The organism is Paenibacillus aceris, assembly GCF_017874035.1.
GTDB classification, from domain to species: domain Bacteria; phylum Bacillota; class Bacilli; order Paenibacillales; family NBRC-103111; genus Paenibacillus_E; species Paenibacillus_E aceris.
The window spans coordinates 1-57671 of the sequence record NZ_JAGGKV010000019.1 but is presented as its reverse complement, the minus strand read 5'-3'; the positions used below and the strand labels follow the sequence as shown (position 1 = coordinate 57671).

Below are 57671 nucleotides of genomic sequence, written 5' to 3'. Positions count from 1 at the left end.
TAAATGTCGCTTGCATCGGAGCGCAAATCATCGGTTCATGGCTTGCCGAAGACGTGATTCGAGCATTTTTATCGGCCCAGTTTTATACAGAAGAACATTTTAGAAGAAGAGTAAGAAAGTTGAATGAGATGGAGAAATAGCGAGATATCCGTAGATTGACGGTGTATTCCGCTATCTGTTATATTTGTTAGATTAATACGTAGTTAAGCTGAGACTTATACACGGAATGAAATGAGGAATTTCATTGAAAGTAACCATCGATGATGTGGCTAAAATGGCTGGTGTATCTAAAACAACAGTTTCACGTATACTCAACGGGAATTATTCGCAAGCGACGGAAGAAACGAAAGAAAAGGTTTTAAAGATCATACGTGATATGAATTATCGTCCAAACCCCATGGCACGGGGATTAAAGCAAATGAGGACGAATATTATCGGTATCGTTCTTTCTAATTTAAGTAATCCATTCTGGTCCCGAGTATTGGAAGGTGTTGAGGATACTTGCCGTCTGTCAGGGTATAGTCTCATGGTATGCAATTCCAATGAAGATTCCGAACGTGAAGCAGAGTTGATTGATGGTTTGCAAATGCGCCAGGTGGATGGCATCATTGTCAATCCAACTGTCAATAATAGAGAACTGTTTACGGAAATCGTCAATAAAAAGTACCCCCTTCTTGTCATCAATCGCCGAATTTCAGATTTGGAAGTTGATGATGTAGTCGTAGATAACATACAAGGAGCACGACTGGCTGTCGAACATTTTATCCAAATGGGCAGACGTAATCCGGTGAGCTTCGTTTATCAGCCGGAAGGCATCAGTACATGGCAGGAACGTATATTTGGATTTACAGAGGCAATGAGAGAAAATGGTCTTGAAGTGACAGATCAAACAGTGATTCAAGTTGTAAATGCAAGCGGAAAGGTCAAGGCAGCAGTTATCGACTACTTTAAGCAAAAACCTAATGTTGATGCTGTTTTTTCTACAAATAATATGATGACATTGGAAATCCTGGAAGGCTTTAAGGAGCTTGGTATACAGGTTCCGGGACAAATTGCCTTAATTGGGTATGATGAGACGGTCTGGGCTAAACACCTAAACCCTCCATTAACTACAATCGAACAACCGGCTTATGAAATGGGCAGGATTGCAGCTAAAAACCTAATACAAAGAATTGGTTCTAAAGCGGTTCGCAAGCCCAAGCATGTCGTGTTAAAACCGAATTTGATCATCCGGAGTTCAAGCGGTAAAGCAAGCACCGATCATCAATAAATAAAGATGCGCAGTCATTTACGACTGGCGCATTTTTTTTTGCTTTTTTTTGCTGAAACCGCTTGCTGATTTGTAATAAACGTGTTAAATTTTACTTGTAAATCGATTTCCTAAATCGATAAACCTCTTATTGTAATCGTAATAATCATCCGAACTTATTTTCTTTTAAACTTTCTAAGGAGTGTGCCTTTATGCCAAATCTAGGTTTTCGAATTTTGCAGCGAACAGAGCGCCCGAGCCCTACATTGCTTCATCAGTTTCAAGATGTAGTCACCCCACATATTAGTGATAATCTAAATCGGATGCATGCGATTTGTTCAGAGTTGCGTCCATATCATCAAGCAGGGAGCAAACTCGTGGGAGTAGCATTAACTGTCAAGACAAGACCCGGGGACAATTTGATGGTACACAAAGCAATCGATTTGGCAGAGCCTGGGGATGTCATTGTTGTTGATGCAGGGGGAGATACAACCAATTCTATCGTTGGGGAAATTATGCTTCGCTTGGCTCAGAAGAAACAAGTTGCTGGATTTATTATTGACGGCGCAATCCGTGATACAGTGGCGTTTACGAATGACACCTTTCCGGTATATGCGAGGGGTATTACCCATCGCGGACCTTACAAGGATGGACCTGGCGAAATTAATGTTCCCGTTTCAATCGGAGGGATGATCGTTGAACCGGGTGACATCATTGTCGGCGACGAGGATGGTTTGGCCATCGTACCGCTGAGAGATGCAGAAGGCTTGCTAAAGCTCATCCGTGAGCAGCAGGTACGTGAACAGCTTATTTTACAGTCCATCGAGGATGGCACGGTAAACCGCGATTGGGTGGATCAGACTTTAAAACAGAAGGGCTGTGAAGGGTTATGAGTTTGCCTCATACGTATGATTGGGAAAAACTGCAATCCTTTTGCAGGGAAGTTTTCATTCGTGCCGGCGTACCTGCGGACCGTGCAACCACGGTAGCAGAATCATTGGTACAGGCAGATCTTCGCGGAGTTGAATCTCATGGTGTAGTGCGAACTGGCATTTATTTGAAACGTGTCGAAAAGGGAATGATGGACCCTCACGCTGAGCCGACCTTTGTGTCAGAGCACGGGAGCACTGCCCTGCTAGATGGGAGCAATAATTTTGGAGCTGTGGTGGGAAGTTATGCGCTTGATATGGCAATGGAACGAGCTAAGCAATACGGTACGGGCGTCGTGGGCGTAAAGGGCTCCAATCACTTCGGCACGGGGGCTTACTATGCGAAGAAAGCGATCGAACAAAATCTGATTCTGCTTGTGATGTCTAACGCATCGCAGACGATGCCGCCGTCGGGCGGAATTCGTCCTTTCATCGGCACGAATCCTTTATGTATTGGGGTTCCGGCTGGGGAGGAGACCCCATTTATCCTGGACATGGCAACAAGCGTTGTTGCAAGAGGGAAGATCATCGTCTCAGCACAAAAGGGGGAAGAGATTCCTTTAGGATGGGCGATCGATAAAGAGGGAAATCCGACGACCGATGCGGTGGCCGCATTGGAAGGATCTGTTCTTCCTGTCGGAGGTCCGAAGGGATATGCTATATCCATGTTTATTGATATTTTGTCGGGGGTGTTAACCGGCGCGGGCTATGGGCAGTACGTGAATAACATGTATGAAAATTGGGATGAACCGCAAAACGTAGGTCATTTTTTCATAGCGGTGGATATTAGCCGTTTCATTCCGCTCGAGTTGTTTAAACAAAGGGTCGATCTGTACATCCGCCAAATAAAAAATGAACCTAAAGCACCCGGTGTGAAGGAGATTTTGGTACCCGGTGAAATTGAACATAGACAGACGGAGAGACTTAAGCGAGAAGGCATTCAGCTTCCGCTCAAGGTGGTTGATGAGTTGAATGACATTGGCTTGAAATACGGTTTGCAGCTTAGCGAAGCCGCTATCCAAAATGCCCCAGTCATTGAAAGCTCCCAAACATAAATGTGGAAAGACAATTTGAAAAGGGTGGGGAGCAAGCATGCTGGATCATATCATCCTGCTTAAATTTAAGGAGAGCACGACCAACGAACAATTGCAAGAAGTGATTGAACGTTTTAAATCGTTAAAAAATCATTTATGGGGCGTTATGGACCTGCAGGCCGGCTTCAACTTTTCCGAAAGAAGTCAAGGCTTTCAGGTTGTTCTCAGTATTCGATTTGAAAATCGAGATGCGCTTCAAGCCTATGAACTTAATCCGGAGCACCAAGCATGCTCCACGTATATACGTGAAGTGGGAAGACTTGATGGTATCGTAGTTGACATAGAAAGTAGCTAAACATAATCAACATAATCCAAACAGGGCCGCCTAACAATTATGTCCAGGCTCCGCTACAATAAGGATGTAAGCGGTACCGTACATAAGAGCTTAGGGAGGCCGAATAATGAATCGTAAATGGCTTACGTTATCAATGGCTGCAATACTACTAGCAACTTCTGCAGGCTGCAGCAGCGGAGAGAGTAAGGATGCTACTCAAGGTGGAAGTACAGCAGGTGAGGCAACAGGGAAGTCGACTTCTCCTGTCAAAGCAAAGCCTGAATTGAAAGGGAAAATCCGAATCGGTTACGTAGGTTTGAACGATCAGACAGCACCTGACCCGCTCACGGGGGAAATGGTCTATGGTGCTGACGAGCTGAAGAAGCGGCTCAAGCAGGATTACCCGAACATTGACTTTGAGGTTGTCACATATCCGTATAAGGATCATCAAGCGAAAGCGAAGGCGTTGGTAGAATCGCGTCAAATCGATGTATCCATAGAATCGGACAGTAAATTTATGTGGAACCAGGGCTTGAGCGAGGATTTGACACCGTTTGAGGAAAAAGACAAAGAGTGGAGCAAGGATTTATATTTATCACCGACGTTGCTTACCGGTCCTTTGGAAGTCGATAAGGATGGGAAAACAGTCAACAATGCTTTGCCTATCGCAGTAGACGGCTCAGGAATTTACTTTGACAAGACGATTTTTGCTGATTTCGGCGTAGCGTCGCTGTCAGAGAATCCGACCTGGGATGAAGTGCTCGATAAAGCGAAAAAACTAACCGGTAAAAATCCAAAAACAGGCGAGCAAACCTATGGCTTATACACCCGGATTCCTGGTGACCAGGCGGGCTACGCAGTCTCCATCATCGCCAATACATTTGGCGCAGATATGGGTAAGATGGGCAACAAGGAATACCTGAATCAGGTAACTTTGAATAGTCCCGGCATGGTTAAGGCTGCAGATTATTACAAATCGATGATCCCTTTTACGCCTCCGGGCATGATTCAAGGGCAAGGTGCCGAGAAATGGTCCACGCCGAAAAACAATATCGCGATGTACATTAATCTGCCGGCAATCCAGCTGCAAAAATTTAAATCACTAAAAATGCTAGACAAGTACGATGTCGCGATGATTCCAAAAGGTCCTCAAGGAACCGGCGGCTTCCTCGGCGGCGTTCGCGTACAAATGGTCAAGAACACGCAGGATAAAGAGCTTGCTTGGGAAATCGTCAAGTGGATGTCCGTTGGCAACGGACAGCGATTCCTATGGGAAACGAAGAACACGATGCCGGTTTCGACCAAGTCGCTTGGACCGGATTACAAGCCGGATGCCAACGACGAGAAGATGTTCAAGATGGTAAGTCAAGCGCAATATATGTCTCCAATCTGGTTCACGACAGCCAAATTTGCGCTAACACGAGGCATGGAAAAGGTGCTGCTGAAAAATACTCCGGCTCAAGAAGCACTGGATGCCGCTCAAAAAGAGGTACTGGATGAGTTCGCTAAAAACAAAGCCGCCGATCAGAAGTAACTTCCTCACTAACCGTAATGATGCTAAAAGGAGGGTTCGAGGATGAAACCGACGACATACGCGAGTGCGGTTACAGATGTAAAGCAGCAGGCTCTTCCGGTTTCAAAACGGCACTCTCCGGGCAAGGGCAGACTCCTCAAGGAGTTTACCTGGTATCTCTATCTGCTTCCGACAGTAGGCGTCTTAGCATTAATCAGCTATTACCCGATGATCAAAACGCTGCTCCTCAGTTTCTATGTTTCAGGCGACGGCAGTCTGGAAAAGTTCGCAGGATTGTTTAACTACAAACACCTGCTGACAGATCCGAATTTCTTCCTCGCCATTTATAACACTCTGTACATTGGTTTGTTCGGTTTACTGTTGGGGCTGCCGCTCTCGTTTCTGCTCGCTGCTCTGATTAACCGGGCAATGTATGGCAAAGGTTTGTTGAAGGTAATTTACTTTTTACCGAATGTGACTTCTGCGGTGGCTGTGGTGCTTGTGTTCAAGGTCTTGTTTTTTCCCGATCAGTCAGGAACGGTCAACTATGTACTCTCCTGGTTCGGTATCGGGCCGAAACAATGGGTCAACGATCCAACGCTGATCAAATGGGTCGTTATTACCTTGGCGCTGTGGCAGTCGGTCGGCTTTAACATTCTTATCTGGATGGCAGGCCTGCAGTCGATATCCAAAGATTACTACGAGGCCGCCCGTGTTGACGGTGCCTCCCGCTGGAATGAAATGCGATATATTACAATACCGGGCGTCCGGCCCATCCTCTGGTTTCTATTAATAACGGGCGTCATTGGCGCCTTCCAGCGGTTCGATGATGTGTATACTTTCGGCGGGGCCTCTGGTAGTCCGCTCCGCTCGCTGCAAACGATCGTTCTCTTTTTCTATGAAGAAACGATGGAGAAGTCCCAATACGGTTACGGTTCAGCAGCTTCGGTTGCACTGTTCCTGATGATTCTGATCATCACCATCATGAATCTGAAGATCTCCCGGAGATCGGAACGATGAGAGGAGGCAGGTTCGAATGACAAGACGCAATCAATTGCTTGAAGTGATCCGGCTGCTCGTGCTGGCAGCGCTGGCCGTAGTCTTTCTCTATCCCTTTGTGCTTATGATCGGCATCTCTCTGGACGCTAATGCGAATTTCGGGCTTAGCTTTCCGCCTCGCATCGTTCCCGAGGAGTTCGGGTGGAAAAACTTCTCCTTAATTTTCAAGTCCCTGCCGATAGGCACGTACTACATAAATTCAATCATTATTGTCGCTGGTTCCGTGGTATGTCACATTGTAGGCGCCACGCTGGCAGGATATGCCCTTTCCAAAGGGGAGTTTAGGGGTAAAAAGATCTGGCTCTTGATCATTCTCACCGCCATGATGGTACCCGATCAAGTCATTGTGTTTACCCGCTTTCTGGTGTTTAACCAACTGAACCTGATCAATTCGTTCGTTGGGGTTATTCTTCCAACACTCGCTTATCCATTCGGGGTGTTCCTTGTGAAGCAGTTCATGGATTCGCTGCCGAATGAGCTAGGGGAAGCAGCCAAAATGGACGGTGCCAATCATTTTACAATATTTATAAAAATTTATTTGCCGCTCACGTCGCCGATCATTGCTACCTTGTCCATCATTACGGTGATGCATAAATGGAACGAGCTGCTTTGGCCACTCCTCATTTTATCAAAGAGCAGCATGTTCACCGTGTCCATAGGAGTGGCGAATTTCACGCTGGGACCGAATGGGACGTACATTGGAAGTAGCCTTGCCCTTGCTACATTAACCATCATCCCAATGGTTGTCTTATTTCTATTCCTGCAACGATACGTCATTGAAAGTGTGGCATCGAGCGGTTTGAAGCTTTAATAGGAATCGCTCTTTCTATACAGCCTGCAAATGAACCAACCAAATCCAATGTAGAGGTGACTGAAAATGATCGAATTGACAAAAGAAGAAAAACAAAAACTGATGGAAGTTTACCGTAAGCTGCGCGTTGCCGATGTTCGCGACGGCATGGACTGGAACATGATGCATTTCATGGGTAGCATCCATACGGACACGATCAAGCCCTTGTTCCGCACAAGCTTCTGCGGCTTTGCCAAAACGGTTCAATTCGTACCGACGAACCGCACGATCCCTACAATGGAGCCGGAAGCGTACACGAAATTCTCGAATCATTGGTACGGCAATATCGCAACCTATCACTGGGGCAAAGATATCGGCGAAGACGATGTGCTAGTACTCGACGCTAGCGATACGAACGTTGGTATTATCGGTTCAAATAACGGCTTGGAATATAAAAGCCAAGGCTGCCGGGGCATCATCACAAACGGCGGAGCGCGGGACACGGATGAGCTGATCTTGAACCAGGTGCCAGTATTCTCCCGTCACGTGTCGCAAACGATGGTTCAAGGTCGTGTGGAATATCAGGCCCATGATATCCCTGTTAACATTAACGGCCAACTCGTGCGTCCAAACGATATTATCGTTGCCGACGGAGATGGAATCGTAGTCGTACCTCTTGAAAAAGCATGGGATGTTGCGAAATATGCAACACAGGAAATGGAAGCGGATAAAACGAGCCGCCGCAAGCTGTACGATAAAATGGGCTTGTCCGTCGATGCGTCCGTTGCAGGCTACTAAACCTAGAAATCCCGGTTATACCGGGGTTTTTCCATATTCCATCATTACGTTTACTCAAAAGGGGGAAATCACGATGAATCCGCTAGATATGCGCCAAATTGCTTTTCTTGGCCTGGGCGCAATGGGATTACCGATGGCCAGAAACTTGGTGAAAGCAGGCTTCAAGCTGCATGTGACTGTTCACAGAGACCCAGGGCCGGCCGATGAGCTGCGCAAACTGGGGGCAGAGGTACACGATTCCCCGGCGGGAGCGATTGCCGCAGCCGGCGCGATCATTAGCATTTTGCCAGAGGATCGGCAAATGCAGCAGGTACTGCTGGCCGACGAGGTGCTGGCTGAAGTGCGGGAAGGCCAACTGCTGCTGGAAATGACATCGGGCTCCCCTGGTGCGATGAAGGAAGTTGCGGAGGCATACGCAGCCAAACAAGCGCATGTCTTGGATGCTCCTGTCAGCGGAGGCACGATTGGTGCAGAGAAAGGAACGCTGACGGTTATGGCCGGAGGCTGCGATAAGGCGTTGGAGATGGCGCAGCCATTACTCGAGGCGATGGCGCAAACGGTTCATCGCGTCGGAGCTATCGGGGCAGGCAAGGCGGTTAAGGCGATCAACCAGATGCTTGCAGCCGTGCATATGCTGGCTGCCTCTGAGGCTATTGCCTTATCCGAACGGCTTGGTGTTGATTTGGATGCTTTGCAGAAAGTCATTGGCAGCAGTTCCGGCGGCTCATGGATGTTTGCAAACAAAGCGCAGGCGATCGCAGGGCGGAATTTCCTGCCCGGCTTTAAACTTAATCTAATGAAAAAGGACATCGGTATTGCCCTTCAGGAAGGTAAAGGCCAACCGTTGCCTGTAACGTCTCAGGCTTTTCAGCTGTATGAAATGGCCGCTAAAGAGAACGGCGAGCTAGATTTTGCAGCGGTGAGTCGTGTAATTAGAGGGTAATCACGTTATATTCTAATTAATAGAAGTTGTTCAATCTATGTAAGAATGAAGAGGGAAAGGGGCAGTTTCGTTGAATTCCTTAGTTAGCAGACCTATCGTCCGAATACAAGTATCCGCTGCAGGAGGGAACAAGAGCATGTTGACAGTATTGATCGTAGATGATGAACCGTTGATGCGGATGGGTATCCAAAAGGCGATTGATTGGAGCAACTATGGAATAGGCGAAATCAATACGGCTCCTAACGGGAGAGTAGCACTTCAAATGGTTGAGGAACAACAGCCTGATATACTGCTGACAGACGTCCGGATGCCGGGGCTGGATGGTTTGGAGCTGTCTAGAATCGTCAAGGAACGATGGCCGTCTATAAAAATTGTCATTATTTCCGGCTACGATGATTTTAGTTATGCCAAAAAGTCCATTGCTTGCGGGGTAACGGACTATCTTTTGAAGCCGATCGACAGTAAATCCTTGGGACAAACAATAGATAAAGTGACCCAGGAAATTGCTGATGAACGGGGTAAAATTCGTGAGCAGGATCAAATGTCGCACCTCCTCCAGCAATCGGTAGGCATTGCCAGACAAAAAGTGCTGAAAGAACTATTGTTTGGCGAGGCAGGGGAAAAAGAACTTCAGCGCTATGAGCACGTGCTTGGCCTAAATGATTCCATACGTGGCAGAAATGCGGTTGTATTGGTCAAAATAAATTCTTTTAAAGAGAAAAGCACATTGTTCCGTGATGGCGGATTGCTGCATTTTGCCGTACAGAACATTCTAGAAGAACTGCTTCGAACGGAAGGCAGCGGTGAACTGGTTGATCTTCGACCGGGTAGTCTCTTATTGGTTTTAAGGCAGAATGAGAGCGCATTCAAACCGATAGATGATTTTGTATTGCAGGCGCAAGCAGCTGTGCTGGACTATTTGCGTGTGCCCACTACTTGGGGACTGGGCAGTATTGCTTCCGGTCTGCAGGGGCTACGCCAGTCATATCGTGATGCGGACCGCGCAATCAAATCACGTTGGATGAGTCCGACCAAACGCATTTTTGCTTTCAATGATGAGAGGTCTGGCAAATCCTTATCGGCGAATGAGACCATTCACACCGTTACGCAGGCTCTTCAGCTTGGCAGCACGAAGCCGCTGCTGGACGAATTGGAGAAGATGACAGATCGATTTACCAAAGATTGTATATATGATCCAGAAAGCATCGAAGCTTTTTATTTGAAGTTGGCGGAATCGCTTGAGACCTTACAGAAGGATCGCAACCGTGAGAGTCAGCCAGACCTGCGGGAGCGGGTGCGTGAAGTACTGTATTTGTCCGATACACTGCTCGACGCGGTGGCAAGCTTGGATATTTTATTTCAGGAATCGGTACAGACGCATCAGCACCTGCCTAAACCGTACAGTAAAGTCATCCGTGATGTTATCGAGTTTCTAAATCAGAACTTCGGAGAAGATATTTCATTGGCTGACGCAGCTAATCGTGTATTCCTTAACCGCAGTTATCTTAGTTATTTATTCGTTCAGGAAACAGGAAGCAACTTCTCGGATTTCCTCGCGGTTCTGCGACTTGAGAAGGCAAAAGAATTGCTTGCAGCAGGCGGAATGAAAAATTATGAGGTTGCAGAAGCGGTGGGCTACAAAGATTTCCGTCATTTTGGCCAGATGTTTAAAAAACATACGGGGATGACGCCGAGCGACTTCAGGAAAATTGCGCCATGAAGAAGATTAGCTTCAATTTATTCACGAAGCTTATGCTCTCGTTTCTAAGTCTAGTCGTATTGCCTCTGACGGTGGTCAGTTATTTCGCTTACAGCGTAGCGACGCACATTATCAACAATAACTTGAGCCGCTCCATCCAACAAACCGTGCATCAGCTTTCACTCAACTCGGAAGTCATATTGGAGGATGCTGAGAAAGCGGCTAATACTGCATTTTACGACTCTTTTAATCTACCCAATCCGATTAAAAAGCAAATCGAAGCGTACCCGGCTGCGTCTGATTACGAAAAAAGCCAAATCAGCCGCAGTATTGAAGATGAGATGAACAAATATACGATTTACCGTAATGATATTAACGGCATGTATTTCATTGACACACAGGGGACCTACTTCTCATCAGCTAATCAATTAAGAGAAAAGCCGAATTTTACCGATTTTCCCTGGTTTCAGACCTTTACTGAATCCAATTCAGCAGATGCGAATTGGTCGCCTTCACATAAAGTAGGCGGTTATACCGTCAGTTCGAATGCCAATGTAGTTTCTTTCTTGAAAAAAGTTCGCAATTCGTATGGGAATCAAATCGGTATTCTGTGGATGGACGTCAATGAGCGAACCTTAGAAAATATTTATACAACCGGGCGCGTGGCTCCTAACGGTTACACCATGATTTTGGATGATGCCAACAATGTGATCTCCATAAGTGACAAGACGCTTGTCACTCAAAAGCTGGAGCCAACGAAAAGCTTGATGTTCGAACCGGTCTTTGCCGAGGATAATGGCTACTATTTTACTGATGAAGACGATGTTCGAATGCTGGTTGCCTTTGCTACCATCCATACTACAGGATGGAAAATGATTTCAGTTGTTCCTGCTAACGAATTGTTCGTCGATGCGTCCAGAGTCAAAAACATTATTATGGTGTCGGTGTTAATCATGATCGTGATGAGCACGATCATCGCTTACTTTTTAAGTCGGCGTATTACGCGTCCGATTTCCAACTTGATCCGTCTTATGGAAAAAGTGGCGGAGGGCAACATGTCTGTCCGTGCTAAAGTGGACAATTCAGACGAAATAGGAAAGCTAAATAAGCATTTTAACATCATGATCGGAGACATTCAGAATTTAATTTCTACGGTATTTGTTTCTAATTTGAAGCAAAAGGAAGCCGAGCTCGCCTCACTTGAAGCTCAAATTAATCCCCACTTCCTATATAACACGCTGCAGTCCATTAAGTGGCTGTCTGATATTCATCAAGCACCGGACATAGGGGAGATGGCCGTAAGTCTTGCGAAAATTTTTCGTTTCAGTATTAAAGGGACACCCATCGTCAGTTTGTATGAAGAGCTTCAGCATGTCAAAGATTACATCAGCATACAGAAGTTCCGGTACGGAGACCGATTCGAGCTCGAAACACGTATCCCCGAAGACATACTGGGCTGTCAGATTCCGAAGTTGATTATTCAGCCACTAGTGGAAAACGCAATCTTTCATGGCATTGAGACGAAGGAAGAACAAGGAACAATTACGATTTGGGCAGCTGTCGATGAGCAATCACTCCATATTGGCGTGGAAGACGATGGGGCTGAGATTAGCGAAGAGAAGTTGGAAGCGATCCGCAGATCATTGCTTACTTCTGCAGGAAAGTATGCTGAGCCTAAAAAGAGTCTTGGCTTAAGGAACATTCATGAGCGTTTGCAAATGCTGTACGGAAATGATTATGGACTTCAGGTTGACAGAAGGCCTGATCGAGGCTTTAGTGTGGTGGCTTCGCTGCCCAAGAATATGGAGTGAAATAGAGGGAGGAAACAAGATGATAAACCGGATTTTTCGTTATGAACTGCCTACGATTGTCGAGTTCGGCAATGGAGCTGCAAAAACATTGCCGCATCATGTTCGAGAACTTGGAGGAAGCAAGGTGCTCATCGTCAGTGACCCCGGCGTGCTGAGGGCTGGAGGCGTTGAGCGATTGACTGCACCGCTGAGCGAAGAGCAAATTCCGTATGTGATCTACTCAGACATTGAACCCGATCCCAATATTGAGTCGGTCGCCGCCGCAACGGAGCTGGCCAAGACTGAGGGGTGCGACCTGGTGGTCGGCATTGGCGGCGGCAGCTCCCTTGATACGGCTAAGGCTGTCGGTTTGATGCTCGTTAATGAGGGTAATATTCGCGATTATGTTGGCATTAATAAAGTGCCGCGGAAAGGAGCGCCAGTCATTGCTATTCCGACGACCGCGGGGACCGGCAGTGAGCTTACCATTTGGTCTGTGCTATCTGACAAAAAGGCGAAGGTCAAGCTCAGCGTGGGCAGCCCATACAATTGTCCGTCGTTGGCCTTGTGCGATCCTGAGCTGACGGCATCCTTGCCAGCATCTCTCACTGCATCTACAGGGATGGATGCTTTGACGCATGCGTTGGAATCTTATGTCAATAAAGCGACACAGCCGATTTCCGAAGGTATGTCCGTTCAGGCTATGAAGATGATTGCCCGCAGTCTGCGGACTGCCGTCGTTCAAGGGGAGAATTTGCAGGCGCGTCACGACATGCTGCTTGCCAGTCTGATCGCGGCGATGGCATTTAACCCGACTCGCCTTGGGCTTTCGCACGCATTGGCCATCCCGCTAGGAGCACATTTCAAGATTCCGCATGGTATCGTAAACGCGATCCTTTTACCTGAAGTTATGACGTTCAACCTTATTGGGAATTTGGAGAAATTCAAGGAAATAGCAGTCATTTTTGGAGAGAAGACCGACCACCTTTCTTTGCGGGAAGCAGCCGATCTTTCTGTTTCAGCTATACGCCGCTTAAAAGAGGATATTGGCATTACACAGACGCTTTCGGATTACGGCGTAACAGAAGAGGCCCTGGATATGATCGCTGAGGAAGCGATGCAGTCGGGCAATGTGCCTGTCAATCCTGTAAAACCAACGCACGAAGATCTCAAACAGTTGTGTCGAGCCGCAATGTCCAAGACCAATGCCATTACTGCAAGGTAACGAAAGGAGCGAAAGTGTGATGCCAGACCATGAAATGCTTAATTGGTTACAAGAAGCCAGCGGTCAGACCTATGGCAATTACATAAACGGCGAGTGGAGGCCCGCAAATAGTGGGCGTACCTTCCAAGTTGTTCATGCCGCAGAGCATGAGAGGGTAATCGGATATTTTGCAGATTCCGACACCGTTGACGTGAACAACGCAGTTGAGGCGGCTGATGCTGCCTTCACGAGTTGGTCTGCCTTGCCTGGACCGGAACGGGGGGCGATTCTTCTGCGTTTCGCAGACTTGATGGAGCTTGATCGCGACGAGCTGGCTTTCCGGCTCTCAGCCGAGCAGGGTAAAACGATTGCCGAATCCCGGGGCGAGGTGGCTCGAGCGGCAAAAGAAGCACGCTTTGCGGCAGGAGAAGCGTCACGTATCTTAGGAGAAACCGTTCCGAGCGAACGCCGGAATGTGCGGAATACGGTTGTTCGTTATCCGATTGGCGTTGTTGCTGCAATAGCGCCGTGGAACTTCCCGGTTGTTACACCTGTTCGCAAGATAGCACCTGCGCTCGCCTACGGCTGTACGATCGTATTCAAGCCGGCTTCTGCCACGCCTTGGGCATCGGCAAGGCTCATGGAGTTGTTTACAGAAGCCGGGGTGCCGAGCGGGGTTGTGAATATGGTGACAGGCGGAGGATCACGGGTCGGAGATCCGCTTACTAAACATCCGCGGGTGAAGGGGATCAGTTTCACGGGATCAACAGAGCTGGGGTTACGAATCCAACAAACGGCAGCCGTACGTTTGGCACGTACTCAGCTGGAGCTTGGAGGTAAGAATGCCGCGGTGGTACTAAACTACACGGATCTCGGAGGAGCAGCGAAGCAGATTGTCTCTGCTGCGTTTGCTTGCTCCGGTCAACGCTGCACGTCCATTAGCCGGGTAGTGGTACTTAAGTCACAGGCAGATAAGCTAACAGAGGCATTGCTGCAAGAAGTTAAACAACTTCGTGTAGGTCCGGCTTGGGAACCGGGTATTCATATGGGCCCACTCGTAAATAAAGAGCAGTTGGAATCCGTACAACGTTATGTCCGCCTAGGTAAGGAAGAGGGGGCTGAGCTGCTGTATGGCGGCGAAGTACTAAGCGGCGGCACGTATGAAAACGGATCTTACATGGAGCCTGCTTTATTCGTGAAGGTAACTGAGAATATGACCATTGCCCGCGAGGAAATTTTTGGTCCGGTGCTTACAGTCATTGAAGCAAATACCAAAGAGGATGCATTACGCATCGCCAATGGGACCGATTATGGCCTTGCAGCATCGGTATTCACCGATGAATTGAGTGATGCAAATGAGTTCGCCGCACGCCTTGAAGCGGGGATGGTGCACGTTAATCATGGGACTGCAAGTGAAGCGCATATGCCGTTCGGGGGCGTTAAGCAATCGGGATTCGGTGCTTTTTCCATCGGGAGTACGAATCAGCAATTTTATACAGAGCATAAAGTCATTTATACGTTGTATTAACAAGAGGTGAAAGAATGCACATCGTTGTACTCGACGGTTTTACGCTCAATCCCGGAGATTTGAGTTGGGAAGAGTTGGAGAGGCATGGTTTCGTCACAGTTTATGATCGAACGCCGCCAGAACTAGTAAAGGAGCGCATTCAGGAGTCGGACATCGTGCTGACGAATAAAACGCCACTTTCGAAGGAAGCGCTTACCGGCTTGAACCGATTGAAATATATCGGGGTATTGGCAACAGGCTATAATGTCGTTGATGTCAAAGCAGCTTCCAGCCAAGGTATTGTCGTAACCAATGTACCGACGTATGGTACGGACTCTGTTGCTCAATTTGTTTTCGCCCTTATCTTGGAACTTTGCCACAAAATCGGCATGCATAGCGATAGTGTGCGTGCGGGGGGCTGGGAAGAATCTCCGGATTTTTGCTATACACTTAGCAGACAAATCGCACTTGCAGGCAAAACGTTGGGGATTGTCGGCTATGGCCGCATAGGCAAGCAGGTTAGCCGTTTGGCGCAGGCATTTGGCATGCGCGTGATGGTCGCAGGTAGAGAGGGAAGGGTGGCGTCCGAAGCAGGAGTGGAATTCGTGGAACGTGTTCCATTGGAGCATCTGCTCGTCGCTTCCGACTTTGTAAGCCTGCACTGCCCACTCACACCGGAGACAGAAGGGTTGATCAATGCAGAGAGGATTGCCCTTATGAAACCGTCCGCTTTTCTCATTAATACTTCACGGGGAGGGCTGCTGGTCGAGCAGCATGTGGCTAATGCTTTGAACGAGGGGCATATTGCAGGAGCAGCTTTAGACGTACTTTCCTCAGAACCGCCTGGTAAGGAAAATCCGTTTGTGTATGCCAGGAATTGTATCGTAACGCCGCATATGGCATGGGCAACCTTCGAGGCTAGGAGCCGCTTGATGGACATTGCTGTGGGAAATGTGGCTGCATTTTTACAAGGGAAACCTATCAATTCGGTTTATCCGGCATAAACAGAAGAATGGAGGCTTATCGGCTTCCATTCTTTTTCTAGTGCGAAAATAAGTGCTCAAGGCGGTGATGTATTACATGAAAATCATAATTGCTCCCGATTCGTTCAAAGGAAGTATCAGCGCTGCTGATGCCGCAATTGCTATTCAAAAAGGAATAAAGCGCTGCCTTCCACAGGCGGAGACGATCCTGGTACCGGTTGCCGACGGCGGGGAAGGAACATTGGATAGTTTAACAAGAATAAGTTGTAATAAAGTATCGACAGTTGTAACGGGCCCACTCGGAAATCCTATCTCTGCTGAATATGGTATTTTGCATGGGGGAACTGTTGGCGTGATTGAATTAGCGAGTGCATCTGGGCTTGAGCTGCTTGAAAAAGAAGAATTGGATCCCCTGCATACAACAACATATGGAACTGGGGAGTTGATTCGCCATGCGCTCGACGCCGGTTGCCGTCATTTTATCCTGGCTATCGGTGGCAGCGCAACGAACGATGGTGGGGCCGGGATTCTCCAGGCGCTGGGTGTACGACTGTTGGACGAAGCTGGTTGTTCTGTGGGAAGCGGCGGCGGAGAGCTGCAAAGGATTGTATCGATCGATGACAGCGGGTTGGATGCAAGAATCGCTGAATCGACGTTTATCATCGCCTCCGATGTACAGAATCCGATGCTCGGACCGAATGGAGCAACCCACATCTTTGGTCCACAAAAGGGTGCAACTCCTCAGTTGATCGAAAAATTGGAGCAGGGAATGAGTGTGTGGGCGGACCGTATTGCGGATAAAACGGGAATACGTGTCCATGATTTGCCTGGGGCCGGAGCTGCTGGCGGCGTTGGTGGTGTTCTATTGGGCTTTTTTAAGGCGCAAATGAAACGGGGAATTGATATCGTTATCGCACAATCGGGATTGCGGGATCATTTGGTTGACGCAGATCTCGTGATTACAGGGGAAGGGCGAATCGATTCGCAAACCGCTTCGGGTAAAACACCGATGGGGATTGCCCAGGAAGCACAAAAATTCGGCGTTCCCGCGATTGCACTGGCTGGTTCAATTGGGCCTGGTATTGAAGCACTTTATTCTGCGGGTATTCTAAGTGTACACAGCATTATTAATGGTCCTATGACACTTGAAGAAGCTATGTCTCGATCAAGTGATCTGCTTGAGCTTGCCGCAGAACAAGTGATGCGCACCTATCGGCTGTCGACTTTGTAATTGGGTCAAATCAGGCTGAAACATTAAATTCTGTGCAGTGTTTAAGCATCGGCTGCAGTGTGTTATTTGAATTTACGTTGCTTCGTGTCCACAATGTCAAAAAATTCGACAATACTGGGGAAGATCTCGAGGATTTAATCTCGATCGGGACGATTGGATTAATTAAGGCGATCGAGTCGTTCTCGCCGAATAAGGGCACGAAGCTCGCGACTTTCGCGGCTCGCTGTATCGAAAACGAAATACTGATGCATCTGCGCTCGCTAAAGAAAACACGCAAGGATGTGTCCTTGCATGATCCCATCGGAACGGACAAAGAGGGGAATGAAATTACTTTGATTGACATCCTAGGCACGGAGGCCGACGATGTCGTAGATAAGGTTCAGCTCAAGATAGAGAAGAGCAAAATATATCGGAATTTAGAGATACTGGATGACCGCGAGAAAGAAGTCGTCGTCGGACGGTTTGGGTTGGAGCTTGGCGGGGAAGAGCGCACGCAGCGAGAGATTGCGAAGGAACTGGGGATTAGTCGCTCCTATGTGTCGCGAATTGAGAAGCGGGCGCTGATGAAGCTGTATCATGAGTTTTATAAAGCGAAGCGGTAAGGTCGGTTAGGTTGATAAATCGCATACTTCATTTATTTGGGATCAAGTAATGGAGGCGAAGGGAATGAGCTTAATCCAGATCGAACATGTGAGTAAGAACTATGTGATGGGCGGGGAAACGATTCAGGCTTTGGATGATATTTCCCTGGAAATCGATCATGGCGAGTTCGTGGCGATTATGGGCCCTTCGGGGTCGGGGAAATCGACGCTGATGAATATCATTGGCTGCTTGGATATTGCAGATCATGGAGATTATGTGCTCGATGGGAAAGCCATTAATCAACTGAAGGATGCTCAGTTGGCTGAGATTCGGAATCGGAAAATCGGGTTTGTTTTTCAGAGCTTTAATTTGCTTCCGAGGCTTAGTGCATATGAGAATGTAGAGCTGCCGCTCATTTACCGAGGGATGAGTAGGCGTGAAAGGGAGCCGCTTGTTATGCAGGCATTGGAAGCGGTTGACTTAGTGGAGCGAAGACGGCATCTGCCTTCGGAGCTGTCCGGCGGGCAGCAGCAGCGGGTTGCGATTGCCCGGACGTTGGCGGGTGATCCAGCGATTATTCTGGCGGATGAGCCGACAGGTGCGCTGGATTCGAAGACGGGTGTGGAGATTTTGGAGATTTTAAGAGTTTGAATGAGCAGGGTAGGACGATCGTTTTGATTACGCATGATCTGGCGATTGCGCAGCAGGCGAAGCGGGTTGTGCATTTTCGGGATGGGCGGTTGAGTGAGGTTGGATAGGTAGATGCAAGCACCGGGACTCCGATGGAGTGCCGGTTTGTTTTTTTACTTAGGTATCGGGATTAAGCTTAACGGGAGACGATAGTTGAGCGATCAGGAGGAGCAGTTTGCCGCTGGTATGCTCCCCTTAAGATAGACAGGCGAATTATAAATAACCTTCAGTATAAGGGAAGCATACAATTGACGATTAAACCATCGAACCTACAAGAGCGTATTCAAGCAGACCGCTCCGATTTCGCGTACGCGGATCTTGAACAGTTCCGTGCCAGCCGTACGCGCGATTAGTTCCCGGTATTCCGCTACCGCCGCATGTGGCAGAACGGCGAGAATGACGCCGGCGAATCCGCCGCCGTGTACTCTGCAGGCACCGTCGCCTATCCGGTCGATGAAACGTTCGGTAATGGCGAGTGTGAGCGCAATCCCCTGTTCACGTGACACCGATTCTTGGTAGATGTTCTGCAGCCATTTCCACGAGGAATTACCTGAAGCGGTAATATACTTCAGCACGTTCTGCCACTCGCCCGCCTTAATTGCCTCTACCTGCCGCCCGACGCGGTCATTTTCATCCAGGTAATGGAGGGCCCGCAGCACCGCTCGATCTCCGGTAGTTTCGCGGAGTTCCGCGAGCCGGCCGTAGATCATCTCTGCCGTCAAATCGCGACATACCTCTACACCGAAGGCTTGTGCCACCGCCCGCATCTCGTTCGGAATTGATGCATAATCCTTCGTCAGGTCAGCATGGTTACCTCCGGTGCTGACGATGACAAGGCTGTAACCTGCTGCTTCAAAGGTACCTGGAATACGCTCGATCTGAGGCTCTGCCGGCTCCTTAAAGTCGATAGTGATCATACCGCCGTGCGAGCAGGCCATCTGGTCTAGCATTCCTGATGGCTTGTTCCAATAAAGATTTTCGGCATACTTGCCAATGCGCGACATCATGACCGCATCCATCTCTTCGTTGTTATAAAAAGTACTTAGAATCTGGCAGATCAGAACTTCGAAAGATGCAGAAGAGCTGAGTCCTGACGCCGGAAGCACGTTACTGCTGACGTTAGCATTGAATCCGCCGATTCGGTACCCGTGCTGCTGGAAACCGTGTGCAATACCGCGGATCAAAGCAGCCGTCCCACCCTCGCCTGACTGAGGTTCTAGATCATCTAGATTGATGACTGACATGCCTGGGTACCCTTCGGAAATTACGGAAATAACTCCGGTGTCCACGGCTGCTGCAGCCGCAATCGTATCTAACTGAATACTAGCCGCAAGCACCTTTCCATTGTTATGGTCCGTATGATTGCCGCCTATCTCTGTGCGTCCCGGAGCACTGAAGTATTTCAACGACTCTGTATTTCCATATTGCGCACTGTATCCTTCCATACATCTCCGGTACCTGTCGATCTGTCGCTCTCGTTCTTCGCTGCCGTACATCTGGTCCAGTAGCTGTTGTGCCTGAGCCGAATCAAAAAGCTGCTCGAATTGATCGTTCATCTTGAATGTTCCTCCTGGTTCTAACTGTTTGGGTAGTAGTTATCATGTCCATTTTACCGAAAGGCAGCGCTCACAGATAGGATATTTATGAAAGAAATCGGGTACTGCGGGGTAATTCGCAGCATAGAAGGCGTGCCGCGCCACGCCCGGCAACCAGAAATCATTCGATTTAAGTTCATCAGTAGGCTGCGAAAGTATCCTTAACGAGCAGAAATGTACAATTTCTATAATAAAAATGGATATTCAGGTAGATAGCGAAAAGGGTTTCTTGAAAATTTGCTCATTAAATTTGCTCATATTCTTATTTTTGTCAGCCTGTCCATGGGCTTGATTTAAAGAAGGTGGTGTATGGAAGGTATCTAGTTTTACCGAATCCCCGTCAGGGGAAATAAATGATTATCAAAAAGAACTTCAAGAATCTGCGTTCTCTTTTCGTTAAACGGAGAACGTTGCGCTAACTGGGAGCGTTTGTGTTGCCTTTCTAATGATTACAACAATAACAGGACCCGACCGATAAACTCATGTGACGTATGACGGAGGTTAAAGTTAAATGGAGAAGAAAATACAGCTAATTGAGCTTTTATGTATTGATGATCTCCCACAACCACATTCATCATGGAGCGAGATATTTTATTTAGCATCATCGTTTTTAGCTTATAAATATTGGGGTTCGTTTGAGAAAGCTGCAGAAATCAGTGATAAGGTAGAACTTGAATTTAAAAGTAGTGGGAATCTTGTTAATTGCGATCTTATTGAGTTAAGAACAGAGCTCTTTATGATCGCACGCGGATGTCACCACAGTCTTGGGACTCTCTGTGTTTGTGTTTGCGAATTTAGAAGAGCTCAACGATATCAATCGATTTGGTATATGGCTTGTTACCCTTATTTTATTGTTGTTAATTGCACTTATCGGGTCTTACCGAATTTGGTCTTGGATACAACAGGGGAAGTTGTAGATTCGATAAATGGGATGGTAAACACTAAACGGGGAAATATATCACTGAATGGGAATTCAAATTAATTGAAAACAAGCTATTGACAATTATCTTAATATCTAATATCTTTATATTAAGATAAATGATTTTAAGATATTATCTAGACGATTTCAAGGAGGTAATGGGAATGATTCCAATTTTGAACCGTATTAATGAACTGAGCAGAATTGAGCGCAGTTCAGGTCTATCTGATACTGAGGAAGCGGAACAAGCAGCGCTTCGGACGCAGTATTTACAGATTTTACGCGGGCAACTATTAACAACGCTTCTGAACGTGTCTGTTATGGATGAATTAGGGAACGATATTACGCCTAAAAAGCTTATTGATAAAAAAGCAGCTAATGATCAATAATTTTTGTTATATATCTTAAATTTAAGAATAAGTAAATTAAGACAGTTTTGTGATTGGCAACCAGACTGGTTATATAGCTGTGGCACCTAAACTAAAGTTATCCCACACATAATATGGAAAGTATTGTATGATTATATGAGAATGAATTCCGGAGGTTGGCTGATGTCAAGAAGAATAGGGATTATTGTAGGAAGTTTGAGGGAAAACTCGTTTAATCAAATGATTGCGAATTCGATTCCAGAACTTGTAGATTCCGCGGAATATGAAAACATATCGATTGCTAATCTTCCCCTCTATAACGCGGATTTGGATCATGGAGAAGGGCCAGGTCCGGTTAAGCATTATCGCGAGGCGATTCAGAAGACGGATGGCATTCTTATAGTTAGCCCGGAGTACAACTCAGGTATACCGGGAGTATTGAAAAATGCACTGGACTGGGCATCGACACCTACCAAAACAGCCGTCTTAATTCATAAGCCTGTAGGTGTGATAGGCGCAACACCTGGCGCAAAAGGGACGATTCTTTCGCAGCAGCAAATCAGGCAAACGTTGGATGCCACCCAGTCCTATGTGATGCCTGCCCAAAAAATGTATATTTCTCAAATCACGGACAAGATTGATTCAAATACTCGTAAGCTCACGGATGATACGACTCGCAAATATTTGCAGCGTTATGTTCAATCATTTTTGCAATGGATTAATCAGGTACAACAACTTAATGAGTAGCAAGGATAACTAATCTAATATATATTTGGAGGCTATTATGGGTAAAATTGCGCTTTTTGGATTTGGACGTATCGGAAGACAGCTCCTTCGAGCGGCTTTGCAACAAAATTTGTTTGTCCCCTTTTCCATCTCGGATATTAAAGACGAAGCTACGCTTGCCGCACTTTTTGAAGTGGATACAAATTACAAGCGTTGGCATGAGAAAGTATCTGCTCAAGAAGGCGCAATCGTAATCGGCGACCGGGAGATTCGTTATTTGAATTCGGCCTCTGAATTGCCAAATTGGGGTGAGTTAGGCGTTGAATTGGTCATTGATTGTACTGGGCGAGCCGTTACGCGTTCAGTAGCTGAACTGCACTTGGAGCGAGGCGCCAAAAGGGTGCTTGTCAGCGGCCCGAGCAAAACCTTAGAAGATTGCGACGCAGTACTTCTCAAAGGAATTAACTTAGAAAGCTTCGATCCGGAAAAGCATAAAATCATTAGCATGGCGAGTTGCACGACCAATGCGCTTGCACCGGTAGTCAAATTGGTCAAAGAAAACTTTGGCATTCAATACGGATTATTCTCCACGGTACACTCATATACGAACACGCAATCGTTGACGGATCAGCCGATGAAGGACCGCCGGGATTCATGGGCAGCTGCTGAGAATATCATTCCGTCATCCTCAGGTGCAGCCAAAGCTCTGAAATTCATTTGGAATGACCTGCAAATCACAGGCAAAGCCTACCGGATTCCGACCCGTACCGGGAGCATCGCAGAACTTAATTTGATAACGGAAAAACGATGCACCGTTCAAGAGATTAACGATATGTTTCGAGAAGCTGCAAGAGAAGGCGAATTAAAGGGCGTTCTTGATGTTTTGGAAGGGGAATGGGCCTCGTCCCGTATCGTAGCTGATCCCCATTCTTCGATTATTGACTTGCCTTTAACCCAAGTACAAGGTGAACTATTGTCTGTCGCTACTTGGTACGACAACGAATGGGGTTATGCTTCACGGTTGGCTGAGGTAGCCTCATATCTTGTTGCAAAATGATAAGCTAGACGATTGATAATGAATTGGATGCATCTTAGAATGTATGAGCGAAGCCAAAGGCGACAGTCGATACATTCTAAGATGCATCTTTTCTCGTCTAGGGCCTGCTCTGACTGTGAAATCTGAAATCTTTCCTCCTTGCGGATTGCCAAAAACTAGTCCATCACATAATTTGCCAAGGAATTTAATGAAGAATGTGTTGGAATGCTGCTTTTCAATAATGGTTCTGATTTTTCGTATAAGATTATATCTCCCTTAGAATTCAGGTCTACGAATCTAGAAATACTTGGTGAGGAAATAATAGATGACATTTCTAATGAATGGTACACAATTGTAGACGCTAATGATGGTGATTATATTACTATCGACCTTCATCCGGAACGTTTAAGAAGGTGTTACTAGTTTTCATGAGACACATGCCACCGTTGGGGGGGACCGCAATATAATGTATAAATATAAAAAAGGCTTGGGGGGATTCCCAAAGTCTTTTTGTATATTTCTGTGAAGACAGAAGCTCCTTTGGACGTTGTAAACAATTTCGCGTCTGAATGACAACAATATAAGGATATGTAAAAAAGTGAGTAACTAGGAAATAGTGTTATGAGGAATTAACTCCATTAATAGTAAAAGGGGAATAAATTCGAAGAAGTTGTTGGATCGCCCGGTTTTTTTCAGACTGTTGATCTGTATCTTTCACAAGCAAGAATAATTATAGGAAATTTGGTAAATATATCTTTATCAAATGTTAAATACGGGTTGGAAATCGGATGAATACGATGAAAACGGACTTTCAGGACATAGACCAATTAATAAATTTATCCAGACAATCAAGCGACTTTAAAACCTCTCAAATTTGTACTTCCGGTCAACAAGTTAGCATCTCCTATTTCAAATCATTAATCGACGATAAGTTGCTGCAGTTCAATGTAATTATTCCATTGCAAAACCATACCATGCTCTCCGAGCTCAACCAGATTGAGGATCTAAAAGAATGGCTCCCGACAGATGACATAGAGATAACCGATAATGTTGAGGACATTCAAGCCAAGCTATTCAAAGGACATGCGATTGTTGAGCTTGAGGGACACGATCGGAAGTTCGTGCTGGTGAATGTTGCGAGTAAAGAAGGTCTGCGAAAAGATAACAATACGGAAAACGAGTTCAGTGTTGTTGGACCCAAGGTAGGGTTCGTCGAAGACATTGATACGAACATACGTTTGCTAAGAGCTCAGATCAACATCCCCAACTTGATTGTAAAAGAATTAACCATAGGCTCAACATCTAAAACAAGAGTTTCCGTTATCTACATCGACGGGGTGACAAATCCGCAAATCATCCAAACCACGGAGCAGAGGCTGAAGCAAATTGACTATGACGTGATCTGGGATTCCTCCATTCTGGATCAATTCATTTCGGACAACTCGTCCACGCCCTTTCCACTCTTTTTAACAACGGAACGCCGGGACCGGGTCGTGTATGCTCTGATCAGCGGGCAAGTTGCGATTGTTAGCGACGGGTCACCATATTTTGTTACAGGCCCCTCGACATTGTTTGACTTTTTCATTTCCCCGGAAGATTATTATTTACCTTGGATCCTAGCTTCCTTTTTCAGGATGATTCGTATTTTCGGGGTTATTTTTTCGTTAATCGCAACATCATTTTATATCGCTATAACCACTTTCCATTACGAGGTCATCCCAAGGGATTTATTGGAACCACTCATTTATTCCAGAAGGAATGTCCCCTTCCCCCCTTTTATCGAAGTGCTTTTCTTGGAGATAACCATCGAGTTTCTCCGTGAGGCCGGCGCCAGATTGCCGTCAAAAATCGGTCAAACCTTAGGTATCGTAGGAGGTATTATCATTGGGCAAGCTACCGTCCAAGCTGGCTTGACAAGCAATATCCTCGTCATCATCGTCGCCTTTTCGGCATTGGCCTCGTTTGCCACGCCGATTTATAAGATGTCGAATGCGATACGGTTTTTACGTTTCCCCATGATCGCAATGACTTCCATATGGGGTGGAATAGGCTTGTTTATGGGGATTACTTTACTGATCGTCCATATTTCCCGGTTGACTTCATTAGGCACTCCATATATGGTCCCTATCTATCCTCTTCGAGTCCACGACCTGAGAGACAGTTTTATACGTCCGTCGTATCAATATATTAATTTTAGGATGCGGTTCTTAAGGCCGCTTTCTTTAATAAAGTACAAACCAAAGCCGGTTAGAAGGAAACATGGTTTTGACGATGATGAATGATGAAGAAAGTGGGAATATGGAGTTAATGAAAACAACATTTCCAACATTTATACTGATCGTTCTTAGTGCATTGATGACCGCATGCGGAAATCAATATATAGTGAATGATATTAAGCTTGTTCAAACGGTTGGTTATGATATCATCCAAAATGGAGTACAAAGCGCTGCCATTATCGCCAATTACGAAGAACAAGGGGCAAAAAAATTAGAGTTTTACGTAACGAATTCGGATAACATGTTTGATAGTATCCCAAGGCTAAAAACGAAGCTTGATTTTCCACTTGAATATGGACAGCTGAGATTGGCGTTATTCGGAGAAACGTTCGCGCGTAAAGGAATCAAAGCAACAATCGATAGTCTGATCCGCAATCCCAAAATATCTCGCCGTATGCAATTCGGCGTTGCCGATCGAGACGCTTTGAACATATTGAACATACCCCAAAACAAAAGCGATCCGTATTTTTTATCCGATATGATTGAGCAAAACTATAAGAAAGGGAATTTGCCTTTGACGAACCTTCATGTTGTGAATTTTAATCTTTACGGCAAAGGAAGGGATCTCTTTTTACCGTATATCACAGAAGAAGACAGAGAAGTAAAAATCAATGGAATTGCATTGTTCGAAGGGGACAAATTCAAAACAACCATCAGTATAAGGGATGCATTGCTGCTGAAAATGCTGCTAGGAAACTCTAAGTTTGGAAGCATCACAATTCCTATAAAAGAATCGAACCAAAAGCAAGAGGACTCCTTCCTTATGTACAGTATCGGTTCCAAGTCAAAATTTAAGGTGATTAGTATCGGACCTCCGGCATCCGTTGCCATTCATTTGGAATTGGACGCACTGGTTAGAGATGTCCCACCATGGATGGATCTTACATCAAAGGATCAAATTCCATCACTTGAGAAAAGTATGGAGGCCTATTTTGAGAAAGAAATTCAAAAGCTTGTATCGTTTTGCAAAAAAAACAACGTGGATCCGGTAGGCTTTGGCGATCTAATAAGAAGCAGATCGAATAAATGGAATGCTCGAGAGTTTCAAGAACACTATGGTGAATTGGAAACAACAGTGAGCGCTAAAGTTAAGATTGTTCAGACAGGTTCCAGTTAGTGAAGCAGCAATTCAATGTTTAGGAGGCGGCATGTGAAGTGAGAAGCGAAATAAGCGAAAAATATATGGTGTCTCCTTACTTTGTCAGCGTTCTATTGTATGTCAGCATTGTGGGAGTTGGAATACTGAATTTTCAGAGGAAATTAATTGTGAATGCCGGATATAACGCTTGGATATCCGTGATTTTGACGGGGATTAGCATGCATATCATCTTATGGATGATGTATAAAATGTTATCCTCTACCTCTGACGGTCAAGAAATTATCACGCTGAACAAAACGCTTTTCGGAAACGTTTTCGGGAATATACTCAACTCAGCAGTGGTCCTTTATTTTGTGTACGGAGCATTTCTGAAATTTAAAATGTATCTTGGCCTGATTCAAGTCAACATGTTTCCAGTAATGAACATTTTGCCCATGAGTATCAGCATCGCTTTGATAATCTACTATACATTGTTCGGCGGGTTCCGGTCGGTTACAGGAATCAGCTTTTGGGCGACGCTTATTTCCTTTGCTTCGATTATTCCGCAGATTGTACTGTCATTGCCGTCTTTGCATCCGTTAAACTTGCTGCCACTGCTAAACCATTCTGCGACCGATATTTTTCTCTCTTCTAAAAGCATGGTGTTTGAATATTTAGGTCTTGAGACGCTTCTCATATTTTTTCCGTTTATAAAGACACCGGCAAAGTCGCAAAAATGGGCTCATAGTATGATGATCTTAATTACAATGATATATTTGATGGTTTTAACCATAGCAATTATGTTTTTCAGCGAAGATCAGCTGCGCCATTCCATATGGCCAACAATGGATATGCTCAGTATTTTTGAAGTACCTCTGCTCCAGAGACTCGAATACTTTTTCATATCCTTATGGTTTATAAAAATGATTGCCGGGATTTGCATCTACTTATGGGTGGCTTGCCGAGGACTGAAAACCGCTTTTCACATTGGGCAACGAAACAGCCTGATTGTATTTCTCATTGCAATCGTGACGATAAATTATTTGATTAAGGACCAAAGAAGTATTGAATGGGCTTCTAATTTGTACTCGCCCGTCGGATTTTATTTTATTTATGCCTATATCCCTTTTATGTTCGTTTGTATGCTTATTAGAAAAAGGTTGACGCATTCTGCGGAATAACGAAACTCGACATAGGCGAAATTAAAGGTAATCCCGATTTGCGTGTTCTCTCACAATACCTTGTCAATGTCACGAATGGAATAACCAGCACTACTGCCGGGTCACGGATCGAAAAACACTAGATAAAAACATTTTAGAGATGTCTCTGAATTTTTTACGATAATTTTTTCGTTTCGAATCGGAATGATCATTCCCTTTCAAAGAACTGCGGTGCGGCCGACTGAGTGAGGTTGGATAGATGAGGGCCGGGACTCCTTTGGGGTTCCGGTCCTCATCTTTGTGCCGTCTTAACTTGCTAACATGACCAATAGGTAAAATGTAATAACTTTGATAGTTTCGCGAGCCAACGACAAGCCCCCCTGAAAAGTGTGCAAATTGTGCTGAGTTGATGAAATCGATTTAAGTGCTTCAAACGCCGCTCAATTGGGAATCATGGAGGATCAATAAAACTTAATTGCATTTGTCTAAATGTCTGAGGAATAATGAGCCTTATATTCGGAAGGCGTCATTTTCATATAATATTTGAACCATTTGGCGAAATAACTGGCATGCTGAAACCCGGAATCCAGCGATGCTTCCAGAATATTGCAGGTACCACTGCGAAGCAGCTTCGCGGCATTATTAACCCGGAGATAGTTTAAATACTCCATCGGCCTCAGGCCGGTCTGTGATTTAAAAAATGTGCAAAAGTGAGATCGGCTGAGGGACATTACTGCTGCCAGTTGATCTAAATCGAGCTTGTCGCGAGAGTGCTCTTCCATATACGCCAATACTTTTTTGATTTGCCGATTGGACTCTCGGACCGGGTGCTTGTCTGGAACCCTGTGGTGCTCCAATAAACTAAACCGGTAGATATCCGCAACAAGCAGGAGCATGATGCCTTTCAGGCTCATCTCATATGCAGGTAATTGGTGCTCGTATTGCAGCAGGATCTGTCTTACATGGTTAAGCAATTCGAGCTGCGTCCCACTCTTCACAGACAATAAAGTCGGAAGTCGCATATTCCCTTTGATAATCGGTGCCAAAAACAGCTCTTCAATCCGATCTGATGGGTGTGAGGAAAGCCAAGAAAATTTGAAAACGATGGAAAAGTAGCAAATTCCGTCACGTTGATCGTTGAATCCCGAGTGGAGTTCTCCCGGATGGACGATGAGCGCTTCCCCTTCCCGAACGGTGTACTCACGATTCTCGATTTTGAACGCGGCACTTCCTCTGTCCAGATAGATAATTTCCATCTCGTTATGCCAATGAATGGGGAGGATAGTATGAACACCGGGCGGATGAACTACTTTGTAAATATGGAATGGAAAGTCGGGTACGCCGTGCGGCTTGCCTTCGCGGTATCGATGTTCAAACATAGTGTCCTCCTGAAATCGTAATATTGTTTTCGAAGTTAGCTATAATATGCTAGAAAATCATGTTAATAGCGTAATATGATTATAACAAAATCAAGATAAGGAAGGATCGTGTTCATGTTGAAATTATCCCATTTTGAAATCGAACCGGGTGGCCTTGCCCTAAGAACTTCTAGTGGCACTATGCATATCGCTTTCTACACGCCTAGTATCGCCAGAATTCGGTATACCCTGGAATCGACATTCAGCGGTAAACGGAGTCTGATGGTTGTTGATCGTCCGGAGAGCCTAGAAGTCAGGTGGACGATTGACGACCATCCCGAATATCTGGAATTGTCAACAGATTTGCTCACGATTAGGGTAGATAAACAAAGTTGTGCGTTCAGCTACCTAGATAAGGACCAGAGACTGTTGGCGAAAGAGCCCGCCAGAGGAGGCAAAACACTCGAACGCACTGATGTTTACAGCACTGTTTTCGACGAGTCAGCCCCGTTGGAGACTGCTCAAGGCGCTGACGGTCTTCGAGTGAGAGCGAATAGTGGGCGTCGAGGCCTAGATAGGCAGGCGTATCATACGAAGCTTGAGTTCGAATGGCAGCCGGACGAAGCGTTATATGGTCTTGGCTCGCACGAAGAAGGCATGATGAATCTGCGCGGAAAGCACCAGTATTTGTACCAGCAAAACATGAAAGCAGTCGTACCCGCTTTTTTATCGACTCGAGGTTATGGCGTGCTGGTGGACAGTTATTCTTACATGAGTTTTCATGATGACGCGTTTGGATCTTACATCTGGACCGATGTCGACGACGAAATGGACTATTATTTCATATACGGTCCCGAATTTGACCAGATTGTAGCTGGTATACGCTATTTGACGGGTGAGGCGCCAATGTTACCAAAATGGGCTTTTGGCTATGTACAATCAAAAGAACGGTACGTATCCCAACAGGAATTAATTGAAACCGTACAGGAGTATCGCAAACGTGCCCTTCCTCTCGATTGTATTGTTCTGGACTGGCAATCATGGCCTGGTCAGCTTTGGGGACAAAAGACACTTGATCCAGAGAGATTCCCTGACCCTTCCGGAATGATGAAGCAGCTTCGTCAAATGAACGCCAGACTGATGGTGTCCATTTGGCCGATCATGAGAGAGGGAGGTGATAATCATCGAGAGATGGACGAGCAAGGATTCTTGCTTGGTAATCAGGCTACTTACGACGCTTTCAATGAAGAAGCTCGCAAACTGTACTGGAAACAAGTCAATGCCGGATTATTCAGCCATGGAGTAGACGCTTGGTGGTGCGACTGTACCGAACCATTCGAAGCGGATTGGAAGGGATCGGTAAAGCCGGAGCCTGAGCAGCGAATGCTGATCAACACGGCCGAAGCCAAGCTTTATCTCGATCCCGAATATATTAATGCATATTCACTTCTGCACTCCAAGGGAATATATGAAGGCCAACGAGCTTTGACCGCCAGTAAACGGGTGGTGAATCTGACGCGTTCGGCTTATGCTGGACAACATCGGTACGGCACGATAACCTGGTCGGGAGATATAGCAGCCAACTGGGAGACGCTTAGAAAGCAGATAGCGGATGGTCTTAATTTTTGTGTTACAGGATCACCTTACTGGACATTCGATATTGGAGCGTTTTTTGTTCACAACAAGAAGAATCTTTGGTTCTGGGGCGGGGATTATGACGGCGGTGTTGATGATATGGGCTATCGTGAGTTGTATGTCCGCTGGTTTCAGCTCGGCGCATTTCTTCCGATGTTCCGTTCCCATGGGACAGATACGCCTAGGGAAATTTGGAGATTCGGCGAGCCTGGCGAGCCGATATACGATACCTTGGTCAAATTTTTAAAGCTTCGATACAAGCTAGTGCCGTACATTTATTCTCTGGCAGGAGCTATTGCTCATAGGAGTTATACCATGTTCCGGGCACTGGCATTTGACTTCCGGGAAGATGTGCAAGCGCATAACGTAGACGATCAATTCATGTTTGGACCAGCATTTCTTGTTTGCCCAGTCACAACAGCGATGTATTACGGTCCGGAATCCCGCAAGCTTCACGGCGTAAGCAAGTACCGCAGTGTCTACCTTCCGGTCGGCATTTGGTACGATTATTGGACGGATGAGCGTACGGAGGGCGGAAGGACAATAGAATCCAAAGCCGACTTAGAGACGATGCCACTCTATGTCCGCGCAGGATCCATCGTTCCGCTGGGAACGGAAATCCAGTATGCTGACGAACATCCGGAAGGGGATATTCGTTTGAAGGTTTATCCCGGCAAGGATGTTATATTCACCTTATATGAGGATGAGGGAGACAGCTATGGTTACGAGGAAGGAGCTTATGCCACGATTGAGATCCAATGGTGCGAGGCTGCTCGAGCTCTTTTGATTGGAAAGCGGAAAGGTACATACTACGGCATGCCAGCCGAGCGAAAAATCCATGTGGAGATTGTCGGCGAAGCCGGTCAATGCACGATCTCTTACCATGGTGAGCCAATCACAATCAGGCAAGACGATGTCGGCTAATCCGGTTTAACGCCGACATCAATAGCATGGCCAAGATATTCTAAAGTTTGGCCATGTTACCATTTCCCCCCCAATGTCCGTTATATAACTGAGAAGATCAGATCAAAAATTGACAACGCTTTCTCGAAAATTTTGGCTTACCGGTGAGTGCTGCAGGGATGTAGTATGGGAGTAAGGGAGGAACGAACATGGAACTAGATACGCAGCTAGCAAGACCTGCAGTTAAAACAGGTGAGAAAGCGCTTTTATGGAAGCGGTTTAAACAGCAAAAAATGCTTCATTTATTCGTTGGGCTAGGGATGATTTTCTTACTGATTTTTTCCTACACACCTATGTTCGGAATCATCATGGCGTTTAAGGACTACAGCATCTCAACCGGTATTAGGGGCATATTCACCAGCGAATGGGTCGGTTTAAAATATTTCGATGAATTCGTAAATGATTATCAATTTGGTACCATCGTTCGTAATACGCTCATGTTGAGCTTGCTGAAGGTAATCTTCACCTTCCCCGCACCAATCATTTTTGCGATTATGCTTAACGAAGTGAAACACATGGCTTTCAAACGATTCGTGCAAACCGTCAGCTACCTGCCTCATTTCATTTCTTGGGTTGTCGTCGTCAGTCTCGCCTTCTTCTTCCTATCAACAGACGTTGGACTTGTGAATAAGGCGCTTCTGGGACTTGGTCTCATCGACAAACAGCTTGATATTTTGACCAATGCGAACTACTTTTGGGGACTCGCGGTCGGAAGCGCTATGTGGAAGGAGATGGGCTGGTGGACAATCATCTTCTTGGCGGCTATCACGGGCATCAATCCAGCTCTATACGAAGCGGCGCAAATCGACGGTGCCGGGAGGCTGGCACGGATCCGCCACATCACGATTCCAGGCATGAAGGGAACGATCATTGTTGTCCTTATTCTCACAATTGGCAGTATTCTAGGCGGTGGTCTCGTCGGTTCTAACTTCGAGCAGGCATATCTTCTTGGGAACACCATCAACAATCCAACCTCGGAGATTGTGCAGACCTATGCATTTAAGGTCGGCCTGCGGGACGGTCGTTTCTCATACGCAGCAGCCATCGACCTGATCCAGTCCGTCATCTCGGTTGTGTTGATCTTTTCCAGCAATTACATCGCCAAGCGAAAGTCGGATTCAAGTCTATTCTAGTGAAAGGAGGAGCGGTCGTGCTACATAACCAAAAACAGAAGGACATACTCCTTGACAGCATGATATACGTGGTTCTATTCATCATCATGCTTGCCATGTTATATCCGTTCTACTACGTTGTAATCGTATCGTTCAACAGGGGATCAGATTCGCTTCTCGGAGGCGTATACTTGTGGCCCCGAAGTGTTACTTTAGAAAATTACAAAACATTCTTGTCAGATCCCAACTGGTTTCGCGCTTTTCTGGTTACGATATCTCGAACTGTGCTGGGCACGATGCTCGGCGTTCTATTTACAAGTCTGGTCGCTTATGGACTTTCACATCGGAATCTGTTATTTAGTAAATTTTACTTCACAGTTATTATTTTCGCGATGTATTTCTCCGGCGGCCTCATTCCGTACTACGTAGTGCTACGCTCGATTGGTTTACTGAATACGTTCGGTGTATATATCTTCCCGTCCATGCTTAGTACATTCTTCCTGCTAATTGCTATCTCATTCTTCCGTGAAATACCTGGCGAGCTGAAGGAATCCGCTCATATGGATGGCGCGAGCGAACTTGTTGTTTTTTTCCGAATTGTCCTGCCGGTTTCGATGCCGCTCGTCGCGACGATGGCCTTGTTTATGGGTGTCGGTCAATGGAACTCATGGCTGGATTCGGCTTACTTTGTACAATCGGAGAGCTTGCGTACACTTACATACCGCATGATGGAAATCATCAATAAATTCAATTCCCCTATGGACGCACTCGCAGTAGCGAACGGATCCTCGTCGGGAGTTACGAGCTTCTCACTTCAGGTGACGGCGATGGTCGTCTCGATAGCGCCTATCGTATTCATATATCCTTTCCTGCAGAAGTATTTCGTTCAAGGCATCATGCTTGGTTCTGTCAAAGGTTGAAATCGCTTGCACGATAGTAAAGCATTTGCTTTAATATACTAACAACAACATTGGAGGGGTCGTCTTGAAAAGAACAAAAGGTTACAAAGTATTTGTAACGACACTGGCGCTTGTACTCGTGTTGATGCTATTGTCCGCATGCAGTATGGACAGTAACAGTGGTTCGAATACAAACCAGGGAGCCGAAAAAAACAGCAAGTCTCCTGCAGGGAATGCGGCGGAGGAGCTAACACTGTTTATCGATGCGCCATGGTACCCTGTCAAGGAATGGAAAGGTCCAATTGCAGACAAAATCACCGAGAAGACGGGCGTAAAGTTGAAGGTGACAGTAGCGACAGACGACAAGCAATTGCCATTGATGATTGCATCGGGAGATTTACCGGACTTAGTGTTTACGTATGGAAATGTTAGCCGGTTGTCTGACTCTAAACTGTCCTATCCCTGGAATGAGCTGATCCAAAAGTATGCGCCTGATTTTAAAATTGATAAGACCCGTATTGCAATCCATACGATGGATGACGGCAACTTTTACACGATCCGCAATTCTTTCGCAACTCAGGAAGAATGGGCGGCAAATAAATACGCACTGGGCAACAACGGCAATCCGGGCATTGCCGTACGTGAGGATATCTTGAAGCAACTCGGGAACCCGCCCATTAAGACGCTGGATGATTTCGTCAACGTGCTCGGCATGGTTAAGAATAAGTATCCAGACATGGTACCGTTAATTATGGACAAGGAATGGATTGAGCAATACTTTCTGATGCAATTTGGCGTGGATGCGACCTTTGGCAGCCCCTGGTTCGAACAAGGAGGCAAAGTAGACTTTTTCATTCGCCATCCGAAAATGAAAGAATATTTCAAGTTTATGAACAAGCTATATCGAAATGGCTATATTATGGCGGAGAACTTTGCTCACGCCAATGATAAGATCGACGATCAGTACGCGACAAGCGGCAAAGCTTTTGCCCACATGTATACAGTGAGTGTCGCCGACAGCGACAATGCCGCAGTCAAACGCGAAGGGGGCGCATTCACATTCAAGATGCTGCCGACCTCTCTTTCGAACGATACGAAAGTCGTCAGTGGAGGCGTTGGCTTCGCAGGTACATTCATTACGAAGAAAAATAAAAATCCTGAGAAGTCGATTAAATTTCTGCAATACTTGGCAAGCGACGAAGGTAAAAAGCTTACGATGTTTGGAATCGAGAACGAGCATTGGACTTGGAACCAAGAGGGTTATCCGAATTTGAAGTATGATCCGAATGACGCCCAATTCGTCGAAAGCAACGGGATTAAATGGTGGTACCTATATAACGATGCGATTACGGAAGGGCAGTGGAGTTACGTACCGGGTACGATGACGACGCAAACGCTCATGGAAATCAAGAATATTACCAAGTATAAGCCTGAGCTTGGCCTGATCCAGGCGGGGCCTGACTCTAAAGAGAGGACGATGAGGACCAAGATTGATGAAATGATCAAAAACGAGAAGGTCAAGGTGTATCTTGCCAAGTCCGAAGAGGAAGCAATGGCCAACTACGAGAATATGGTCAAGAATGCAGAGCAGCTCGGACTACAAAAACTCGTTGATTGGGCTAATGAGACCTACCAAAAAAGGAAAGATTTGTTCAAGTAAGCAAACGGTAACCGGTAGGGGCAAATATGCCTCTACCGGATTTTGGTTGCTCATGATATGGTTATAAGGAAATTCCGAAAGCAAGAGGTATCTGTGATCATGAGCATAGTACGCAAAATTATTGTTGGTTACATCGTACTGATTTTTATTCCGGTTATCGTTTTTGGTTACTACTACTACAGTCAAATTTATGGAAATCTGACGAAGCAATTCGTTGAAAGCCGGCAAAAGATACTTGAACAAGCCTATGCAAATATGAAAGCCGATCTAACACGCATACAATCCATTCATCGTCTCCTACAGTACAACCCATATGTGACTGATTATTTGGATGGCGTATATGAATCGGATGCCGAGAGCATCTTTACTTACACGCGGTATATCAATCCGATATTCACACAATCTTTTTTTTCCAATCCGGAGATAGAGTCGCTGAGAATTTATAAGATAAAGGAAAAGGTGCTCACAATCACCGATCGGTTTATCGACACATCCCTGCAAGGGGGAGAAGCTAATGAGATTTCGCTTTCGTTAAAACCGGGTTATGGAAAATGGATACTGCTCAAGCCACAAGATCAGGAACCACAGCTAATCTATTATCAGAATATTTATAATAATAATATAACCGAGAAACTTGGACTTCTAGAGATACGTGTCAACAGCAATCTGATCGATAAGTTCTATAAAGCTGCAGGAGTTGAAGGGAACTGGAAGTCCTTTTTACTATCGGAGAGCGGCAAGCCCTTGGTCAATGGAGAAGTTGCATCCAGGCTTGATGATAAAACACTAAAACTGCTAGAAGCGAATGAAAGCAAATCTTACGTTATCACCAGGCAAACGATCGTGAATCAACTGGATATCAAGGAACTTGGGGTACGAATCGCCATTATGGGGAAAGTAGAAGATGTGTTTCGTGCTGTAAAGGAAAAGGAAGTTGTGCTGATCTTAACCATATTCGGCTTTCTGGCTGCCTTGTCCTTTGCTTACTATCTGCTTGCATCAACGATTACAAAGCGAATCCTTCGGCTTGCAAGACATATGCGCAATCTTGGAGACGATAATATGAAGTTGATCGTCAACCGCCCTGGCAATCAAGACGAAATAGGATTTCTCATCGACACCTACAATAACATGATCCACCGAATGGATGAGCTTATTAATAACGTCCATCGCGCTGAATTAAGAAATAAAGAAGCGGCCTATCAAGTACTTCAGGCGCAGATCAAGCCGCATTTCTTGTATAACACGCTGGAAACGATCCGGATGCTAGCCGAAATCGCCAACAACAAGGAGGTAGCGAACATCTCGTTCTGGTTCGGGAAACTGATGCGCTACAGCTTGTCTTCTCAAAAGGAAGAGACGGTGCTTGCGAAGGAGATTGAGACGGTAAGCCTCTACCTCAACATTCATAAAATGCGGCTTCTTGACAGGCTGACCTACGAAATTAATGTTAATGTGAATGCAGATAAAATTGCTTGTCCGAGATTCATTCTTCAGCCTCTTATTGAGAATAGTATTGTTCACGGCGCGTCCACTGTGATTCGGCCTGTTCATATTCAGGTTCTAGCAGAAGAAACTGCGGATGAAACTCGGATCTACATGATGGACAACGGGGCAGGCATCCCACCAGAGAAATTGCACACCATTCAAAGTAAATTGTATCGAGAAACGGAGACGAAGCCATTGAGTGAGGGAGAGAGAGGAGGGCTAGGGCTTTATAACGTCAGCGAGCGTATTAAATCTTTCTATGGCGGCGCTTCACGGCTGGAACTTACAAGCGAACAGGGAAAGGGTACATGCCTAACCATCATTATCGATAAAAGGGATGGCGAGTAAAAGATGAAAATACTGATTGTCGATGACGAGCCACTGATTCTGAAGGGCCTTATGAAGATTGTTGATGAAGCGGCACCGCCTGGTACGGAAGTTCGTGTGGCAAATAACGTCTCTGAAGCACTTGTGGTTATGCAGGCCTATCTGCCGGATGTCACGGTTACGGATCTCAATATGCCGGAGAGAAACGGATTTGAGTTAATTGAGGAAGCTCGAGAAGGCGGATTGTGTGATCAATTTATTATATTGACGGGATATGAGGATTTTGATTATGTGCGCAGAGCGCTTCGCGTGGGCGTTGTGGATTACTTATTGAAACCGATTGACAAAGAAGAAATTGCGAATTTACTGGCGAGGATTGCCGAGGATCTTCCTCCCGATTCGGAATCGGATTACACGGTTCACGCCAAGCGAATCCTTCTTTACATGGAGGGGCATTACATGCAGGACCTGTCGTTAGAGCATCTTGCAGATTTGATGAATCTTCATCCGCACTATATCAGCAGATTGTTCAAGAAGGAAACTGGCGATAACTTTGTGAATCATCTCAACACTTTGCGAATCCGTGAAGCGCAGAAATTGCTGAAAGCTTGCTGGCATCTTCCAGTAAACGTAATTGGTAAGAGGGTTGGGTTTGAGAACAAGCATTACTTTACGAAAGTTTTCAAAAAATACACGGGCATCACTCCAGGAGCATATCGTGAGGCTGGAGTGACTGAATCTACCGATGGAGGGGAAGCAGTTGACAGATCTTAAGCTATTATTTAAGAGTCCGGCAACGAAATGGAATGAGGCACTGCCAATCGGCAACGGCAGGCTAGGAGCGATGGTGTATGGACAGACGCAACAGGAACGATTGCAATTAAATGAAGATTCCGTCTGGTACGGTGGATCACGTGACCGTAATAATCCGGATGCAAAAGCAAATCTTCCGGAAATCCGTCGTTTAATATTTGAAGGCAAGTTGAAGGAAGCCGAGAAGCTCGCGGTCTTGGCGTTATCCGGGTTGCCGGAATCGCAAAGGCATTATATGCCTCTAGGACATCTTTTACTTGACTTCTCTCTTCCAGAGGGTGAACCGGACAATTACGAGCGTACGCTAGATTTGGAAAGTGGCACTGTTACCGTCACCTTCAGTCAGGGCGGCGTTTCATTTAAGCGCGAGATTTTTGCTAGTTACGTTGATCAGGCAATCATCCTGAGGCTTACAGCAAACCGGTCTGGTGAAATCGGTTTCACTTCACGCTTGGAACGTGGGCGTTGGCGATACGCCGACCATGCCGGACGTGAGGGAAACAACGTAATCTGGATGAGTGGTAATTGTGGCGGTGAGGGAGGCAGCCAGTACGGTGCAGTGCTGAGAGCTTCAGCTGATGGCGGCACGGTGAAAGCGGTTGGCGAGCACCTGGTCGTGGAGAACGCAAATAGCGTGACACTTGTTCTGTCGGCTGCAACGACATTCCGGTTCCTTGATCCTTTGGCAGAAGCGAGGGAGAAAGCGGAGAGTGCCGCCAATCTGGGTTATCAAGCGCTCTATCGGAGACACCTAGACGACTATTGCGAATTATTCGGACGAGTGTCGTTGTCGTTGACGGAAGACTTGGAAGTCGGACGTAAGAGTCTATCAGATCGCATGGACAGGCTTAGCGGTGGAGAGTCCGATCCGGCCCTTTTTGCGCTTTATTTTCAGTTCGGCCGATATTTGCTCATCTCCTCCAGCCGACCTGGCTCGCTGCCCGCCAATTTGCAAGGCATCTGGAACGAGCACTTCCTTCCGCCGTGGGACAGTAAATATACGATCAACATCAATGCGCAGATGAATTACTGGCCGGCGGAATCGTGCGCGCTTTCCGAATGCCACGAACCTCTTTTTGAGTTGCTGGAACGGATGCGCGAACCTGGTCGGCATACGGCGTCCGTTATGTACGGCTGCAGGGGGTTCACTGCTCACCATAATACCGATATCTGGGCCGATACTGCTCCACAGGATACATGGCTACCCTCCACGTATTGGCCGATGGGAGCTGCCTGGCTCTCGCTGCATCTATGGGAGCATTACCAATTTACAATGGATGTGGAATTTCTCAGCAAAGCATACGACACCATGCGGGAAGCTGCGTTGTTCTTAATTGATTACGTAGTGGAAACTCCTGGCGGTGAGCTGGTTACCTGCCCATCTGTGTCACCAGAGAATACATATATCCTTCCAAATGGAGAATCTGGCGTACTATGTGCCGGACCATCGATGGACACGCAGATCATTCGTGAGCTGTTCACAGCAGTGCTAGAGACAGAGCTGATACTCGGCATCCAGAAAAGTGAGACACTAGGACCTGAGTTACAACGAGTACTGATGAAGCTTCCCCAGCCGAAAATTGGAAGGTACGGCCAACTTCAGGAATGGTATGAAGATTACGAAGAGGCGGAGCCGGGTCATCGCCACATCTCCCATTTATTTGCCTTGCATCCGGGTAGCCAGATCACGCCCGACGGCACGCCCGAACTGGCGGCAGCTGCACTGTGCACGCTGGAGCGGCGTTTGGCAAGCGGCGGAGGCCATACCGGATGGAGTCGAGCGTGGATCATTAATTTCTGGGCTAGGCTTAGGAAAGGCGAGGAAGCGATGAACAATCTTAATGCGCTTCTCACACATTCGACGCTACCAAACTTTTTTGACAATCATCCGCCATTCCAGATCGATGGAAATTTTGGCGGTGCGGCTGCGATCGCTGAAATGCTTCTTCAGAGCCATGCAGGCGAGATCCATCTTTTGCCTGCGCTACCACAGGCTTGGCATTCGGGGAAGGTGACGGGTCTTCGCGCCAGAGGCGGCTTCTCGGTCGACATGGAGTGGGCGGAAGGAACGCTGAAATCCGCTCGGGTTGTTTCTGGTAAAGCTGGAGCTTTCTGCAAGGTGCGTAGCAGCATCCAAGTAACGGTAACGGCTAACGGAGCACCGATCGATGTTTTGCAGAAGGATGGGGTCGTCATCTTCGAGACGGTTGTTGGAGGAGTTTATAACATCGAGGTGTCCATACCGTAAATTTCTTGGGCCATCTTGGTCCACGGATGGAGCAGACTGTAACAAAAATAACAATATGGGGAGGTAGTCCGGCATGCAGCCGGATTATCTAATGATATGTAAGCGTTTTCAAATCTTTACATGCGAGTACATTGCTGCTTTGGATGGCTGGATAATGACCCTAAGCTATGCCGAGAAAATGGTTACATGACTGTAATTCGTAGGGGTAATATCTTTACTCTGTGAATTGTAAGCGCATTCTTGATGCGTATAATAAATAATGTAAGCAAATAAATGACTGACCTATACAAACCTGCATCTTCATGGAGACAATAAGGGAGGATTAGAAAAATGGTTAAGAAAATAAAACGTCCTGTTTTAGCAACTATGGTACCTGTTCTGGCTCTAGGATTAACGCTGACAGGCTGCGCCGACTCGAAGGATGCGGTAAATAGCACCTCTTCGCCTAGCGGAAGCCAGACAACGCCTGCGGCAACGCAGAGCAATGCAATTAAGCCAGTCACATTGTCCTTGTTCATTGACAGCCCGTATCAACAGCCGACTCCTGACAACAAGATTTATAAGATGATTAAAGATAAGACAGGTGTTAGCTTGAAAATGGAGTTTCTGGTTGGTGACCTGCAGCAGAAGCTGGGCGTCATGATTGCCGGTGGCGATTATGCAGATATTATGACAGGAAACGACAAATTAATTGCAGCGGGTGCTTTTGTACCCCTCGAGGATTTGATTGACAAGTACGCTCCGAATTTGAAGAAGCACTATGCAAGCGTGTGGAATCAAATGAAGGATCCTGCCAGCGGTCACATTTATGCTCTTCCAAATTACAATGTGTTCAGCGGTCAATTTAACGAAACCGCGTATGAAGGACCAGGCTTTTATTTGCAAAAGGATGTACTGAAGGAAATGGGCTATCCATCGCCTAAAACATTGGACGAGTATTTCGATATCATTGCGAAATATAAAGCAAAGCACCCCGATATGATCGGCTTCGAGACGCTGAACTTTGATTGGAGAAACTTCCCGCTGCTTAATCCGCCAGAGCATTTAGCTGGTCACCCAAATGACGGCGGAGTTATCGTCGAGAATGAGAAAGCACAAATCTTTGCAGACAAGGACATCGCCAAGACATATTACAAGAAGCTGAATGAGATCAATGCGCAAGGCTTGATGGATAGAGAAGCTCTGGTGCAGAACTACGACCAGTACTTGGCGAAAATTGCTAGCGGACGTGTCATTGGGATGTTTGACCAACACTGGAATTTCGGAGATGGCGAACGCTCGTTGATTTCACAAAATAAAATTGGCAGTACCTACGTCGGGTTCCCGCTCTTATACCCAGGCGCCAAAGAGTACTACCGTGACCGTCCAGTTTTGAACATCAATCGCGGATACGGGATTTCAACAAAAGCCAAGGATCCTGTACAAATCATTAAATTTTTGGATTCCCTAATGACAGAGGATTGGCAGAAGACACTCCAATGGGGGATTCAAGGCGAGGATTATATGGTGAAGGATGGTAAGTTCTATCGTACCCCCGAACAACGCGCTAAAGCGGACGATAATACATGGAAGCTTGCAAATAAAGCGGAAGCGTTCTTTGCTAATTCGCCTAAAATGCAAGGGACCTATAGTGACGGGAATGCAACTGATCCAGGAACACAGCCGCAGGAATTCTATGACAGCTTGAAGCCGCAGGATCAAGAAGTATTGAAAGCGTATAACCATAAGACATGGGCTGAGTTTTTCAAAACACCAGCTGAGAATCCCGTATACTATCCAGCCTGGAGCATTGATCTGATTGATGGTTCGCCGGCTAAAGTGGCCAATACGAAGATGACCGACCTTGCTGTAAAATATTTGCCGAGAGCTATTTTGGCCAAACCGGATGACTTTGAAGGTGTATGGAAGGAGTATGTGGATCAAATTTCCAAAAGTAACTTTAAAGCCTACGAAGATCGTATCAATGATCAAATCAACTGGCGTATTAAGAACTGGAGTAGTAAATAAAGGGATAGAACATGCAGTGGAGTGGGGGAGACTCAGGTCTTCTCCGCTTTACTTCCTAGGAGGAAATGTCGATGGCCGTGACCATACTGCCCAAGAAATCAAAGGAAAAGCAAAAAATTGATCCGGAAATTGGCGTCGGTTTAAGTTGGAAGACGATAAAGAACCAGAAGCAGTTAATTATGATGTCTTTTCCCATCCTGATATATATTTTGATCTTCAATTATGTACCGATTTGGGGCTGGTTGATGGCGTTCCAAAATTATCGCCCGGCTTTAAAATTTTCCAAACAGCAGTGGGTGGGGCTGAAGAATTTTAAATTTCTGTTTCAAGATGATACGTTTTTGACGGTGCTTCGCAACACGCTTGCTATGAGTATAATCAATTTGGTTTTAGGTTTTGCAACAGCCATCCTACTAGCTCTAATGCTGAATGAGATCAAAGTTCGTTTTTGGAAGCGGTCTATCCAAACAATATCATATCTGCCTCACTTTCTGTCGTGGATTATTGCTGCGGGTATCGTAGCGACTTCGCTATCGATTGATGATGGTATCGTTAATCAACTGTTGATGAAGTTGCACATCATCAAGGAGCCTGTGATGTGGCTTAGCGAAGGGAAGTATTTTTGGGGGATTGTGGGCTTGTCTAATGTGTGGAAAGAGGTGGGATGGAATACCATCATTTACCTTGCAGCAATCACTTCGATTGATCCATCGCTGTATGAGTCTGCCGGGATCGACGGTGCAAATCGTTACCAGAAGATCCTGTACGTCACACTGCCCGGGATCAAGTCGACTTTTATTATTCTATTAATCATGAACGTGGGGCACATCCTAGATGCAGGCTTTGAGATTCAATACCTGCTCGGTAACGGGTTGATCGTCGACTGGTCGCAAACGATTGATATTTTCGTTCTTAAGTACGGTATTGCTTTAGGCAATTATTCGCTGGCAACTGCGGCAGGCATTTTCAAAACGGTTGTAAGCATAGTCCTTATTCTAATTGCAAATTCTACCGCCAAACGTCTTGGTGAAGAGCGGTTGATATAAAGGAGAGATGACGATGGGGACAACAACTGTTAGCAGAGCTCGAATTGAGCCCATTCTGTTCCATACGATTAATGGCATCTTCATGCTCCTTCTTGCTGTAGTAACGCTTTATCCTTTCCTTCATACCTTAACGATTTCATTTAATGAAGGTAATGATGCGCTTCGTGGGGGCATTTATTTATGGCCGCGCTCCTGGTCATTGCAAAATTACAAGGCGATTTTCATTTCGGGTACGATTTATCATGCGGCTTGGATTTCCGTGGCCCGTACAATTACAATAACTGTACTAGGTGTGTTTCTCACCTCTATGCTTGCCTATACACTGGCGCAGCCCCAATATATTTTTCGGAAAATAATAGGTTTAATATTTGTGTTGACGATGTATTTCAATGCGGGGCTAATTCCTAATTACTTTCTGATTAAAAGCCTGGGACTGTTGAACAACTTCTGGGTATATGTTTTCCCGGGGATGGTAAGTGCGTTTAATCTTATCGTCATTCGGACGTATATTCGTACCCTCCCATCAGGCTTGGTTGAGTCTGCGAAGATAGACGGAGCAGGTGATTTCACCATATTTGTACGAATTATTCTCCCGCTGTGCACGCCTGTACTAGCAACCATCGCCTTGTTTATTGCAGTTGGCTCTTGGAATTCCTGGTTCGATACGTTCCTGTATGCCTCTTCTGATTTGAAGTTGAGTACACTTCAGTACGAAATGATGAAGCTGCTTGGCTCTACGATGAACAGCAACAATGATCCAGGTCTTCTGGCTGGGGCAAACACGAATCAAACGAAGGCCATGGTTACGCCTGCTTCCATACGTGCGGCGATTACGATTGTGGCGGCGGTTCCGATTCTGTTCGTGTATCCTTTTCTGCAAAGGTATTTCATCGTCGGTATGAATCTTGGAAGCGTCAAAGAGTAAGACAAAGTAAGCGATGATCATAATCATTTCCCGTTTCAGCTCGGTGCTGGGACGGTTTTTGCTTTATTCAAGCTCATCTTATCCTTTATAATAGTTCATATCTACTTGCTGAAGTGAGGTGATTCCCATGTTAAGGGTCATGTTTGCCGATGACGAGCCTTACATGCTAGAGGGACTGCGATCGATGATCGATTGGAATAAACTTGGCTTTGAAGTATGCGGAGAAGCATCGGATGGTGAAGACGCATTGGCTGTTATGGCGTCAACCCTGCCTCATTTGGTGCTGACGGATGTTCGAATGCCTGTTATAGATGGATTGGAATTGATTGAACAAGCTTCCGGCCTGCATCCTGAAATGAAATTTATTATTTTGAGTGGGTATGCGGATTTCGAATATGCCAAAAGAGCGATGCGGCATGGTGTGGCCAATTATTTGATGAAACCTTTAATTGAAGATGAGCTTATAGCTGCAGTGGAAGAGATCTCGGTTACGATTCGAGAGCGTGAAGCACACAGCCAGTACGAAAGCGCTGCGTTGGACCGCTTACGATTGGAAACGATTTCAAGGCTATTGCAGGGAGAAATCAGACAGAAATGGATTGAGCAGGCGAACGCCTTAATGGATTTTCATGAACGTTCCAACTTCCGCTGCATCTTGCTAGAGCCTGACATTCAGCCTCATGTCCAATCGGACCTGATGCAGGTTATTGCAGATCGAATAAAGCTTACTCAAACGACACTGCTTCCATTTGGCGTAGGCAAAGAGCGACATGGATTCTTGCTAGTCACAGGACCCGAGGGGCGCGATCTTTCTTCTGCGATGATAACTGAGATAATTGACAGTGTCAGACATAACTGGGGCAGAGCGCTCTCCTTTTCGATTAGCGGTGAGCACAAGGGACCGCATGCGTTAAAAGAAGCATTTCGTGAGGGGCTTATGGCCGAAATGTGCAAAATCCCTTCTGGAACAGAAGGGATTTACATCTATCAAGGAGAGTGGTCAGCGGAGACGTTGCCTGCATTTGTAGGAATGACGGAATCCATCCTAGATGCCGTAGGGAGTGGGTGTCCAGAAACAGTGCGAACCCACGTACACCACTTATTCATCGCTCTTTCGAGGCAGTCTGTATCTGAATCTTGGGTGAGTGCTTATTTAGGCAACATTAAGCTTGAAATTCTTAAGATGATTGCCCAATTCGGCGGTGATCCTATGTGGGCTCCAAATTGGTTTGCTCCCACCGTTCCAATGGATATTGGCCTCTTGGAACGCAAGGTAACACAAGAAATTCTGCAAGCTGCAGAGTGGATTGTTCTGAAGAAAGGCGTAGGGCAAGATGAAGTCGTATCCGCAGCGGGAGACTATATCAAATCGCACTATAGGGAAAAGCTGCAGCTGCAGGTTGTTGCAGAGCACTTTCGGCTGAATCCTGCGTACTTGGGCCAGAGGTTCAAGAAGCAAGTTGGCCTCACCTTCAATGAATATTTGCATGTCGTACGAATTGACGAGGCCAAAAAATTACTTCGCCGTGAAGAACTGAAAATATCCGATGTCGCAGATCGTGTCGGCTACTCGGATTCCGAACAGTTCGTAACCAAGTTCAAGGCACTTACTGGTTTGTTACCCTCTGCCTACAAGAAGGGTTAACCTACGACTGACAAGGAGAGCAAATATGAGCCGGAAATGGAAACTGTTGCGTATTGTTAATGATATTCCCCTGAAGTTCAAGTTTCTGATCATTTACTTGATGTGTGTGCTGCTACCGATTTTGTGTATAAACAGCTTATTTTTCTTGCAAGATAGCAAAAATACAGAACGTAGAGAGATGGATAACTTACGGATTTCTCTAGATAGGGTCAGAAACGAAATCATGCAAATGGTGAACTCAGGTGTTGTGATTGGCAACGCTGTTTCCGCTGATCGTGTATTTAATGAGATGCTTGAATATACGTACTCGGATAATGTTGCTTATTACGAAGAATACGACAGTTACCTCCGAGACAAATTGGGGCAGTATCCGAATATTTATCCCTACATCTCTTGGATTGGCGTATACACCTCGAACCCAACGCTATCCAATGGTGGAAGCTACTTTATGCTTAAGCCCAATGATCTGAAGAGTGAATGGTATCAGAAGATGAACGAAAAGAAAGATAAGGTGACAGTGACCTCTTATTTGGATACGAATCCCATGAATCCCGAGGAGAAATTGGTATATGTCAGCATCATTCGGAAGCTGGACAATTTCCCTGACCTCATGAAATTCTCCAAATATCTGCGTATCGATATTCGGATGGATAAGCTGCTGGAGCTGTTTGATAAAGAGAGCAAATACTTGTTAATCAAGCTCGTGGATGAGGAAAATCGGCTTGTTCTTGAATCGGCAGGTGCGTTTAAGGGAAATGACCCTTTGCTCCCGACCCTGCCTGTGTCAAAGGATTCTAAGCTGACAGGCTTACCTGAGAAGAGCTTTGTCAGTCCTCTCAGTAGCGCTAGTTATGTGCTTAACTGGCGGCTGGTCGGAATTCCGGAGGGAAGTCGAATCGCGGAGGAGAGAAAGGGGGTTATCCACTTCTTTATCTGGCTGACGCTCATTAGTACGATCATTCCGACGATATTGATTTACATCATTATGCACTCTTTCAATTTCCGGGTAAGAAAGCTCTCCAAACATATGCAGTTGGTGAAAAACGAGAGGTTTGAACCCATTACGATGTATGAAGGAAAAGATGAGATCGGTAATCTTCTTCGCAGCTTTAATTTGATGACGGAAAAAATTCGTAATTTAATTAACGATGTGTACAAGCTCGAAATTCAAAAAAAAGATTTGGAGCTGGAACGCGTACAGGCCGAGCTGAATTATTTGCAAAGCCAAGTAGACCCTCATTTTCTGTTCAATACGTTAAATGCGATTCTTGTCGTATGCAAGAAGTATCGCTATGAGCATGTGATAGAAATTATTCAAAACTTGTCCCGGATTTTGAGAAGGCTGCTAAGCTGGAAGGAGGATTTGGTGACGGTAGAAGAAGAGCTAAGCTTCACTGATATGTACCTCCAGATCGAGAAGTTCAGATTTCAAGATCGGTTTCACTATGAATTGTCTGTTGACGAATCTGTTCTATCGTATCGAATCCCGAAGATGAGTATTCAATCGCTCGTTGAGAACTCTTGCAAGCATGGGCTTCAATCGGTAAAAGGGAATCGCAGAATTCGGATATCTGTAGAAAGATCAGGGATGAACATGCTCATGAAGGTCGAAGATAACGGAATCGGTATGAACAGCGCGAAACTGGATGAAATTGTTCAGAGTCTGTATAAGGGAGAAGACAACGGCAAGAACGTCGGACTTCGCAATGTGTATCGTCGTTTAAACCTGTTTTATGCGGAACGCTCTTTGTTCCAAATGGAAAGCATCCCCTTCGAGAAAACAAGTGTTACCATACAAATTCCTCTGAGTCTCATTAGGAAACAGGAGGAGATTAGCGAACATGTTTAAAGTTATTTTGGTGGACGACGAGCCTTTCGCCTTGGAAGGCATAAAGCTCATGGTCGAATGGGAAGAGCTTGGCTTTGAAATCGTAGAAATGTGCGAGAACGGCGAAGAAGCCTTAGCCTGCATTGAAGCCTGTAAGCCTGATCTCGTAGTGACGGATATTCGGATGCCGGTAATTGACGGATTAGAATTGATCGATCGGGTGCAAAAGGCAGGGAACGATCCGGTATTCATCATTTTAAGCGGCTACAATGATTTCGAATATGCACGTTCTGCCCTAAGGTATGGGGTAAAGCATTATTTGCTTAAACCGGCTTTGGATAGGGAATGGGAGGCTGTCATTCAATTAGTTATTGGTGAGCTGCAGCACCGAGAACAGCAAAGGGTACGCCAAGACCTCGTTGCCGACCGTCTAGTACCGACTCTGCTTGCTCAGATGCTTCGGGGGGAAATATCGGCAACAGACGGGAACGTAGGGGAGATACTAGATCCCTTGGCACAAGGAGATCGTGGCTGGAGGTATATTCATGTCGAATGGCTTAGCGGCTCAGAACAGGAGCTGGATGCCCGTTACTTCCTTTCGCGAAAAGCACATGCAATCGACTTGTTTGGGAATCAGGAGGGGCTTGTCATGCCGTCTGTCCCTGATATCGAGGAGTGGGCTCAACAGGTATACGAAGACCTGCGTGAGCAAGGTATCGAATGCTGCCTTTCGATAGGACCACGAGTGGACTCCCTCCGTCATATAGAAGATTCGTATGCAGGTGCTCTAGAGACATCAGTGCATCATTTCTTTCATATATCCGGTGGTCCACTTGATTACGATAAGATTAATCACAAGCAAGTCAGCTATGATCTTAATGCGGTTTCTATCGTAGATGACATTCAAAGTGCGATCGAGGCGCTTCAGGATAAGCGGGTTGAGGATCTGATTAAGCAAATGTTTGTGACACTATCTGCTAACAAAACGGCCCGGGAAGTCGTTCATTTGCTGGTCATTCGCATTGTTTTGAAAAGCGCTACCGTCATGCGGGAGATGGGCATTGACTCGGAGGCGCTGCCTCGAGTTCGCGATTTTTTGAGAAGAGAGCATCGTTCCTTGAAGGAAGTGGAGGAATCGCTGCAGGCGTATGTGCAGCAGTATATGAGCCAGTTGAAGCAGCATAAAGAGAAATTCTCCGGCCATCCCCTTCGAGTTATTGAGCGTTTTATCCAGGAGCATTATCGGGAAACGCTGACGATTAAAGAGATCGGAGAACGATTCTTCATGAACCCAGTTTACTTAGGCCAAGCGTTTATGAAGAGGAACGGCGTAGGCATCATTGAGTATATCCATGACCTGCGTATTAACGCGGCGAAGCGTATGCTATGCGAATCGGATGAGACGATTCGTCTGATTGCGGAGCAGATTGGATACGTTCACTATCATCATTTCCTCAAAGAGTTTGAGAAACGTGTGTCTAACAAGCCCGCTGTGTTTAGACAATTAAGCAAAGCCTGAAGGACGCCGAACCCAGCGAATTGGCGCTTGATCGGAAAGAATGAAAGACGTGTATTTCTTTTCTAAGAGATACACGTCTATTTGCTATGAGTTCGACTGGAAACATCGTACACAATCTTGAAGGATTTTAAGAATAGGGGGGAGAGATCTTTAATCTGTGAATGGTAAGTGTATTCAGATTCTATATCATATAACATAGAAGGCCTGTTTAAACAGGGTATGATGAGGAGGTTTGCCAATCTATGAACAACAAAGTGCCGAACTTGCACGAGGCTTATAATGGCATATTCAGAATCGGGGCTGCTGTTAGCACCAAGACCATCCGATCCGAGGGGGACTTCATCGCCCGGCATTACAACAGCATTACCGCAGAGAACCAGATGAAGTTCGAGGAGATCCATCCAGAGGAAGAGCGGTATACGTTTGAGGCGGCGGATGAAATAATGAATTTCGCTTTGCAGAACGGAATTGCCGTTCGGGGGCATACGATGGTCTGGCATAATCAAACCTCCGATTGGGTGTTTGAAGGCCCTTCTGACGGTCCTGCCGACAAAGAACTGGTTCTCTTGCGGATGCAGGAGCATATCCGTACGGTTGCCAGTCGTTATAAGGGCAAGGTTTATGCGTGGGACGTGGTTAATGAAGCAATCGAAGACAAGGCGGACCTGGTGATGCGAAGTACCAAATGGCTGGATATTCTCGGGGAGGATTATATCCGGCATGCCTTCGAGGCGGCACATGAAGCTGATCCGAATGCACTTCTGTTCTATAACGACTACAACGAGACAGAGCCGGTCAAGCGGGATAAGATTTATAACCTTGTCCGTTCCTTGAAGGAGAAGGGGGTTCCTATCCATGGAATCGGCATGCAGGGTCATTGGAACATCCATGGTCCTTCCTCGGATGAAATTCGGCAAGCGATTGAGCTTTACGCATCCCTTGATCTGCAGCTTCACATCACCGAGCTGGATATTTCCATGTTCCACTTTGAGGACAGACGGACCGATCTGACAGCGCCCACCGTGCAAATGGTAGAGCTGCAGCAGCGGCGGTACGAGGAAATCTTCGGGCTTTTTAAGGAATATCGGGATGTCATTACGTCGGTAACGTTCTGGGGAGCTGCTGACAACTATACTTGGTTGGACAACTTCCCGGTTCGCGGTCGAAAGAATTGGCCCTTTCTATTCGATGGGGATCTTCAGCCTAAGCAGGCATTTTGGCGTGTAATCGGGGAGGTAAAGTGACCGCAAACCGTCCATGACAGCTTCGGTGACAAGTCTCAAACCGTGAAAGCGGTGCGCACGCTGGCTATTCTATTCCATAATTGAGGGGGGATTATTCTTTATTTTGAGTATGTGAAGCCAATTACCTAAGTTGTAGAATGAAATTGGAATAATATTGTAAGCGATTGCAGAAAGAGGAGGATGCTTATGAGAAAAAAAATGAATGTATGGATGGCAATCGTGCTGCTGTTCGGGATGATCGCCCCCCAACTACTAGTTCCTTTGACGGCATCGGCTGCCGGCAATACGGTCGTTTTGTCCCAAAGCTTTGAAGACGACCAAACTGGCGGTTGGGTTAAGGTATCCTGGATGGGAGACGGAACCATTGCCGTAACGTCAGCAACAGCCTCCGATGGCTCCAAATCCTTGGCAATGACGAACCGTGCTGCAAGTAACAGCAGCCCGTTCCTGGATTTGACTTCGTATACGCAAGCCGGCCATACGTACGATTTGTCACTGAAGCTTAAAGTTGGAACAGGAACCGATAGTTTTCATATCGCATCTAATGTCGATGCCGCCTCGCTGACCAACAAATATCCTTGGCTGGTGGGAAATAAATCGGTTAACTCCACCGATTGGACCCCCTTTGAACTGAAGGGATACAAGCTGCCAGACGATACGAAGGGGTTCAAAATATGGGTGGAGTCGGATTCAGCTTCCACTACTATGGAGGACCTCTATATTGATGAAGTGCAGCTAACGGACGTCACGCCGGCTGCACCAACTGATTCGGGAGCAGTTGACCAAACTGGAATCCAATCTACCTTTGAGGACGGGCAAGGGAATTGGGGGCGCAGAAACGGCTCCGGTAATATAGAAATATCGACGGCCGACAATCACACCACAGGCGGCTCCAAGAGCTTGCTGACCACGGTATCAGAGCAATATGACGGACCTTTACTGAACGTCCTTGGCAAGATGTCCAAAGGCTACAAGTACAATTTGTCCGCATGGGTCAAGATGGCTCCGGGACAATCCCCTACCGTATTGCGGCTCTCTGTGCAAAGCGGCGATAGTTCGTATACGAACGTTTCGTCTAACGCAACGGTAACCCCTGATAATTGGGTACAACTGACGGGCACTTTAACACTAGCTACTACTCCAACCGTATTAAATGCATACGTGGAAACAGCTGACAAGTTAACCGATGCAAAATCTTTCTATATGGATGATTTCGATTTGTCCTATGTCGGTCAAGTATCTGGGCCGAAGCCAATTCAAACGGACATTGATCCCTTGAAGGACATCTATGCGGACAACTTCAAAGTTGGTGCTGCCGTAACGGGGGATCAGCTTACTTCCGATGTTCACACGCTTCTGGATTATCACTACAGCTCGATCGTAGCTGAGAATGCCACAAAGCCGGGTTCACTGGAACCGACAGAAGGGCAATGGAACTGGACGGAAGCAGACAGTATCGCACAATATGCCAAGGCTCACAATATGAATTTCCGGCTGCATACCCTTGCTTGGCATTCGCAGGCAGCGGAATGGATGTTTAAGGATGCCCAGGGCCAGCCGCTTGCAGCTACACCAGAGAATAAACAGTTGGTGCTTGACCGTCTGACAACTTATATCCAAACCGTGGCGCGTCACTTCAGTTCCATGGACGTGCCGATCAATGCCGTCGACGTCGTAAACGAAGTCATTGATCCTGGGCAGCCAGACGGCATGCGGAAGAGCGAGTGGTATGCTCTGACCGGCTTGGATTTCATCCGAACAGCCTTTAAGGTTGCTCGCCAAGAGCTGCCGAACGCAAAGCTGTATATCAACGATTACAGTACGCAGGATCCAGTCAAACGCGATTTCTTGTTCAACTTGGTGACGAAGCTGAAAGGCGAGGGAGTTCCGATTGACGGCGTGGGCCACCAAACACACATCAACGTAAGTGGTCCCTCTATCGATCAAATCTCCGAATCCATCCGGAAATTCGGCGAAGCCGGATTCGACAACCAGGTGACGGAGCTTGACGTTTCGGTTTATACCGACAGCAGCTCCACCAGCTATGATGATTCCATCCTTGTGAAACAAGGCTACCGTTATAAGCAATTGTTCCAAGAGCTTGTTCGTCTGGACAATGAGGGCAAAAATGCCGCCTCGAACACTCAGGCATATAATCCTGACGGATGGATCAGCAATGTTACATTATGGGGGATTGCGGACGATCATACCTGGCTTGATAACCAAGGTGCAACCCGTAAAGATGCTCCTTTCCCGTTCGACGTGCAGTATCAGGGCAAATATGCTTATTGGGGTATGATTGAGGCGGTAAAGACGCTGACGCCATCCCACCTTCCAATAACCGCACAGACAGCAAATACAGCGAAAGGTACACCGGCTAATGCTTCGGATCCGGTTTGGAACACGGTTCCTGCATTGAAAACTCAACAATTGGGTACCCTTCAGGCTGAAGTGAAAACCTTGTGGGATGAACAATATCTTTATGCCCGCGTAGCGGTCAAAGACATTACCAAAACCGCAACGGATAAAATAGAACTCTTCGTGGATGACAATGGAATCAAGAAGTATACATTCGCAAGAAATGATGCTCAAATTACTGAAGATACGGACGGTTATGTGCTGCAAGCCGTTATTCCATTGGCAGGAGGAGCCTTGGGCAAGAAAGTGAAGTTTGACGTAAGAGACACCGATATGGGGATTAATGACGGTACGGAGCATGGAAGTAACGGCGTCATCGTTTCCTGGAGTGATCCACGGAATACCCAAGATAACGACGTACTTGGTTACGGAATCTTGACTTATATCGATGCCGTAAAAGCGGCAAGCGCTTCTTACGGAACTCCTACAATCGATGGCGAAATGGACAGCAAGTGGGCGAACTCACCGGTTTATACTACTGATGTGATGGTAGAGCAGCATAACAATGCAGTCGCCAAAGCTCAACTGCGTGCAATGTGGGATGAGCATAACCTCTATGTCTATGCCGTTGTGTTAGACAGTAATTTGAGCGATGCCAACGCCAACGCATGGGAGCAGGATTCGATGGAAATTTTCGTTGACCAGAACAACGGAAAAACGGACAGCTACCAAGGTGACGACGGCCAATACCGGATCAACTTCCAGAACGTAAAGACCGTCGGAGGCCATGCAACCCCAAATAACTATACATCTGCCACCAAAATCATTGATGGAGGTTACGGCGTAGAAGCGGCTATCGCGCTGGATACGATCACCCCAAAAGCAGGAACCGTGATCGGATTCGACTTCCAGGTTAACAATGATCAGGACGGGGGAAGCCGTGACAGCGTATTTTCTTGGAACGACCCGACAGGTCAATCCTATCAGAACACCTCGAGATTCGGCGTTTTGAAGCTTGAGCAAGTGCAGACATCCGCACCATCGACCTCGCAGACTTCCTCTGTCTCGACCCCAGAACCGGAAGGGGCGGTTAAGGTGCAAACAGACACAGGCGGCAAGGTAGAGAGTAATGGGGCGGCAGTTGACTTGCCGGCAGGAGCAATAGGCAGTGACATATACGTGAGTATTAAAAAGTTGAGCGACACCTCACAGCTGAAGCCGGATCCGGATTTGAAGCTGGCTGGAGATGTGTTCGAGATCACTAAGGACGTGACGGGAACGTTCGGGAAGCCGGTCATCATCACCCTTCCGTTCGATAAGAACATGTTGGACGGCCAGCATGAGGTGGCGTTGTACTGGTATAATGAGCAAACAGGTAAATGGGTCAAACTGGACGACATTAAGGTCGACCGGGAGAAAGGCATCGTTTCCGGCAGTGTGATGCACTTCACCAAGTTTGCAGTATTGGCGGCAGAAAAGTCCGCATCTGTCGTGGTTCCGGCCTTAATCGATATTAAAGGACACTGGGCGGAAAAAGGCATCCAAGCCCTTGTGAAGGCCGGTGTGATCGACGGCTACCAAGACGGTTCATTCCGACCTGAAGCAGTTGTAACAAGAGCCGAGTTCGTATCCATGATCGTCAGAGCTTTCCACCTAACGGCAACTGGAGGCGCCGATTTTGCCGATACCGGCAGCCATTGGGCGAAGGAAGCCATTGCAACCACATCGGCGCTGGGAATCGTGGATGGCTATGAGGATGGAACCTTCGGCCCGGATAACAACATCACCCGGGAACAAATGGCCGTAATCCTTGTACGTGCCGCACATTTGGCATCTGCCAACGGCGGTTTAGACTATAAGGACAGCGACGACGTCTCCGCCTGGTCTCAAGGACCGCTTGCGGCTTTGACGGCCAAGGGTGTGCTGAATGGCTACGAAGACGGTACCCTTAGGCCGAAGGCTTTCAGCACCCGCGCAGAAGTGGCGATTATCATTATTAGGATTTTGGAAGCTCAAAAGGTACAATAACGCCAGAATGGAATAAGAAAGACTGTCCGCACGTGGATTTCATGTGCGGCAGCTTTGTTTTAGGGCTTCTGGAGCGGAATGGGTCAAACTGGAATAAATATATCCGAAGGGAGAATAATGGTCCATGAGAAGCAAGAACGTGACGGCAGTGCCTGCCGAATATTTTAAGTCAGTTAAAGAAGAGCTTCAAGGTACGGTTCAAGAGGTTTCCTATAAGGTAAGCAATTATATTCATTTGACCCGACAGCTTGTAACAGATCGGAACATTGATAGCAGTGAAGCAGGAAGAGAAACCGTTGCGGGAGATGCCATATTGAAGAAATGCAACGTTTACTTGCCTGCTGCTTATGACCCAAACGACAATGCTGTCAGATACAATGTATTGTATTTGCTTCATGGCGTAGGCGGAGATCAATATGAGTGGTTAAGCAGCAACGGTAAAGTTGACGGACGATTTATCATTTGCAATCTAATTGACAATCTCATTGCTAACGGTGATATCGATCCGTTGATCGTCGTATTTCCTAACGGAAGAAGCGCACATGACTGGACAGACACCTCCTTCAATCCCGAAGGAACCAATTTGCTGGGATTCTATTACTTTGATTATGAGCTGAGATACGATCTGATTCCATTTATAGAATTGAATTACAAAACCTTCGCAGATATAACAGACACCTCACATGAGGGAATCACATATAACCGCACTCGAAGAGCGATTGCTGGGCTTTCTATGGGTGGAATGCAAGCCCTGAATCTGATCCTCGGTGGTTACCGACATGATTCGACGCGAATCACAGGCACAGAGAGTCCCTGGAACAACCGGTTGGATAAGACTGTACTCGCACCAGGTATGATAGATTTGTTCGCTTATGTCGGAGCTTTTTCAAACGCTCCTACTTCGAGTGATGGCAAGACGCTTGGAGACAGTCTAACATCATGCGTCCACAAGGTTGATTTGCTATATCTCACCTGCGGCGATGCAGACGGAATAGCGAATGGCAGCTATATAAAATCGATAGATGAGCTTATACACCAATCGGGGGATCATCTTAATCATTTTTTTCAAATTCTGATTAAGGATGGTGTTCACGATTTCCATGTTTGGAATAACGGTGTCTACAATTTTAGTCGATTGATATTCAAAAATTACGATGATCATGTAATGTCCTATATCTTGAGGAAAACACTTTAATATTTTTGCGAGATTTGACAAGATAATATACAGGATGTATGTCCTTAATTAACAACTGCGTTCATTCTATTGGGTGAACGCGTATTTTATTTCAGAGGAAACTCGTTACCAAATCGGCTCAAGAAACAAATAGTAAGGATCGAAGGGAATGACCTTAATCCAGATCAGATCGAACATGTGAGTAAGAACTATATGATGGGCGGGGAAACGATTCAGGCTTTGGATGATATTTCCCTGGAAATCGATCATGGCGATTATGGGCCCGTCAGGCGCCGGTCTAGGTGGTTCAAATCCACCTGGTAACTTTACCTTTAAAGTGCCCTAGCCGAAGTAGATGTCTTATCCCAATGGAGATCGACAGGATATCCCATCGAACAGCAAAGCGCTCCATTTGACGAAATGCCAGCTGGTGGTTTTTTTTATTTCGCAGGATTTTTGCAAAATGCTCGAGTAAAAATTTTATATAAAAAAAAAAGAAATTCCATTTTATTTTAATAAATCGAGTCTATAATGAGACTTATAAAGCGTTTACATTTTAGGGATAACAGGGTGGGAAATATTGAATTAGAGCATCATTTGTATTTTTTGTGATACATTATGTATCTATGTAAAAATTGTGCAATTAATCTTTGATACGATTTAACCCGAAGAAGCTCTCTTTCATGGAGATTACACCCTGCAATTGGAAGCGTTTTATCCATAGGTTGTCGGTAATATATTGATTGTAAAGGCGCTCGCTTCTGGCACCGTATATACTGGTTCTCCTTGGAATACTTCTCTTGTCCGCTCATGCCTGTGAGCACTTAGATCTCTAGACTTTGACGGCGATAGATTTTGTGCAGGACGAGAAGGAGGTGAAGGATACAGACTATGGAAACGGTGAAGGTGGGGAACAACTCAACTATGTAACGAGATTCGTTGGAGTAAATGTAATTTTGAGAAATAAAAAAATTAATGGAAGAGGTCAGTTCAATGAAGAAATGGCAGAAAATGCTGGGGATGACGATGGCTTTAACTCTTGCGCTCACAGCAATCCCCGTTACGGCAAAGGTAGAGGCAGCAGCAACTTCAGTTACACCGGCACTGGCTAAAACACCTGGTAAAAACAATCCGCTATTTACACAAAAGTTTGGCGCCGATCCATTTGCCATGGTTTATAACGGCAGAGTTTATGTTTACATGACAAATGATATCTTTGAGTACAATGCTGACGGGACCGTTAAGGATAACGGATATGGTAAGATCAATAAAATTACGGTTGTTTCGTCCGACGATATGGTGAACTGGACAGACCACGGAGAAATTCCTGTAGCCGGGTCACAAGGTGCGGCAAAATGGGCGAACAACTCCTGGGCACCGGCAGCTGCACATAAAACGATAGATGGCAAGGAGAAATTCTTCCTTTATTTTGCAGACAGTGCAAACGGCATTGGCGTGCTCGAAGCGGACAGTCCGATTGGACCATTTAGAGATCCAATTGGGAAGCCACTTGTCAGTAGAAATACTCCAGGGGCTAATGATGTTACATGGCTATTCGACCCTGCGGTGCTGGTTGATGATGATGGAAGCGGTTATTTATATTTTGGCGGCGGTGTTCCGACAGGTAAGGACGCTGACCCGGGAACAGCACGCGTGGCAAAACTTGGTGCGGATATGACCAGTTTGGATCTGACTGCCAGCGGTGGAACTGTGAAACCTATCAATCCACCATTTTTGTTCGAGGATTCAGGAATCAATAAATACAACGGGAAATACTATTACTCCTATTGTACAAATTTCTCTGGTGCACATCCGTCGGATATACCTACAGGAACAATTGCCTATATGGTAAGCGACAACCCGCTGGGTCCATTTACTTATGAAAAGACCATACTGCCCAA

The 57671-nt window shown here is 46.2% G+C and carries 43 protein-coding genes and 1 pseudogene (1 of these 44 running past the window's edge); 42 read left to right on the top strand and 2 right to left on the bottom strand.

Translation table 11 applies throughout. From position 1 onward, the window contains the following. The 18 genes and pseudogenes from rpiB to J2Z65_RS26330 form a co-directional block, all read left to right on the top strand. On the top strand, positions 1-140 hold the final stretch of the coding sequence (gene rpiB / locus J2Z65_RS26415) for a ribose 5-phosphate isomerase B (RefSeq protein ID WP_240159452.1). 304 nt of this gene lie to the left of the window's left edge; 140 of the gene's 444 nt are visible here — the last part of the coding sequence; its start codon lies off the left edge, out of view; the stop codon is at positions 138-140. Between the two features lie 104 nt (positions 141-244). After that, positions 245-1270, top strand: coding sequence for a LacI family DNA-binding transcriptional regulator (locus J2Z65_RS26410; RefSeq protein WP_167052219.1), 1026 nt, complete (start codon positions 245-247; stop codon positions 1268-1270). Between the two features lie 191 nt (positions 1271-1461). Beyond that, positions 1462-2142: an RraA family protein gene (locus J2Z65_RS26405; RefSeq protein ID WP_167052218.1), complete on the top strand. Its 681-nt coding sequence runs from the start codon at positions 1462-1464 to the stop codon at positions 2140-2142. Next, positions 2139-3233 carry an Ldh family oxidoreductase gene (locus tag J2Z65_RS26400; RefSeq protein ID WP_167052214.1) on the top strand — a complete coding sequence of 365 codons (1095 nt, stop codon included), beginning with the start codon at positions 2139-2141 and terminating at the stop codon, positions 3231-3233. The genes J2Z65_RS26405 and J2Z65_RS26400 overlap by 4 nt, the downstream gene beginning before the upstream one ends. A gap of 37 nt (positions 3234-3270) precedes the next feature. Continuing rightward, positions 3271-3567: a Dabb family protein gene (locus tag J2Z65_RS26395; RefSeq protein WP_167052212.1), complete on the top strand. Its 297-nt coding sequence runs from the start codon at positions 3271-3273 to the stop codon at positions 3565-3567. 106 nt (positions 3568-3673) lie between these two features. Then, the gene (locus J2Z65_RS26390; RefSeq protein ID WP_167052210.1) at positions 3674-5080 is read left to right on the top strand and encodes an ABC transporter substrate-binding protein; all 1407 of its coding nucleotides are present in this window, start codon (positions 3674-3676) and stop codon (positions 5078-5080) included. 42 nt (positions 5081-5122) lie between these two features. Then, positions 5123-6079 carry a carbohydrate ABC transporter permease gene (locus J2Z65_RS26385; RefSeq protein ID WP_167052208.1) on the top strand — a complete coding sequence of 319 codons (957 nt, stop codon included), beginning with the start codon at positions 5123-5125 and terminating at the stop codon, positions 6077-6079. A 16-nt stretch (positions 6080-6095) separates the two neighbouring features. Further along, complete coding sequence (locus tag J2Z65_RS26380) at positions 6096-6929, top strand: carbohydrate ABC transporter permease (protein WP_167052206.1); 834 nt, start codon at positions 6096-6098, stop codon at positions 6927-6929. A 66-nt stretch (positions 6930-6995) separates the two neighbouring features. Beyond that, the gene (locus J2Z65_RS26375; RefSeq protein WP_167052205.1) at positions 6996-7706 is read left to right on the top strand and encodes an RraA family protein; all 711 of its coding nucleotides are present in this window, start codon (positions 6996-6998) and stop codon (positions 7704-7706) included. Positions 7707-7779: 73 nt separating this feature from the next. Next, the gene (locus J2Z65_RS26370) at positions 7780-8649 is read left to right on the top strand and encodes an NAD(P)-dependent oxidoreductase (protein WP_240159451.1); all 870 of its coding nucleotides are present in this window, start codon (positions 7780-7782) and stop codon (positions 8647-8649) included. Between the two features lie 136 nt (positions 8650-8785). Beyond that, on the top strand, positions 8786-10369 hold the full coding sequence (locus J2Z65_RS26365) for a response regulator (RefSeq protein ID WP_167052203.1): 1584 nt from the start codon (positions 8786-8788) through the stop codon (positions 10367-10369). Beyond that, positions 10366-12159 carry a cache domain-containing sensor histidine kinase gene (locus J2Z65_RS26360; RefSeq protein WP_167052201.1) on the top strand — a complete coding sequence of 598 codons (1794 nt, stop codon included), beginning with the start codon at positions 10366-10368 and terminating at the stop codon, positions 12157-12159. The genes J2Z65_RS26365 and J2Z65_RS26360 overlap by 4 nt, the downstream gene beginning before the upstream one ends. 19 nt (positions 12160-12178) lie before the next feature. Further along, positions 12179-13363, top strand: coding sequence for an iron-containing alcohol dehydrogenase (locus J2Z65_RS26355; RefSeq protein ID WP_167052199.1), 1185 nt, complete (start codon positions 12179-12181; stop codon positions 13361-13363). A gap of 19 nt (positions 13364-13382) precedes the next feature. Further along, entirely contained in the window at positions 13383-14870 is a 1488-nt protein-coding gene (locus J2Z65_RS26350; RefSeq protein ID WP_167052197.1) for an aldehyde dehydrogenase family protein, read from the top strand. 14 nt (positions 14871-14884) lie between these two features. Beyond that, positions 14885-15853 carry a D-2-hydroxyacid dehydrogenase gene (locus tag J2Z65_RS26345; protein ID WP_167052195.1) on the top strand — a complete coding sequence of 323 codons (969 nt, stop codon included), beginning with the start codon at positions 14885-14887 and terminating at the stop codon, positions 15851-15853. Between the two features lie 76 nt (positions 15854-15929). Beyond that, on the top strand, positions 15930-17063 hold the full coding sequence (locus J2Z65_RS26340) for a glycerate kinase (RefSeq protein ID WP_167052193.1): 1134 nt from the start codon (positions 15930-15932) through the stop codon (positions 17061-17063). A gap of 32 nt (positions 17064-17095) precedes the next feature. Next, on the top strand, positions 17096-17665 hold the full coding sequence (gene sigK, locus J2Z65_RS26335) for an RNA polymerase sporulation sigma factor SigK (RefSeq protein ID WP_425326211.1): 570 nt from the start codon (positions 17096-17098) through the stop codon (positions 17663-17665). Positions 17666-17729: 64 nt separating this feature from the next. Then, positions 17730-18403, top strand: a pseudogene (locus J2Z65_RS26330) (ABC transporter ATP-binding protein). 201 nt (positions 18404-18604) lie between these two features. Here J2Z65_RS26330 and J2Z65_RS26325 read toward each other — a convergent pair. Next, on the bottom strand, positions 18605-19891 hold the full coding sequence (locus tag J2Z65_RS26325) for a galactokinase (protein WP_167052191.1): 1287 nt from the start codon (positions 19889-19891) through the stop codon (positions 18605-18607). Positions 19892-20441: 550 nt separating this feature from the next. Here J2Z65_RS26325 and J2Z65_RS26320 point away from each other — a divergent pair. The 7 genes from J2Z65_RS26320 (at position 20442) to J2Z65_RS26290 (ending at position 27514) form a co-directional block, all read left to right on the top strand. Then, the gene (locus tag J2Z65_RS26320) at positions 20442-20912 is read left to right on the top strand and encodes a hypothetical protein (RefSeq protein WP_167052189.1); all 471 of its coding nucleotides are present in this window, start codon (positions 20442-20444) and stop codon (positions 20910-20912) included. 101 nt (positions 20913-21013) lie between these two features. After that, on the top strand, positions 21014-21238 hold the full coding sequence (locus tag J2Z65_RS26315; RefSeq protein WP_193580747.1) for a DUF896 domain-containing protein: 225 nt from the start codon (positions 21014-21016) through the stop codon (positions 21236-21238). Positions 21239-21400: 162 nt separating this feature from the next. Next, positions 21401-21964 carry an NADPH-dependent FMN reductase gene (locus J2Z65_RS26310; RefSeq protein ID WP_167052185.1) on the top strand — a complete coding sequence of 188 codons (564 nt, stop codon included), beginning with the start codon at positions 21401-21403 and terminating at the stop codon, positions 21962-21964. Between the two features lie 37 nt (positions 21965-22001). After that, positions 22002-23000, top strand: a complete 999-nt coding sequence (locus J2Z65_RS26305; protein ID WP_167052183.1) for a type I glyceraldehyde-3-phosphate dehydrogenase — start codon at positions 22002-22004, stop codon at positions 22998-23000. A gap of 767 nt (positions 23001-23767) precedes the next feature. After that, positions 23768-25261 carry a spore germination protein gene (locus J2Z65_RS26300; RefSeq protein WP_167052181.1) on the top strand — a complete coding sequence of 498 codons (1494 nt, stop codon included), beginning with the start codon at positions 23768-23770 and terminating at the stop codon, positions 25259-25261. Continuing rightward, positions 25251-26372 carry a Ger(x)C family spore germination protein gene (locus J2Z65_RS26295; RefSeq protein ID WP_240159458.1) on the top strand — a complete coding sequence of 374 codons (1122 nt, stop codon included), beginning with the start codon at positions 25251-25253 and terminating at the stop codon, positions 26370-26372. Before J2Z65_RS26300 ends, J2Z65_RS26295 begins: the two co-directional genes overlap by 11 nt. 38 nt (positions 26373-26410) lie before the next feature. Further along, positions 26411-27514: a GerAB/ArcD/ProY family transporter gene (locus tag J2Z65_RS26290; protein WP_167052177.1), complete on the top strand. Its 1104-nt coding sequence runs from the start codon at positions 26411-26413 to the stop codon at positions 27512-27514. A gap of 464 nt (positions 27515-27978) precedes the next feature. Here J2Z65_RS26290 and J2Z65_RS26285 read toward each other — a convergent pair whose 3' ends face one another. Continuing rightward, positions 27979-28872 (bottom strand): helix-turn-helix transcriptional regulator, encoded by an 894-nt coding sequence (locus J2Z65_RS26285; protein WP_167052175.1) that lies wholly within the window; start codon positions 28870-28872, stop codon positions 27979-27981. A gap of 114 nt (positions 28873-28986) precedes the next feature. Here J2Z65_RS26285 and J2Z65_RS26280 point away from each other — a divergent pair, with 114 nt between their 5' ends. The 17 genes from J2Z65_RS26280 to J2Z65_RS26200 form a co-directional block, all read left to right on the top strand. Further along, positions 28987-31410, top strand: a complete 2424-nt coding sequence (locus tag J2Z65_RS26280) for a glycoside hydrolase family 31 protein (protein ID WP_167052173.1) — start codon at positions 28987-28989, stop codon at positions 31408-31410. Between the two features lie 188 nt (positions 31411-31598). Further along, the gene (locus J2Z65_RS26275) at positions 31599-32582 is read left to right on the top strand and encodes an ABC transporter permease (RefSeq protein WP_167052171.1); all 984 of its coding nucleotides are present in this window, start codon (positions 31599-31601) and stop codon (positions 32580-32582) included. Between the two features lie 59 nt (positions 32583-32641). After that, the gene (locus J2Z65_RS26270) at positions 32642-33481 is read left to right on the top strand and encodes a carbohydrate ABC transporter permease (RefSeq protein WP_167052354.1); all 840 of its coding nucleotides are present in this window, start codon (positions 32642-32644) and stop codon (positions 33479-33481) included. Between the two features lie 64 nt (positions 33482-33545). Next, entirely contained in the window at positions 33546-35120 is a 1575-nt protein-coding gene (locus tag J2Z65_RS26265; RefSeq protein ID WP_167052169.1) for an extracellular solute-binding protein, read from the top strand. Positions 35121-35219: 99 nt separating this feature from the next. Next, entirely contained in the window at positions 35220-36956 is a 1737-nt protein-coding gene (locus J2Z65_RS26260) for a sensor histidine kinase (RefSeq protein ID WP_240159450.1), read from the top strand. A 3-nt stretch (positions 36957-36959) separates the two neighbouring features. Then, positions 36960-37709 carry a response regulator transcription factor gene (locus tag J2Z65_RS26255; protein ID WP_167052167.1) on the top strand — a complete coding sequence of 250 codons (750 nt, stop codon included), beginning with the start codon at positions 36960-36962 and terminating at the stop codon, positions 37707-37709. Then, on the top strand, positions 37681-39996 hold the full coding sequence (locus J2Z65_RS26250) for a glycoside hydrolase family 95 protein (protein ID WP_167052165.1): 2316 nt from the start codon (positions 37681-37683) through the stop codon (positions 39994-39996). The genes J2Z65_RS26255 and J2Z65_RS26250 overlap by 29 nt, the downstream gene beginning before the upstream one ends. 330 nt (positions 39997-40326) lie before the next feature. Next, complete coding sequence (locus J2Z65_RS26245; protein WP_167052163.1) at positions 40327-42003, top strand: type 2 periplasmic-binding domain-containing protein; 1677 nt, start codon at positions 40327-40329, stop codon at positions 42001-42003. A gap of 71 nt (positions 42004-42074) precedes the next feature. Then, positions 42075-43049, top strand: coding sequence for an ABC transporter permease (locus J2Z65_RS26240; protein ID WP_167052161.1), 975 nt, complete (start codon positions 42075-42077; stop codon positions 43047-43049). A gap of 13 nt (positions 43050-43062) precedes the next feature. Next, positions 43063-43974 (top strand): carbohydrate ABC transporter permease, encoded by a 912-nt coding sequence (locus J2Z65_RS26235; protein ID WP_167052159.1) that lies wholly within the window; start codon positions 43063-43065, stop codon positions 43972-43974. Positions 43975-44101: 127 nt separating this feature from the next. Beyond that, positions 44102-45619, top strand: a complete 1518-nt coding sequence (locus J2Z65_RS26230) for a response regulator transcription factor (protein ID WP_167052157.1) — start codon at positions 44102-44104, stop codon at positions 45617-45619. Between the two features lie 25 nt (positions 45620-45644). Further along, a complete protein-coding gene (locus tag J2Z65_RS26225) occupies positions 45645-47468 on the top strand; it encodes a sensor histidine kinase (RefSeq protein WP_167052155.1) in 1824 nt (607 codons plus the stop codon). Continuing rightward, complete coding sequence (locus J2Z65_RS26220; RefSeq protein ID WP_167052153.1) at positions 47461-48966, top strand: response regulator transcription factor; 1506 nt, start codon at positions 47461-47463, stop codon at positions 48964-48966. The genes J2Z65_RS26225 and J2Z65_RS26220 overlap by 8 nt, the downstream gene beginning before the upstream one ends. Before the next feature lie 242 nt (positions 48967-49208). Continuing rightward, positions 49209-50210 (top strand): endo-1,4-beta-xylanase, encoded by a 1002-nt coding sequence (locus tag J2Z65_RS26215; protein WP_167052151.1) that lies wholly within the window; start codon positions 49209-49211, stop codon positions 50208-50210. 186 nt (positions 50211-50396) lie between these two features. After that, positions 50397-54596: an endo-1,4-beta-xylanase gene (locus tag J2Z65_RS26210; RefSeq protein WP_167052149.1), complete on the top strand. Its 4200-nt coding sequence runs from the start codon at positions 50397-50399 to the stop codon at positions 54594-54596. Between the two features lie 124 nt (positions 54597-54720). Beyond that, the gene (locus tag J2Z65_RS26205; RefSeq protein WP_167052147.1) at positions 54721-55791 is read left to right on the top strand and encodes an alpha/beta hydrolase; all 1071 of its coding nucleotides are present in this window, start codon (positions 54721-54723) and stop codon (positions 55789-55791) included. 972 nt (positions 55792-56763) lie between these two features. Beyond that, positions 56764-57671, top strand: a 908-nt coding sequence (locus J2Z65_RS26200) for a family 43 glycosylhydrolase (RefSeq protein WP_280526929.1), incomplete at its 3' end; no start/stop codon positions are given.

What these genes read in the sequence shown, in the direction of transcription:
- J2Z65_RS26240 (WP_167052161.1), top strand. Translation starts at nt 42,075, where the DNA reads ATGGCCGTGACCATACTGCCCAAGAAATCAAAGGAAAAGCAAAAAATT.
- J2Z65_RS26395 (WP_167052212.1), top strand. Translation starts at nt 3,271, where the DNA reads ATGCTGGATCATATCATCCTGCTTAAATTTAAGGAGAGCACGACCAAC.
- J2Z65_RS26340 (WP_167052193.1), top strand. Translation starts at nt 15,930, where the DNA reads ATGAAAATCATAATTGCTCCCGATTCGTTCAAAGGAAGTATCAGCGCT.
- J2Z65_RS26285 (WP_167052175.1), bottom strand. Translation starts at nt 28,872, where the DNA reads ATGTTTGAACATCGATACCGCGAAGGCAAGCCGCACGGCGTACCCGAC.
- J2Z65_RS26300 (WP_167052181.1), top strand. Translation starts at nt 23,768, where the DNA reads ATGAATACGATGAAAACGGACTTTCAGGACATAGACCAATTAATAAAT.
- J2Z65_RS26270 (WP_167052354.1), top strand. Translation starts at nt 32,642, where the DNA reads ATGATATACGTGGTTCTATTCATCATCATGCTTGCCATGTTATATCCG.
- J2Z65_RS26230 (WP_167052157.1), top strand. Translation starts at nt 44,102, where the DNA reads ATGTTAAGGGTCATGTTTGCCGATGACGAGCCTTACATGCTAGAGGGA.
- J2Z65_RS26345 (WP_167052195.1), top strand. Translation starts at nt 14,885, where the DNA reads ATGCACATCGTTGTACTCGACGGTTTTACGCTCAATCCCGGAGATTTG.
- J2Z65_RS26205 (WP_167052147.1), top strand. Translation starts at nt 54,721, where the DNA reads ATGAGAAGCAAGAACGTGACGGCAGTGCCTGCCGAATATTTTAAGTCA.
- J2Z65_RS26245 (WP_167052163.1), top strand. Translation starts at nt 40,327, where the DNA reads ATGGTTAAGAAAATAAAACGTCCTGTTTTAGCAACTATGGTACCTGTT.
- J2Z65_RS26375 (WP_167052205.1), top strand. Translation starts at nt 6,996, where the DNA reads ATGATCGAATTGACAAAAGAAGAAAAACAAAAACTGATGGAAGTTTAC.
- J2Z65_RS26255 (WP_167052167.1), top strand. Translation starts at nt 36,960, where the DNA reads ATGAAAATACTGATTGTCGATGACGAGCCACTGATTCTGAAGGGCCTT.
- J2Z65_RS26380 (WP_167052206.1), top strand. Translation starts at nt 6,096, where the DNA reads ATGACAAGACGCAATCAATTGCTTGAAGTGATCCGGCTGCTCGTGCTG.
- J2Z65_RS26365 (WP_167052203.1), top strand. Translation starts at nt 8,786, where the DNA reads ATGTTGACAGTATTGATCGTAGATGATGAACCGTTGATGCGGATGGGT.
- J2Z65_RS26235 (WP_167052159.1), top strand. Translation starts at nt 43,063, where the DNA reads ATGGGGACAACAACTGTTAGCAGAGCTCGAATTGAGCCCATTCTGTTC.
- J2Z65_RS26260 (WP_240159450.1), top strand. Translation starts at nt 35,220, where the DNA reads ATGAGCATAGTACGCAAAATTATTGTTGGTTACATCGTACTGATTTTT.
- J2Z65_RS26215 (WP_167052151.1), top strand. Translation starts at nt 49,209, where the DNA reads ATGAACAACAAAGTGCCGAACTTGCACGAGGCTTATAATGGCATATTC.
- J2Z65_RS26370 (WP_240159451.1), top strand. Translation starts at nt 7,780, where the DNA reads ATGAATCCGCTAGATATGCGCCAAATTGCTTTTCTTGGCCTGGGCGCA.
- J2Z65_RS26320 (WP_167052189.1), top strand. Translation starts at nt 20,442, where the DNA reads ATGGAGAAGAAAATACAGCTAATTGAGCTTTTATGTATTGATGATCTC.
- J2Z65_RS26295 (WP_240159458.1), top strand. Translation starts at nt 25,251, where the DNA reads ATGATGAATGATGAAGAAAGTGGGAATATGGAGTTAATGAAAACAACA.
- J2Z65_RS26390 (WP_167052210.1), top strand. Translation starts at nt 3,674, where the DNA reads ATGAATCGTAAATGGCTTACGTTATCAATGGCTGCAATACTACTAGCA.
- J2Z65_RS26250 (WP_167052165.1), top strand. Translation starts at nt 37,681, where the DNA reads ATGGAGGGGAAGCAGTTGACAGATCTTAAGCTATTATTTAAGAGTCCG.
- J2Z65_RS26385 (WP_167052208.1), top strand. Translation starts at nt 5,123, where the DNA reads ATGAAACCGACGACATACGCGAGTGCGGTTACAGATGTAAAGCAGCAG.
- J2Z65_RS26275 (WP_167052171.1), top strand. Translation starts at nt 31,599, where the DNA reads ATGGAACTAGATACGCAGCTAGCAAGACCTGCAGTTAAAACAGGTGAG.
- J2Z65_RS26280 (WP_167052173.1), top strand. Translation starts at nt 28,987, where the DNA reads ATGTTGAAATTATCCCATTTTGAAATCGAACCGGGTGGCCTTGCCCTA.
- J2Z65_RS26325 (WP_167052191.1), bottom strand. Translation starts at nt 19,891, where the DNA reads ATGAACGATCAATTCGAGCAGCTTTTTGATTCGGCTCAGGCACAACAG.
- J2Z65_RS26315 (WP_193580747.1), top strand. Translation starts at nt 21,014, where the DNA reads ATGATTCCAATTTTGAACCGTATTAATGAACTGAGCAGAATTGAGCGC.
- J2Z65_RS26305 (WP_167052183.1), top strand. Translation starts at nt 22,002, where the DNA reads ATGGGTAAAATTGCGCTTTTTGGATTTGGACGTATCGGAAGACAGCTC.
- J2Z65_RS26360 (WP_167052201.1), top strand. Translation starts at nt 10,366, where the DNA reads ATGAAGAAGATTAGCTTCAATTTATTCACGAAGCTTATGCTCTCGTTT.
- J2Z65_RS26400 (WP_167052214.1), top strand. Translation starts at nt 2,139, where the DNA reads ATGAGTTTGCCTCATACGTATGATTGGGAAAAACTGCAATCCTTTTGC.
- J2Z65_RS26355 (WP_167052199.1), top strand. Translation starts at nt 12,179, where the DNA reads ATGATAAACCGGATTTTTCGTTATGAACTGCCTACGATTGTCGAGTTC.
- J2Z65_RS26210 (WP_167052149.1), top strand. Translation starts at nt 50,397, where the DNA reads ATGAGAAAAAAAATGAATGTATGGATGGCAATCGTGCTGCTGTTCGGG.
- J2Z65_RS26220 (WP_167052153.1), top strand. Translation starts at nt 47,461, where the DNA reads ATGTTTAAAGTTATTTTGGTGGACGACGAGCCTTTCGCCTTGGAAGGC.
- J2Z65_RS26310 (WP_167052185.1), top strand. Translation starts at nt 21,401, where the DNA reads ATGTCAAGAAGAATAGGGATTATTGTAGGAAGTTTGAGGGAAAACTCG.
- J2Z65_RS26225 (WP_167052155.1), top strand. Translation starts at nt 45,645, where the DNA reads ATGAGCCGGAAATGGAAACTGTTGCGTATTGTTAATGATATTCCCCTG.
- J2Z65_RS26350 (WP_167052197.1), top strand. Translation starts at nt 13,383, where the DNA reads ATGCCAGACCATGAAATGCTTAATTGGTTACAAGAAGCCAGCGGTCAG.
- J2Z65_RS26405 (WP_167052218.1), top strand. Translation starts at nt 1,462, where the DNA reads ATGCCAAATCTAGGTTTTCGAATTTTGCAGCGAACAGAGCGCCCGAGC.